Genomic DNA, 55,299 nt, shown 5'->3' with positions numbered 1-55,299 from the left:
GCTCGCGCGGAAGATATTCCAGCGCCTGAATCTGGGGGAGCGTGGCATGAACCGCATCGAGCGCCTGGTGATCCTCGGCGGCGGTACGGCCGGCTGGATGACGGCGACCGCGCTGGCCAAGGCGTTCGGGCCCCGCTTGACGATCGAGCTTCTCGAATCCGAGGCGATCGGCACGGTGGGGGTGGGCGAGGCGACCATCCCGACGATCCACTGGTTCAATGCGCTGATCGGCCTCGACGAAGCGGAATTCGTTCGCGCCACCAAGGCGACCTTCAAGCTGGGCATCGAATTCGTCGACTGGGCCCGTCCTGGCGATCGCTACTTCCACCCGTTCGGGCGCCATGGCGTCGAGCTGGACGCCGTGCCGTTCCACCAGCACTGGCTGAAGGCGCGTTCGGACGGGTTCGACCGCCCGCTGTCGGCGTTTTCGCTGGCGACCCAGCTGGCCGCCGCCAACCGGTTCGCCAGGCCGGCGGACGATCCGCGCTCGATCCTGTCGACCCTGGGCTACGCCTACCACTTCGATGCGTCGCTCTATGCCCAGCATCTACGGGGGCTGGCCGAGGCCGCGGGAGTGAGGCGGCGCGAAGGCCGGGTGAACCAGGTCGAGCGGGCGCCGGACACCGGCTTCGTCATGGCCCTGACCATCGATCGCGGCGAGCGGATCGAAGGCGACCTCTTCGTCGATTGCTCGGGCTTTCGCGCCTTGCTGATCGACGGCGTCATGGAGGCCGGCTTCGAGGACTGGTCGCATTGGCTGCCCTGCGACCGAGCCGTGGCTGTCCCTTGCACGCGGGTCGCCGAGACCACCCCCTACACCCGCTCGACCCTGCGGCCGGCCGGCTGGCAATGGCGCATCCCGCTGCAGCATCGGATGGGCAACGGCTATGTCTATGCCAGCGCCTTCCTCTCCGATGACGAGGCGGCGGCGACGCTGCTGGGCGGCTTGGACGGGGAGGCGCTGGGCGAGCCGCGCCTCCTGCGATTCAGGGCCGGCTTCCGGCGCGAAACCTGGCGCAAGAACGTCGTGGCCATCGGCCTGTCGTCCGGCTTTCTCGAACCGCTGGAGTCGACCAGCATCCACCTGATCCAGAGCGGGATCGCCAAGCTGATCACCCTGTTCCCCGATCGCGACTGCGATCCGGGCCTCGCGCGTCAGTTCAACACGCTGTTCGGGCGGGACATGGACGGGATCCGGGACTTCCTGATCCTGCACTATCACGCCACCCACGGGCACGAGGCTCCGCTGTGGCGGCAGGCACGGCGCATGGCCTTGCCCGAGAGCCTGATCGATCGGGAGGCGCAATATCGCCGAGCCGGGCGGCTGATGCTGACGTCCGACGAGTTGTTTCGCGAGGCCAGCTGGCTGGCCGTGCTGGAAGGCCAGGGCGTGCGGGCCGAGGGCTGCAGCCCCCTGGCCGACACGCTGGATCCCGCCGCCAATCGCCGTCAGCTCGAACAGATCGAGGCGGTGATCGCCCGAGCGGCGCCGACCCTGCCCAAGCACGACGACGCCATCGCTGCGATGATCGGCGGGATCGCTCCGGTTCCGGGCTGAAGCCGTCACGCTACCGTCGGCAGCCGGTCCATTCGGGCGGCGCGGCGAACGCCTTTCCCTTGGTCGGCGGCCGGGGCGGGCGCACCGCCAGATAGACCGTGCTCCACAGCTGGGCGGCGTTGGACTCGTCGACATCGGCCTTGCCGGCGCCGAACGGCGCGACCTGGTAGCGGCCGTCGCGGAACGTCCACGACCAGAGTTCCGAACTCTGGAGGGCGCGGGTTGCTCCGATCGCGCGCCATAGCCCGGCCTGGGCGGCGACGAGCCTGGCGCGCACCCGCCCGGGCAGGTCGCAGCGCGCCAGCTGTCGCTCAAAGCCGGCGGCCAGCAGCGCCTGCTGCCACGACCAGACCACGGCGCCGTGATAGGCGGCCGGCGTGAAGCGCGCCTGGGCCTGACGATCGGCGAAGGCCGGGTTGGCGACCACCAGGCCGATGTCGGTCATCAATCCGGCCGGGAAGGGACGGGTGATCGCCGTGACATAGGCGTCGAGATCCGCCGCCGTCGGTCGGCCGAACAGAAGCTCGAAGCCCTCGTCCGAGTTGAGGATCGGCGCCGGCCTGCCCGCTACGTCGAGAGACAGGGCGTGGAACACCAGCGGCCGGCCGTCCAGGGCGCGCAAGGCCGAAGCCGCGGGAACGCCGACGCTGTCGGCATAGGCCCGGATCGAGGCGGCGGCCTCGGCGGCCGGCCGTTCGACCCGGAACAACGGCGCGGCCCGGCTCCGCCACACCCGCGCCGTGCGGCCGGCCTCGGCGAAGCGCGGGCGATCCTCGGGCGAAAGATAGGGGTCCAGCAGGCCGGCGCGGAAGAGGCGGTCGGCGGCCTCGACGGCCGCCGGGGCGAGGGCGGCGTTGACGTCGTAGGGATAGACGCCGCCGCCCAGACCTTCCTCGCTGTCGCGCCATTCGCCGGTCTTTCGGCCGGGCTTGATGGCGATCAGGGTGCGCGCGGAGGGCGCGTCGGCGAAGGGGCGGGCCTGGTCGAGGACGAAACGCAGATTGGCCGCCAGCGCCGCGCCGGTCGGTGCGCGGACTCCCGGACGGCTCTCGCTCGCCAAGGACTGGGCCAGCCAAGCTCTCGCGCGCTCGCGCCCGGGGCCGAGCAGGTAGTCCGCCGCGACGACGCCCAGCATGTAGTCGTCGTCGACCATGCCGTAGTCGAGCTCCGCCGCGTCGCCGTCGCGCCCGGCCTTGCGGTTCTGGACAACCGCGAACTCGCCGATCCCTTCCTCGTGGGCCACCTCGCCGCCGGGAGACAACCGGGCCAGCACGGAATTCAGGCCGGCTTCGACCGCCGCGGGCCGCAGGGCCGGCATCAGCAGCCGCACCGACATCAGGGTGTCGCGGCCGAAATAGGTGTTGAACCGCCAGGACCCTGCCAGGAATTTTTCGCGATAGCTCAGGAAGGACAGGGCGTCGCGCGCGGCCGGATCGGGGGCGGCCTGGGCGTTGAGCAGCTTCGGGGCGGGGATCGGCGTCAAAGGCGGATCGCCGGTCAGGGCCGTGATCTCCAGCCCGATCCGTCCGTCCGGTCCCGCGACCAGCGCGCCCCGGTCGAGACGGCCGTTGACGACGCGGAGCGACAGGACATAGCCGGGAGCTCCGTCGAGCCGGGCGCGGCGCCAGGTGATCGTGTCGCCCTCCATCCGCGGCTGGACCGCGACCTGGGGCGGGAAGCGGCCGACGGACTGGTAGTCGCGCAGGTAACGCACGTTCGAGAGCACCGCCTGCCTGACGACCAGTTGCGGCGCGTCCAGGCTGGCGACGGCCACGACGCCGTTGAGCCCATTCCGCCGGAGAGGCTTGGGCGGCTGGTCCAGCCGCCAGGCGACGGGGCGAGCGGTGGGCTCGAACCACAGGCCCACACCGCTGTTGCCGGCCGGAAAGGCGACCAGGACGCGGGGGGCGAGGCCGTTACGCAGCAGCAGGTGCGCGGCCACGGGGCCGTCGCGGAGGAAGGCGTTGAGGTTCTGACCTTCGGTCAGCCTGTAAGCCAGGTCCGGCTTGGCCGTTGCGGAGCCCGCGATCGTCAGCGCCAGCAGTGCGGCGGCTAGGCCCCGTCGAATGTCGCCGCCCCCGCGCATCCTAGAAACGCAACGTGAGCGAGCCGCCATAGGTCCTTCCCACGATGCCGCGCGCGTAGAAATAGCCGGAGGCCGCGTTCTGGGTCTGGCCTTGCCGCGGGTTGCCCTCGGTCAGGCCGATCACGTCGAAGATGTTGTCGATGTTGAAGTTGAGCTGGAGGTTGTCCTTCAGGTTCAGGGTCACGCCCGCGCTGGTCACCCCATAGGAGGGCAGGGCGACGCCGTTGCCGGAGTCCGCGTAGATCTTGCCGACATACTTGTAGCGGGCATAGACCTCGCCCCGGCCGTTGGGCAGCTTGATGGCCGGGGTGATGGTGTAGAGCCGGGCCGGCGTCCGCTCGGGACGGTTGCCGTCATAGGTCGGCTGAGGCACGCCGTTGAGGCTGAGATTGTTGAGGGTCGGGTCCTGGATCACGCCCGAAACGTTGATCGAGAACCAGTCGATCGGCCGGACCAGGGCGTCCACCTCCACCCCCGTGGTCTTGAGGTCGGCCAGGAAGCTGGTCTGCCTGGTGGGATCGGACGGATCGATGAAGTTGTAGAACTGATTGTCGAAATTGGTCCGGAACACCGTCGCCGAGGCGCTGAGGACCCGGCCGTATTCGAAGCGCACGCCAGCCTCGTAGAGTTCGATCTTGGTGATCGGATCGGTGTTGTTGGTCTGGAAGCCGTTGGCGTAGCGGCCATAGACCGAGAAGTGGGGCGTGATCAGGTAGCTGGCGCCGATGGTCCAGGCGACCTTGTCCTGGGTCCTGTGGGTCTCGGTGAACGTGCCGTCGAAGGTCGAGCCGACGGTGCGCACGACGCCGCCGACGCCAGGCTGCACCGGCTGGTTGACCGCGGCGGCGTTACCTTCCAGGTACCGGGCCTTGTCGCTCTCCCAACGGACTCCGCCGTCGATATGGATCTTGTCGCCGATCGCCAGCTCGTCGTTGGCGTAGAGCGACACCGACTTGTCCGTGCGGCGGCGGACGCCGGCCCCCCAGTCGCCGTACGACACCATGCCATTGTCGCTGAGCACGCCGATGACCTGGTTGTTCGCGTCCAGCGAGACGATGTCGTAGATGTCGCTGTTGGTGCGGACGTCGTTGACGACGGTCGCTACCGCCGACTGGTTCTGGTTGCGGCGGACGTCGTAATATTGGACCCCGGCGGTCAGCGAATTCTTGAACCCGTCGCCCTGATATTCCCAGCGTGATCCGATGTTGGCCCCGAAGTCGTGGCCCGACTGGTCGTCGTGGTTGAGCGTCGTCTCCTGCAGGAAGCCGTTGCCGTTCAGGGCGTTCAGCGTCGCAGTGTCGCTCGACGGAATGACCACGCCGGTGCGCAGGTTCCTGACGCCGAAACGTACGGTGGCCGGATAGGCCGCCGTGCCCGCGGTGAGCAGGTTGTTGATCGGCGAGCTGGCGCCGGGGGTCAGGTAGGTGACCGCGCTGGCCAGGCCGGCGTTGCCGGTGCCCGAACCGGGGAACAGGCCGTTGAAGTCGTCCTTCAGGTCCAGATAGCGCGCGCGGGCGAAGATCTCGACGCTGTCGCTGAGCGGCTTTTCGAAATCGACGCGCAGCTGCTTGGTCTTGACCCGCACGCCTTCGCTGAGGCGGAAGTCACGGAAGCCGTCGCTTTCGACGAAGCTCGAGACCGGCACGGAGATGCGGTTGAAGGCGTCGCCGCCGATATTGCCGAACTGGGTGTCCAGGCCGGGAACGCCCCTGGGCTTGCCGTTGCTGTAGGCGTAGGGCTGGTCGGCGTAGTAGGCGGACTTCAAGTCGCCGACCTTGCCGGTCACGCGCAGGTACCCGCCCTCGTCGAAGCGGTATTCCAGCATCGCCTTCAGGCGGTAGCCGTCATAGTCGAAGGTGTTGTCGCGCACGCCGGGGCTGCTCTGGACATAGCCGCCGACGTTGAACGCCAGGTTCTTGGCGATGGGGGCGGAGTAATAGAAGTCGCCGCGCTTGAGGCCGTAATTGTAGCCCGACAGCCGGACAATCCCCTCGGGTTCGTCGAAACTGGGCTTGCGCGAGAGGAAGTTGATCGTCGCGCCGGCCCCGTTGACGGTCAGGATGCCCGAGGTGCCGCCCTTCACCGACTCCAGCCGGTCGATCGTGACGTCCTCGGAAAAGAAGAAATCCGCCCCGCCGCCCTGGTAGATGACTGGCAGGCCGTCCTCCTGCAGCTGGATGAACCGTTGGCCGCCGCCCTGCAGGCCGCGCACCGAGTAGTTGTTGGACAGCTCGCCAGCCGTGCCTTCGACGAAGATGCCCGGCACCAGCTCCAGCAGGTCGGCGGTCGAGCGCGGGGCCTTGCGCTCGATGTCGGCGCGGGTGGCCAGGGTGATGTCAGCCGAGGCCGTGATCAGCGGGCGATTGCGCGAGGTCAGGCCCGTGACGACCACCTCGCTGACGGCCTGCTGGTCGGCGGGGGGCTGGGTGGTCGGCGCATCGACCATGGGGAGCGGCGTTGAGGTCGTCTGGGCCCAGGCCGGGACGGCGAAACCGCCGCAGCCGGCCAGCAACAGGGCGCGAAGGGCCTGCCGGTGCATTGTATCCTCCCCAAGCCGGCACGACCCTTCTGACGGGCGTTTCCGCGGCGATGTCCGAGTGCTCGCGAGCGTCCGTCGCCGCTGTCGGCCGCAACCCAGCGACGGGCGCTTTGGAAACTAAAAGCGCCTGACCGGAGTCAGTTGCATGGGCGCAGTTTTCTCCTGGCGCGCGCACGGCTTTGGAGCAGGACCCTGGCGAACGGGCTCCGGGCGTCTATGGTGTCGCGGCCTTTTCCGTGGAGCGACGAACCGAAATGAAGTCGAAGCCTCTCGTTCTGACCGCCGTGATGCTGGGCCTTGGCGGACCCGTTATCGGATCGCAGGCCATGGCCCAGGCCAAGCCGGAGGACACCGAAATCTGGAAGCCCGTGCCCGCGGTGGTCACCCCTGCCAAGGAGGCGGGCGGCGCCCCGTCCGACGCCATCGTGCTGTTCGACGGCGGCGACCTGAAGGAATGGGTGGCGACCCGGGACAAGGCCCCGGCTGGCTGGACCGTGGCGGACGGCGTGCTGATCGTCGACAAGACGCGCGGCAACATCGAGACCAAGCGAAGCTTCCGCGACTATCAGCTGCACCTGGAATGGCGGATCCCGGCCGACATCACCGGCTCGGGCCAGGCGCGGGGCAACAGCGGCGTCTTCCTGGCCTCCACGGGAGCCGGCGACGCCGGGTACGAGCTGCAGATCCTCGATCCCTATCAGAACCCCACCTACGTCAACGGCCAGGCCGCCAGCCTCTACAAGCAGCATCCGCCGCTAGTGAACGCGGGCCGCAAGCCGGGCGAGTGGCAGGTCTATGACGTGGTCTGGCGGGCGCCGGTGTTCGGGCCCGACGGGGCGCTGGTCTCGCCGGCCACCGCGACCGTGCTGCACAACGGCGTGCTGGTGCAGGACAACGCCGCGTTCGCGGGCGAGACCGTCTATATCGGCAAGCCGCCGTCGCGGCCCTTCACCTCGGCGCCGATCAAGCTGCAGGCCCACGGCGACCCCAGCGCGCCGATCAGCTTCCGCAACATCTGGGTTCGCGAACTGCCGCCACGGCCTTAGCTGGGGTCAGGGGGCGGCGCCGTGCTCGACCGCACGACCAGCCGGTGGGGCAGGGTGACGTTCTGCAGGGCGCTGGCGCGGTCGGCCAGGATGTCGAGCAGCAGCCTGACCACCTCGTGACCGATCTGCTCCATAGGCTGGCTGACCGTGGTCAGCTGCGGGCTCAGATACTGCGCGAACCGGATGTCGTCGAAGCCGACCAGCGACACGTCGCGCGGGCAGTCCAGACCGCGCTGGCGGATCGCCTCGATCGCGCCCATCGCCATCTCGTCGCTGAAGCAGAAGATGGCGGTGGGCGGACCGGGCTGGTCCAGCAGCTCGGTGGCCTGGCGCACGCCGGATTCGATGGAGAAGTCGCCGATGGCCATGCGCAGCGCGCTGGCCTGGCCCCGGCGCTGGGCGGCGGCCAGGACGCCGGCCAGGCGGTCGCCGCTGATCGGGCTGGCCAGCGGACCGGTCACGACGCCGATTCGCGTATGGCCCAGGCCGTAGAGGTGCTCCATGACCTCGGCGGCGGCGCCCTCGTTGTCGATATGGGCGCTGGACACCGCGAGGCCCGGGCGGAATTCGCAGCCGTTGACGATCGGCGTGCGCGGCCCCTTGGCGGCGACCATCTCGGCAAGGACGTCCGGCAGGCGATGGCCCAGGAAGATCAGGCCGTCGGCCTCCTTGCGCCGGAACATCGCGGCATACTGCTCTTCACGCGCCTCTTCATGGCGGGTGTCGCCGAGCAGCACCGAATAGCCGGCCGCCAGAGCAGCCTCCTCGACGCCGCGGATGACCTGGGAGAAAAAGGGGTTGGAGATGTCCGGCACGGTGACCAGGATCTTTTCGGTCCGCAGGGTCCGCAGGCTCTTGGCCGCGAAGTTGGGCTCGTAGCCGAGGCGGTTGACCGCCTCCATCACCTTTTTCCGGGTCGCTTCCAGCACCAGCTCGGGCGCGCTGAAAACCCTCGAAACCGTCGCGGTCGAGACCCCCGCGTCCTGCGCGACATCTAGAATGGTGGCCATTCGGGCGACACTGGCGGCAAGCCAGGCCCTTGGCAAGGCGCAGCTCCCTTGCTTTGGCGAGCAGCTGGACGGTTGCCGCCTTGACGGACGCCTGTTATCGATGATTTCGATTACATGAGCGCGGGAGCGGTCCATTCGGGCTGAAACCTAGCCGCCAAGACTGGTCGGGGAGGCCAGAACCATGACGACGCGCCTGCGGCTCTTCCTGATGATGGTGCTCCAGCTGGCGATCTGGGGCGCCTGGGCCCCGAAGATCTTCCCTTACATGGGCATGCTGGGCTTCGCGCCCTGGCAGCAGTCACTGGTCGGCAGCGCCTGGGGCGTGGCCGCCGTGGTCGGGATCTTCTTCTCCAACCAGTTCGCCGACCGCAATTTCGCCGCCGAACGCTTCCTGGCGGTCAGCCACCTGATCGGCGGCCTGGCCCTGGTCGGGACGGCGCTATCGACCAGCTTCTGGCCGTTCTTCGCCTGCTACCTGATCTTCAGCCTGGTCTATGTGCCGACCCTGTCGGTGACCAACTCGATCGCCTTCGCCAATCTGCGCGACCCGGCCGGCGAGTTCGGCGCGGTGCGGATGGGCGGCACGGTCGGCTGGGTGCTGGTCAGCTGGCCCTTCGTCTTCCTGCTGGGCGCCCACGCCGGCGCCGAGCAGGTGCGGTGGATCTTTCTGGTCGCGGCGATCCTGTCGTTCGCCTTCGCCGGTTATGCCCTGACCCTGCCGCACACGCCGGCCCGCAAGGACGCGCCGGGGATCGACAACCTGGCCTGGCGACGGGCCCTGAAGCTGCTGGGCGCGCCGTTCGTGCTGGTGCTGTTCGTCGTCACCTTCATCGATTCGGTGATCCACAACGGCTACTTCGTGATGGCCGACGCCTTCCTGACCAACCGGGTCGGGATCGCGGGCAATCTCAGCATGGTGGTGCTGAGCCTGGGCCAGGTGGCCGAGATCCTGACCATGTTCTTCCTGGGCCGCGTGCTGGCGCGCCTGGGCTGGAAGGTCACCATGATCATCGGCGTCCTGGGACACGCCGCGCGCTTCGCGGTCTTCGCCTTCTTCGCCGACAGCGTCCCGGTGATCGTCGCCGTGCAGCTGCTGCACGGGATCTGCTACGCCTTCTTCTTCGCCACCGTCTATATCTTCGTCGATGCGGTGTTCCCCAAGGACGTTCGCTCCAGCGCCCAGGGCCTGTTCAACCTGCTGATCCTGGGCGTCGGCAATGTGGTGGCCAGCTTCCTGTTCCCGACCCTGGTCAGCCGCCTGAGCCACGCCGGCGCCGATGGCGTGGCGATCGTCGACTATACCAGCCTGTTCCTGGTCCCGACCGGCATGGCCCTAGTCGCCGTGCTGCTGCTGGCCGTGTTCTTCAAGCCGCCGACGCGGTCTCCGGCGGCCGAGGTTGATGACGACGCGCCAGTCGGCGCGGCCAGCCCGGCCCAGCCCTAGCCATGCCCTTCCAGAAAAAGGAAAGCCTCGTGCGCTCAACAGCCTGCGAAACCCGAGCTTCGGCCGCCGATCTGTCGCGGCGCGGCCTGCTGGCCGCCGGCGCGGCCGCCCTGGGCGCCGCCTATGCCGGCGTGGCCGGCGCGGTCGAGAAGCCGTTCTTCCAGCGCCGAAACCTGCCGGTCGGCATCCAGCTCTACACCCTGGGTCCGGACCTGCAGAAGGAGCTGGAGACCCAGCTCGCCACGGTGGCCAAGATCGGCTTCAAGTCGGTGGAGCTGGCCGGCTATCTTGGCCGCACCCCCGCCGAGCTGCGCGCCGCCTTCGACAAGGCGGGTCTGGTCTGCCCCAGCGCCCACATCGCGCCGAAAGCGGCCAGCGGGCCCAGCTTCAGCGGCGACCTGGCCAAGCTGGCCGATGAGCTGCACGTGATCGGCGTCAAGGCGGCGATCATGCCGATCCTCTACATTCCCGACCGGCTGGGCGGCGCCGACCTGCGCCAGGCCGGCGCGCAGATGACCGCCGACGACTGGAAGTGGAACGCCGACTTCCTGAACGAGAAGGCCGCCGTGTTGAAGAAGGCCGGCATCGTCAGCGGCTACCACAACCACAATTTTGAGTTCGCGCCGCTAAAAGACACCAAGGGGGGAGACACCAACGGCATGGAGATCCTGCTCAAGGGCACGGACCCGAGCCTGGTCACCTTCGAGATGGACGCCGGCTGGGTGACGGCCGCCGGCAAGGACCCGTTCGCCCTGCTGAAGGCCCATCCGGGCCGTTTCACCCAGATGCACGTCAAGGACATCAAGCCCACCACCAAGGCCAATTTCGAACTGCGCCAGGACCCGACCGAGGTCGGCGGCGGCATGATCGACTGGAAGCGACTGCTGCCCGCCGCCTACGCGGCCGGCGTCCGCGGCTTCTATGTCGAGCAGGAGCCGCCGTTCGCCCACAGCCGGCTGGAGTCCGCCAAGATCAGCTTCGACTACCTGGCGCGCGTGGTCGCCTGATGAGCGGACGCGCGCCCCTGCGGCTGGCCATGGTGGGCGGCGGTCCCGGCTCGTTCATCGGACCGGTGCATCGCATGGCCGCCGAACTCGACGGCCGCATCCGGCTGGCGGCCGGCGTGTTCAGCCGCGATCCGGAAAAGAACGCCAGGGCCGCCGCCGACTGGGGCGTCGCGCCGGACCGGGTCTATCCGGACCACCACGCGATGATCGCGGCCGAGCGGGCGCGCCCCGACGGAGTCGACCTGGTCTCCGTCGTCACGCCCAACCACCTGCATTTCGACGTCTCCGCCGCGGCTCTGCGAGGCGGCCTGCACGTGATCAGCGACAAGCCCGCGACCCTGAACCTGGCCCAGGCCGTGGACCTGGCCGACATCGTCGCGGCGTCCGGCAAGCTCTATGGCCTGACCTACACCTACACCGGCTATCCGATGGTCCGCGAGGCGCGGGAGATCGTGGCGCGCGGCGACCTGGGCGCGGTGCGCAAGGTCGTGGTGGAATATTCGCAGGGCTGGCTGTCGCGGCCGCTTGAGCGCGAGGACAACAAGCAGGCCAGCTGGCGGTCCGATCCCAGCCAATCGGGCGTCGGCGGCTGTATCGGCGACATCGGCGTGCACGCCTTCAACATCGCCGAGTTCATTACGGGCAAGCGCGTCGAGCGCCTGTGCGCCGACGTCGCCGCGGTGGTGCCGGGACGTCACCTCGACGACGACTGCAACGTGCTGCTGCGGTTCGAAGGCGGGGCGCGCGGCGTGCTGGTCGCCTCGCAGATCTCGGCCGGCGCCCGCAACGGCCTGAAGATCAGCGTCTACGGCGAGACCGGCGGCCTGACCTGGGGCCACGAAGACCCCAACGTCCTGACCCTGGACTGGCTGGACGGCCCCAGCCAGGTGCTGCACGCCGGCTCGGCCTATCTGGGCGCCGGGGCGCGGGCGGTCACGCGCCTGCCGACAGGACACCCGGAAGGCTTCATCGAGGCCTTCGCCAACATCTATCGCGACTTCGCCGACGCCATCGAAGGGCGCGACGCGGGGTTCGTGCCCGATATCGGCGCAGGCGTGCGCGGCATGACCTTCGTCGAGCGCGCCGTGGCCGCCAGCCGCGACGACGCTGGCTGGGTGTCGTTGCAAGGAGAGGGGCGATGAAGACGCTCAAGGGACCAGCCATCTTCCTGGCCCAGTTCATCGGCGACAAGCCGCCGTTCGACAAGCTGGAGACCATGGCCGCGTGGGTCGCCGACCTCGGCTATGTCGGGGTGCAGATGCCGACCGGCGGGGCGGACTCGTTCTTCGACCTGGCCCTGGCCGCCGAAAGCCAGGCCTATTGCGACGACATCGCCGGAATGCTGGCCAGCCACGGCCTGCAGATCACCGAACTGTCGACCCACCTGCAGGGCCAGCTGGTCGCCGTGCACCCGGCCTATGACGAGCTGTTCGACGGCTTCGCGCCGCCCGAGCTGCGCGGCAAGCCGAAAGAGCGCCAGGCCTGGGCGGTGGGACAGCTGAAGGCCGCCGCCGTGGCCAGCCGGCGCCTGGGCCTGAACGCCCACGCCACCTTCTCCGGCGCCCTGGCCTGGCCATACTTCTACCCCTGGCCGCAGCGGCCGGCGGGCCTGGTCGAGGAGGCCTTCGGCGAACTGGGCCGCCGCTGGAAGCCGATCCTCGACGCCTTCGAGGATGAGGGCGTCGACGTCTGCTACGAGATCCATCCGGGCGAGGACCTGCACGACGGCGCGACGTTCGAGCGGTTCCTGGACGAGGTGGGCGGCCACGCGCGCGCCAACATCCTCTACGATCCCAGCCACTTCGTCCTGCAGCAGCTGGACTATCTCGGCTACATCGATCGCTATCACGAGCGGATCAAGGCGTTCCACGTCAAGGACGCCGAGTTCCGGCCGTCGGCCCGGTCCGGCGTCTATGGCGGCTATCAGGGCTGGGTGGATCGGCCCGGCCGCTTCCGCTCGCTCGGCGACGGCCAGGTGGACTTCAAGGCCATCTTCTCGAAGCTGGCCCAGTACGACTATGCCGGCTGGGCGGTGCTGGAATGGGAGTGCGCGCTCAAGCACCCCGAACAGGGCGCTCGCGAAGGCGCGCCGTTCATCCGCGACCACATCATCCAGGTCACCGACAAGGCGTTCGACGACTTCGCGGGCAGCGCGCCCGACGCCGGCCGCAATCGCCGCCTATTGGGCCTCTAGAGGCGACGGAATCTCTGACGGAGTTCACGCAATGAAGTTCCCGCTTATGCTTGCCGCCGGTCTGAGCGCCCTGGCCACCAGCGCCGTCGCCGCGCCGCCCTCCGGACAGGCGGTGTTCGAGCAGCGCTGCTCGGTCTGCCATTCGCTGCAACCCGCCCCGGGCAAGATGGGGCCGCCTCTGGCCGGCGTGGCCGGCCGCAAGGCGGGGTCCGTCGCCGGCTACGCCTACAGCAACGCGCTGAAGACCTCGAACATCACCTGGACGCCCGACAAGCTGGACGCCTTCGTCAAGGCGCCGGGCAAGACGGTTCCCGGCACCAAGATGCTGCTGGGCGCGCCGGACGCCGAGCAGCGCGCCGCCGTGATCCAGTATCTGAGCTCCCTCAAGAAATAGCCTTGAGGGAGCCCAGGGTCAGGGCGGTCAGCGCGCCGTCAGTTCCTGGATCTCGATGTTCTTGAACTCGATCGGGTGGCCTTCGCTCTGCAGGGCGATGTAGCCTTCCTTGATCGGCTGGGCGCCGCGGGCGAGGATGTAGGGCTTGGCCCCGCCGGCGACGGTGTCGTCAGGGTCCAAGGTCACGTTGGCGTAGTGGTGGACGACCACGCCGTTGATCTTCTGGGAGATCTCGCCGTTGGGCAGGACGTCCAGCTCCGCCTTGACCCAGGTTCCGTTCGGGACCGTCGGGGCGTTGGCCGGCTTCGTGCAGTGGTCCTTGGCCGTGACGCCGTCGAAGGTGATGTTGGTTCCGGGCGTGCAGACCGCGCCGGTGGGGCGGGGCGCGTCGCCTTCCTTGCCCAGCAGCTGGAACTCGATGGAGACCGGGAAGGGCTGTTCCACGGTCATGCTCTCCGGGCTCTGGGCGTCGAACATGATCCCGCTGTTGCTGCGCGCCCAGGCGGGGGTGTCGGGCAGGCCGCCCTCGGGCAGGAAGCGGTAGGTCAGGCGCAGGCGATAGGCCTTGAACGGCGTCTTGTAGAACAGATGCCCGAACTGGCCGTCCAGCTTATCGTAGCCGGCGTAGGAGACCCGGATCACGCCATGATCGACCACGAAGGTCTGGCGATAATTCTCGCCGGCCGGATGCTTGGCGACCTTCGGCGTCCAGCCGTCCAGGGTGCGACCGTCGAATAGTGAGCGCCACGGTCCGGCCTTCACCGTCTCGGCCCCGGCCTGGGAGCCGGCGCCGAACGCCAGACAGGCGAGCAACGTCCCGGCGGCGAGAGCCAGCGCCGACACGCGGCGCTTTCGAACGGACTGGCTCGGATTCATCATGAGTTTCCTCTTCCTCCCTTTTGCGCAGCGGTTTTCGGAAGAAACCGCGACCTTTCTTGCAATGTAACCCATTTCATGGAAGCTTCCAGGCAACAATGAACGGGTTCGCCGAAGTCGGCGTCGCGCTGCGGGGCAGCGGGCGCGATTCGATCAAAGGCGCCAAGCGGGGAGCAGACATGGCCAATCTCAACGGTCGCGCGCGCCAGAAGAACACCTACGATGCGATCGTCGTCGGCAGTGGCATAACCGGCGGCTGGGCGGCCAAGGAGCTGACCCAGAAGGGTCTCAAGACCTTGGTGCTGGAACGCGGGCCGATGGTCCGCCACCTGGAGGACTATCCCACCGCCACGATGGATCCCTGGCAGACGAAGTACCCGCGAGGGCAGCTGCCGCCAGACGAGCTCAACGCGCATTATCCGGTCCAGAAGCGCACCGGCTACACCCTGACGGAATACACCCGGCACTTCTTCGTCCGCGACGACCAGAACCCCTATACCGAGGAAAGCCGCTACGACTGGATTCGCGGCTATCACGTCGGCGGGCGGTCGCTGACCTGGGGCCGCCAGAGCTATCGCCACAGCCCGATCGACTTCGAGGCCAACGCCCGCGAGGGGATCGGCGTCGACTGGCCGATCCGCTACGAGGATCTGGCGCCTTGGTACGACCATGTGGAGCGCTTCATCGGCGTCTCGGGCCAGGCCGAGGGCCTGCCGCAACTGCCGGACGGCCAGTATCAGCCGCCGATGGAGATGAACTGCGTCGAGAAGGCCTTCAAGGCCAAGTCCGAGGCGCGGTTCCCCGAACGGCGGATCACCATGGGCCGGACCGCGCACCTGACCGACCCGACCGAGGAACAGCTCGCGCTGGGCCGGACCAAGTGCCAGTACCGCAACATGTGCATCCGCGGCTGCCCGTTCGGCGGCTATTACAGCTCTAACTCCGGGGGGCTGGTGGCGGCTGAGCGCACCGGCAACCTAGTGATCCGCCCCGGCTCGATCGTCACCTCGCTGATCTATGACGAGAAGGCGGGCAAGGCGACCGGCGTGCGCATCCTCGACGCGACGACGCGGCAGGAGGAGGAGTTCTACGCCGACGTCGTGTTCCTGTGCGCCTCGGCCTTCAACTCGGCCTGGATCATGATGAACTCGACCAGTTCGCGGTTCCCGAACGGCTTCGGCAACGGCAGCGACCAGTTGGGCCGCAACGTCATGGACCATCATCTGGGCGTCGGGGCGAGCGGCGAGGCGCCCGAGTTCGCCGACATGTACTATTCGGGGCGCAGGCCGAACGGAATCTACGTGCCACGCTTCCGCAACCTGGGCGACGCGGCCACCAAGCGCGACGACTATCTGCGCGGCTTCGGCTACCAGGGGGGCGCCTCGCGGCCCGGATGGGATCGCGACCTGACCCGGCCGGACCGGGAGACCTCTGCCCCGCGCGGCTTCGGGGCGGCGCGCAAGGCCGCGCTGAGCCAGCCGGGGCCTTGGGTCATGGGGCTGGGCGGGTTCGGTGAAATCCTGCCCTACGAAGACAACCGGATCACCCTGAACCGCGACAAGACCGACGAGTTCGGCCTGCCGACCCTGACGATGAACGTCACGATCCGCGAGAACGAACTGGCCATGCGCCGCGATATGCAGACAGCCGCGGCGGAGATGCTGGAGGCGGCGGGCTTCAGGAACGTGCGGGGATACGACGGCGGCTACGCCCCCGGCCTGGGCATCCATGAGATGGGCACCGCCCGCATGGGTCGGGATCCGAAGACTTCGGTGCTCAACGCCCACAACCAGGTGCACGAGTGCAAGAACGTCTATGTCACCGACGGCGCGGCCATGACCTCGGCGTCGTGCGTGAACCCGTCCCTGACCTACATGGCCCTGACGGCCCGGGCCGCCGATCATGCGGTCCAGGCGCGCAAGCGGGGAGATCTGTGATGCTGCTGAGCCGACGCGATGCGATACGCGGCCTGACCTTCACCTTTGGCGTCGCGGCGACCGGTTTCGCCGGCCGCGCCCTGGCGGCCGCGCCCGCCCTGGCCTGGACGCCCACGGCCCTGACGCCAGACCAGGCTCGCCTGGTCGACGTGGTGGCCGAGCTGATCATCCCCAAGACCGACACCCCAGGCGCGCGGGACGCTGGCGTGCCTCAGTTCGTCGACCGCGCCCTGGCCGACTATTATAACAAGGCCCAGGCCGATCGCCTGAGGGCGGGGCTGGCGCGCATGGACGCCGACGCCCGCGCCGCCCATGGCGACGTCTTTGTCACGCTGACGCCGAAGCAGCAGACCGAGCTGCTGAACGGCTATGACCGCGAGGCCTCCGCCATGCAGGGGCAGGCGTCGGACGACGATCATTTCTTCCCGCTGCTGGAGGACTTGGTGACGGTCGGCTACTTCACCTCCGAGCCCGGCGCGACCGTGGCTCTAAGGTACGACCCCGTGCCTGGCGCCTATCACGGCTGCGTGCCGCTGGCGGAGCTCGGCCGGGGCTGGGCGACTCGATAGGGCGATTAGAAGGGGCGCCGGAGGTGGTGCATCTAGGCGATGCGCGGCCATCGTGGGCCGCTGTGAATCGCGACGACTCTCAAGCCTGGGCTTGAGGGTGGGTGTGCGTCGTCGGCTGATCCGACGGGCAGTTCGTCGAATACGACCATCCGACCGAGGGGCGGGTGAAATTGCTGGCGCGGGCCAAGGCGATCGCCGAGATTAGCCTTTCGTGCGCGCCGACCGCGGCCGAGGGGCGGGCGGCGTTCGCCGAAAAGCGCGCGCCGGTCTTCCGCCATCGCTGATCGGAGCCGCCTGTTCGCGCGGGTCGAGGATCGCTACGAAGGGATCCGACGCTGGCCTGTGCGATCCGACCCGAGCGAGGACATGAAACCCAGGATTCTGATCAGCCGCCGCTGGCCCGAAGCCGTCGAGGCCCGCCTGCGCCAGCGCTATGACGTGACGCTGAACGAGGGCGACGCGCCGCTGGGCGTTGAGCAGTTGCGCGCGGCGATGGGCGCCTACGACGCCCTTTGCCCGACGGTCTCGGACCGAGTCACGGCCGAGGTCCTGACCACGCCCGATGCGCGGGTGAAGATCATCGCCAACTACGGCGCCGGCTATGAGCACATCGACCTGGCGGCGGCCAAGGCGGCCGGAGTGGTGGTGACCAACACGCCCGATGTGTTGACCGACGCCACGGCCGAGCTGGCGATCCTGCTGATGCTAATGACCAGCCGCCGGGCGGGGGAGGGCGAGCGCGAGCTGCGGGCCGGTCAATGGACGGGCTGGCGGCCCACCCACCTGCTGGGCCGATCCCTGGCGGGCAAGACCCTGGGCCTGGTCGGCTACGGCCGCATCGCCCGCGCCACCGCCAAGCGGGCCCGCGCCGCCCTGGGCATGGAGATCGCCTATTACAGCCGCCGGCGCGCGGCCGACGAGGACGGCGCGACCTACCACGACACGCTGGAAAGCCTGGCGGTGACGGCGGACGTGCTGTCGCTGCACACCCCCGGCGGTCCCGAGACCCACCACCTGGTCGACGCCGCCCTTCTGGCGCGGATGAAGCCGACGGCGATCCTGATCAACACCGCGCGCGGTTCGGTGGTGGCCGAGGCCGATCTGGCCAAGGCCTTGGCCGACGGGACGATCGCCGGCGCGGGCCTCGACGTCTACCAGGGCGAGCCCAGGGTCGATCCGGTCCTGCTGGCCGCGCCCAACACCGTGCTGCTGCCGCACTTGGGGAGCGCGACGCACGAGACCCGCACCGCCATGGGCATGCGCGTGGCCGGCAACCTGGACCGCTTCTTCGACGGCCAGCCGCCGCTCGACCGGATCGCCTGAGCCGCTCCGCCAACTTGGAGGGCGACTGGCCGGCCATCAACGACAAGGGCCTGGTCACCGAGGATCGCAAGATCCGCAAGGACGCCGACTACTGGCGCCAGGCCGGGTCCGAAGTCCCGATGCTGTACCTCACCAGCCGCTGCTGCCGGTCAGGACCGTCGCCGCCTCCAGCGTACGATGGACCTATCGGGCGGGGCCCTGGGGCCTCGCCTGGGACGGTTTCAACGCAAGGTTCAGCGCGGCGTCAGGACCATGCAGGGCTGGCGCTTGGCGCTGATCGCCCGGCAGGCGCTGCGGGCCGCGTCGGCGGTCAGACCCTGGAACTGGGCGCGGAAGGTGGTGCTGGCGGCGCCCTCGACCGCGCCCTCGGCGTCGGCCACGAACTTCGAAAAGCGCGAGCGCACCAGCATCAGCTGTTCGTTGGCCAGGCTCTTGGACTTGAACGCCCCGACCTGCACGCCCCACTCGCCCTTGGCCTTCCGAGGCGCGGGCTTGGCCTGTGCGGCCTTCATCGTCGGCGCGACCTTGATCGCGGCGGGCGGACGCGGATTGTCGGTCAGCACGATCTTCAGCCCGGCCTGGTCGCCGTCGCCTTCCTCGGTGGAGGGGCGCATGATCGGGCCGGTCGGCTCGTCCTCGTACAGGTTGGCGGCGATGGTCGTGCGCTCGCCGTGCGAACGGCGGTTGAGCACGTCGAAGCCCGTAGTCAGCAGGTCTTCCATGTTGTTGTCGCGCCAGGCGGTGGAGGAGCCGCCCAGGACCACGGCGATCAGGCGGCGACCGTCGCGCACGGCCGAGCCGGCGAGGTTGTAGCCTGAGGCGTTGGTGTAGCCGGTCTTCAGCCCGTCGAAGCCGGGCATGTTGGTCAGCAGGCGGTTGTGGCCGGCGATGTAGCGGCCGCGGAACTCGAAGCCCTTGATGCTGAAATAGGAATAGTACTGCGGGAAGTCGCGCATGGTGGCGCGCGACAGGATGGCCAGGTCGCGAGCGGTCGAGATCTGCCGGCTGTCGGGCAGGCCCGAGGCGTTGACGAAGCGGCTGTTGCGCATGCCCAGCTCCTGGCCGCGCAGGGTCATCAGGGCGGCGAATCGCGACTCGCTGCCGCCGAGCCGTTCAGCCATGGCCACGGCGATGTCGTTGGCCGATTTGACGGTCATGGCGCGGATCGCCTCGTCGACGCTGACGCTGTCGCCTACCGACAGGCCCAGCTTGGTCGGCGCCTGGGCGGCGGCGTGGGAGGAGATCGGCACGCGGTCGGTCAGCTTGAGCCGGCCCTCGCTGAGCGCCTCGAACGTGAGGTACAGCGTCATGATCTTGGTGACCGAGGCCGGGTAGCGCGGGCTGTCGGCCCTTTTTTCGTAGAGCATCTCGCCCGAATTGGCGTCGATCACGATTGCCGCATATTTGGGCTCGGCGCTGTTCATCTGCAGATACGGGATCTGGGCGGAAGCGGCGACCGGAGCCGCCAGGCCGCACAGCATGGCGCCGGCGACGCCGAGAGCGGCGAGGAGAGAACGGGCGGAGGTAAGCTTGGCGAACATGGCGAATGCGTCCGTCATCTGAACTGAGCGGTTCCGCACCGCCACACGCGTGACATTAGCATGCGCGTCGTGGCCTTTCGCTAAGGTAAACAAGTGGTGAGCGATTTCGCCGCAGAGATGGATATTTTCAAGGCGTTGCGGCGAAGCTTCTGTCTCGCGCTCAAGGTGAGTGAATGTATCCGCCGGTTTATGGTGCGCTGCACAATTTCCTTGACTGCTGCGGTGCAACATGAGACACCGGCGTTGTCCCAACGCATGGCCTGGAACCTGCATCTCCATAGTCATGCCCCGCACCCCCCTCTGCCAGGAGTCTCCCCCATGGCCGCCGCTGAAACCCTGAAGAACACCGTCGAACAGTTCAGCACCGCCTCGAACCAAGCGTTCAAGGACGGCGTCGAGAAGTCTCTGGCCGCTCTGGCCGAGGCCAACACCCACTCGAAGAAGAACCTGGAAGCCGTGGTCGCCTCGGTGACCGCCGCCACCAAGGGCGCCGAAGCTCTGGGCGCCCAGACCTTCGCCTATTCGAAGAAGGCCGCCGAGGACCAGGTCGCCGCCGCCAAGTCGCTGGCCGCGGCCAAGAGCGTCCAGGAAGCCGTCGAACTGCAGACCGCCTGGGCCAAGTCGGCCCTCGAGGCCTACATCGCCCAGGTCAGCAAGGCCTCGGAGATCGTCTCGGCCTCGATCAAGGACTCGGTGAAGCCGCTGAACGAACGCGTCAGCGCGACCGTCGAAAAGCTGCAAGCCGCCCGTTAAGGCGACGGGTTCCTTCCGAGCCGAACAACGAGAAGGCCCGAGCCGGCAACGGTTCGGGCCTTTTTTCTTGTCCTGCCATCCCGCCGCGCTAAGCATGCGTCCAAGTCATTGGAGTGTGTGATGTCGAAGGTCGAACAGCGTCTGGCGGAACTGGGGATCGTGCTGCCGCAACCGGTCGCGCCGGTCGCCAACTACGTGCCCTTCGTCGCGACGGGAAACCTGATCCACATCTCCGGCCAGATCTCGCTCGACGCCAATGGCGGACTCAAGGGCACGGTCGGGACGGAGGTCGACCTGGAGACCGCCCAGCAGGGCGCGCGCCTGTGCGGGATCAACCTGCTGGCCCAGATGAAGGCGGCGGTCGGCGACCTCGACCGGGTCAAGCGCGTGGTCAAGCTGGGCGGCTTCGTCCAGGTCAGCCAGGACTTCACCGACATTCCCAAGGTCATCAACGGCTGCTCGGACCTGATGGTCGAGGTGTTCGGCGATGCGGGCCGTCATGCCCGTTCGGCGGTCGGCGTCTACAAGCTGCCGCTGGGCTTTTCGGTCGAGGTCGACGCCGTGGTCGAGGTGGCCTGATGCGCGCGCGGCCCCGGCCCACGACCGAAGCATTCGGCCAGGCGTGGGAGCGCCTATTCGAACCGGCGGTGGCGCATCGCGGGCTGTGGTCGCCGGACGCCGCGCCCGAGAACTCGCTGGCCGCGTTCCAGGCCGCCTGCGCCCATGGCTATGCGATCGAGCTGGACGTGCAGCTGACCGCCGACAACCACGTGGTGGTCTTCCATGACGATCACCTGGAGCGCCTGACGGGCATGCCCGGTCGATTGCGCGACCACACCGCCGCCGACCTGGGTCAGCTGAAGCTGTCGGGTACGGACGAGACCATCCCCACCCTGGCCGACGCCCTGACCCTGATCGGCCACCGGGCCATGGTCTATATCGAGCTGAAGACCCCGTTCGGCGAGGTCGGCGAGCTGGAGAAGCGGGTCAGCGAAATCCTGCTGGACCACAACGGCCCGACCGCGGTGATCGGCTTCAATCCCTATTCCCACGCCTGGTTCGCCGAGCACCAGCCGCAGATCCTGCGCGGCCTGGACAGTTACGGCTGGGCCGACGAAGGCGCTCGCAAGCTGGCGCCGGAGCTGCGCAAGTCGCTGGCCAATCTTGAGCAGATCGAGATCGCCCGGCCGGACTTCCTGGCCCTTGGCCTGGACATGCTGCCCAACGCCCGGGCCGACCAGCTGCGCGCCGGCGGCATGCCGGTCATCGCCTGGACCGTGCGTTCGGCCGAGCAGTGGGACCGCGTCCGCGACCATTGCGATAACCTGATCTTCGAGGGTTTCGCCGCGTGACAGCCGTCAAGGCGGAGGTGCGCATCCATCGGCGCATCGCCGAGATCGGCCGCGACGCCTGGGACGCCTGCGCCGCCCCGCATGGCGATCCGTTCATCAGCTTCGACTTCCTGAACGCCCTGGAGGAGAGCGGCTGCGCCGTCGAGCGCACCGGCTGGGCCCCCCACCACCTGTCGGTCGAGGACGAGGCCGGCCGGGTGGCGGCGGTCATGCCGCTGTACCTGAAGTCCCACAGCCAGGGCGAATATGTCTTCGACCACAGCTGGGCCGACGCCTACGAGCGGGCCGGCGGGCGCTACTATCCCAAGCTCCAATGTTCGGCGCCGTTCTCGCCGGTGACCGGGCCGCGACTGATCGTGCGGCCGGACATCGACGTCGATGAGGGGCGCTCGGCCCTGCTGGGCGGGGCGCTGACACTTTGCGAGCGGCTGAACGCCTCGTCGCTGCACGTGACCTTCCCGACGCCCGGCGAGTGGGCCTGGATGGGCCAGCGGGGCATGCTGCGCCGCCAGGACCAGCAGTATCACTGGTTCAACCGGGGCTATGCGAGCTTCGAGGATTTCCTGGCCTCGCTGTCGTCCAGCCGCCGCAAGACCATCCGCCGTGAGCGCCGCGACGCCCAGGCCGGGCTGGAAATCGTCGCCCTCACCGGCGACGCGTTGACCGAGGCGCACTGGGACGCCTTCTTCGGCTTCTACATGGATACCGGCGGCCGCAAATGGGGGCGGCCCTATCTGAACCGGGCCTTCTATTCGCTGCTGGGCCAGCGGATGGCCGACAAGGTGCTGCTGATCCTGGCCCGCCGGCCGGGCGGCCCCTGGATCGCCGGGGCCCTGAACCTGATCGGCGACGACTGCCTGTACGGCCGCCATTGGGGCTGCACCGAGGACGTGCCGTTCCTGCATTTCGAACTCTGCTACTACCAGGCCATCGAGCACGGCATCCGCCTGGGCCTGCCGCGCGTCGAGGCTGGCGCCCAGGGGCAGCACAAGATTGCCCGCGGCTATCTGCCCAGCCCCGTCTATTCAGCTCACTGGATCGCCGATCCGGCCCTGCGGGAGCCGGTGGCCCGCTACCTGGAGCGCGAACGCGAAGCGGTGGACGCCGAGATGGCGGTTCTGACCGAGGAGTTCTCGCCGTTCCGCCGCGACGGGTGAGGCGCGCGGCGTCTCACGACCGTTCCCAGGACGCCTTCAGCAACGCGCGGACCTCGTCGTCCACCTCGGCGGGCGAGGCCAGGGGCAGCTTGGCCTTCAGGCGCTCCGACCAGCTTTCGTTCTTGGGTTCGCGCAGGCGAGGGGAGGCGTCGGGCGCGACGGCCAGGCCCAGCACCGCCGTCCCGCCCTTGACCGGCTTGGCGGCCGCGAACTGGAACTCGCGCGACCAGGCGGTGAAACCCTTGCGTTGGCCGGTGACTAGGCCGTCAAGGCCCGCCACCGCCGTCTCCAGCGCCTGCAGGATGGCCAGCGAGGCCGGATCGGTCCAGAGGGCGGCGCGAGTCTCGTCGGGATTGTCCCAGGCCCGCTCGGACGGGAAGGCGACGGACAGGACATAGCTGGCCCGGTTCTGGCCCAGGCCGTGATGCTCCTTGAGCCAGCCGAGCTGGGCGCGGGGCCTGGTCTCGGGGCAGGTCCTGGCGATCGCCACCCAGTCTTCCAGGCTCTTGCCGGTGTCCCGCGCCAGCCCCTCGCGCACCGAGGCGAACCATTTTCTCTGGCGTTCGGTCAGGTGGCCGAGCCCTGCGGCCTTGTCGCTTCCCATGGCTTGCATCTTTCCGGTTTGCTAGGACCGTCCGCGAGACAGGAGACGATCATGAGCCTTCACGGAAGCTACGACGCCGACAACATCTTCGCCAAGATCATCCGCGGCGAGATCCCGGCCGTGAAGGTGTTCGAGGACGACCAGGTGCTGGCCTTCATGGACGTCTTCCCGCAGTCGCGCGGCCACCTGCTGGTGATCTCCAAGACCAGCCAGGCCCGCAACCTGCTGGAGGCCGAGACCAAGACCCTGGGCCGGCTGATCGGGGCGGTGCAAAAGGTGGCCCAGGCCGTGACCACGGCCCTGAAGCCCGACGGCGTCGTGGTGACCCAGTTCAACGGCGCGCCCGCCGGCCAGACGATCTTCCACCTGCATTTCCACATCATCCCCCGTTACGAGGGCGAGGCGCTGGGGCGGCACGGTGAAGGCATGGCCGATGTCGAGGATCTGAAGGCGCTGGCGGAGAAGATCGCGGCGGCGCTCTGAACGGCCTCGCCGCCGGCTAGAGCAAATCGCGCGATATAGGAATCGCGCGATTTGCCCTAGGTTTTTGGTCTCGCATCGCTTTTGCGGAAAACCGGCCTCCACTTTCCGCGCGATGCTCTAGCCGCCCAGCTTGATGACCGCCGTCGCCAGGCCGACGATCGCCGTCATGCCGCCCATCAGGGCCAAGCCCTGAAAGCGGAGCTTGTCGTTCAGTTCGGCCAGGATCTGGTGCTTGGTGATGGCCAGGTCCGCCTTGAGGGCCTGGATATCCATCCTGGTCGCGTGGGCCAGGTCGGCGAGATCCGCCTTGGTCGCCGTTTCAGCTTTGGTCGCCATGTTGGCGAGATCGGCCTTTGTCGCCGTTTCCGCCTTGGTCGCCATGTTGGCGAGGTCAGCCTTTGTCGCCATGTCAGCCTTGGTGGCCAGACCGCTGATGTCCGGAAACTGCGCCGACGACTGCACCAGTTCCACGATCGCTTCCGCGGCGCGCTCTTCCAGTCCCGCGTCGCGGAGGCGTTTCGTTGCGCCGAGTGTGTCGAAGGCGATGGACATGGGATCAACCTAATCGTGTGTTCTCGTTTTGTCCAGTCGTATGTCGTGAGCGCCTCAATAGCAAAGAGGCCCGGATCGCTCCGGGCCTCTCGCTGTTTTTGACCTATTCGGTGAGGGCTGGCTCGGCTTCGTCTTCCTTGGCGGCCTTGCCGGGCTTTTCCGGATTGGACTCGATCTCGAAGGCGATCTTGCCGTTCTCCAGCACCACCTTGACGTGGCCGCCGCGGACCAGGCGTCCGAACAGGATGTCGTCGGCCAGCGGCTTCTTGATGTGCTCCTGGATGACCCGCGCCAGGGGGCGGGCGCCGTAGAGCTCGTCGAAGCCGTTCTTGGCCAGCCAGTCGGCCGCGTCGTCGCTCAGCGAGACCGTCACGTTCCGGTCGGCCAGCTGAGCCTCCATCTGCATGACGAACTTCTGCACGACCTGACGGATGATCTCCGGCGTCAGCGGCTTGAACTGCACGACGGCGTCCAGGCGGTTGCGGAACTCCGGGGTGAACAGGCGCTTCAGCGCCGCCTCTTCCTCACCCTGCACCTTGTCGCGCCCGAAGCCGATCGCCTGGCGCTGGGCGTCCGAGGCCCCGGCGTTGGTGGTCATGATCAGGATGACGTTCCTGAAATCGACCTTCTTGCCGTTGCTGTCGGTCAGCACCCCGTGGTCCATGACCTGGAGCAGGATGTTGTAGACGTCCGAGTGCGCCTTCTCGATCTCGTCCAGCAGCACCACGGCGTGCGGGTGCTGGTCGACGGCGTCGGTCAGCTGGCCGCCCTGGTCGTAGCCGACATAGCCGGGAGGGGCCCCGATCAGGCGGCTGACGGTGTGGCGCTCCATGTATTCCGACATGTCGAAGCGGATCATCTCGATCCCCAGCGTCGAGGCCAGCTGCTTGGCGGCTTCGGTCTTGCCGACGCCGGTCGGGCCGCTGAACAGGTAGCTGCCGATCGGCTTGTCCGGATCGCGCAGGCCGGCCCGGGCCAGCTTCATGGCCGAGGACAGCTGCAGCAGCGCCTCGTCCTGGCCGAACACGGCGCGCTTCAGGTCCGCCTCCAGCTCGCGCAGGGACTCGGTGTCGGACTTGGAGACCGACTTGGGCGGGATGCGGGCGATCTTGGCCACGACGGCCTCGATCTCCTTGACGCCCAGGACCTTCTTGCGGCGGCCCTCCGGCAGCAGCATCTGGCCCGCGCCCGCCTCGTCGATCACGTCGATCGCCTTGTCGGGCAGCTTGCGGTCGGTGATGTACTTGGCCGACAGCTCCACCGCCACCTTCAGGGCGTCGTTGGTGTACTTCAGCTTGTGGAAGTCCTCGTAGTAGCTCTTCAGCCCCTTGAGGATCTTGATGGTGTCTTCCACCGTCGGCTCGTTGACGTCGATCTTCTGGAAGCGGCGGACCAGGGCCCGATCCTTCTCGAAGTGCTGACGGAACTCCTTGTAGGTGGTCGAGCCCATGCACCGCAGGGTGCCCGAGGCCAGGGCCGGCTTCAGCAGGTTGGAGGCGTCCATCGCCCCGCCCGAGGTGGCGCCGGCGCCGATCACGGTATGGATCTCGTCGATGAACAGCACCGCGTTGGGGTGGTTCTCCAGTTCCTTGACCACCTGCTTGACGCGTTCCTCGAAGTCGCCGCGATAGCGGGTGCCGGCCAGCAGCGCGCCCATGTCGAGCGAGTAGATGGTGGCCTCCGCCAGGACTTCGGGGACCTGGTGGGTGATGATCTTGCGGGCCAGGCCCTCGGCGATGGCGGTCTTGCCGACGCCGGGTTCGCCGACCAGCAGCGGATTGTTCTTGGTCCGGCGGCACAGGATCTGGATCGCGCGTTCCACTTCGTTCGCGCGGCCGATCAGCGGGTCGACCTTGCCCTGGCGGGCCTTTTCGTTGAGGTCGACGCAATAGGCTTCGAGCGCCTCGCCGCCGGTCTTGGTGTTGGGCTTCTCGACGTCTTCCTCGACCGTGGCGCCCTTGGCCGCCTTGGGCTCGGAGGCGCCGGCCTTCTTGGCGATGCCGTGGGCGATGAAGTTGACCGCGTCGTAGCGGGTCATGTCCTGCTCTTGCAGGAAGTAGGCGGCGTGGCTCTCGCGTTCCGAGAAGATGGCGACCAGAACGTTGGCGCCGGTCACTTCCTCGCGGCCGGAGGACTGCACGTGGATCACCGCGCGCTGGATCACGCGCTGGAAGCCCGCCGTGGGCTTGGCGTCGTCCTCGTCGTCGACGACCAGCGAGGCCAGTTCGACGTCGAGATAGTTCACGAGGCTCTTCTTCAGAGCGTTGAGGTCGACATCGCAGGCGCGCATGACGCCGGCCGCGTCGTCGTCGTCGGTGAGCGACAGCAGCAGATGTTCGAGCGTGGCGTATTCGTGCTTGCGCTGATTGGCGTAAGCGACGGCGCGATGCAGGGATTCTTCAAGTGGGCGCGAAAAAGAGGGCAAGGGGAGGCTCCTCAATCCTTTTCCATGGTGCACTGCAGGGGGTGCTGATGCCTGCGCGCCGAGTCGATCACTTGCGCGACCTTGGTCTCGGCAACTTCGTAGGTGAAAACGCCGCAAACGCCGACGCCATGCTGATGAACGTGCAGCATGATCCGGGTCGCATCTTCGCGCGACTTGTTGAAGAAACGTTCAAGTACGTAAACGACGAACTCCATCGGAGTATAGTCGTCATTCAAGATCAGTACGCGATACAGCGAAGGCTTCTGTGTCTTCGGTTTCACTTCCGTGATGACCGAAGAGCCCGCGCCGCTGTTTTGTCCGCCTTGCTTTCGCTCGGCCATTGACCGCTTTCTCCCGGCGGGCCGAACAACCCGCCTTACTAGGATTAGATATGGAAACGCGACAGCATTGGAAGAGGTTGTCGCGCCGCTGCGCCGCTTTAACACAGGGGCGCCGCGCAAAGTGGCTTACCGCTTGGGATAGCGGCGATGGGGACAGGTTGGTTGCCTGGGGTGAGGAGCGCAGATGGGGGCGTTTTCGCGGCGCGCAAGGGGCGGGGCCAGCGACTCAGTGGAGGTTCGTGCGGCGAACACTTGCCCCCTACGGGCTGCTATGCGGCCGTCTTCCCCCAGAGGGGGGAAGAGCCTGAAGCACGAGCCTCCGCCCCCTGCCGGGGGCGGACAGACCGCGAAGCGGTCAGGTGGGGGCAAGTGAATTTGACCCTGATCGAGGCCTGCTACCCCAGCTTCACCAGCATCTTGCCCAGGTTCTCGCCCTTGAAGAGCTTGATGAAGGCGTCCGGGGCGCGCTCGACGCCGTCCTCCACGGTCTCGTTCCACTTGATCTGGCCCGCGTCGATCCAGCCGGCCATGTCCTTGAGGAACTGCGGCGCCAGGTCGTAGTGGTTGGAGACGATGAAGCCTTCCAGCCGAAGGCTCTTGCCCACGGCCTGGATGATGTTGGGCGGGCCGGTCAGCTTTCCGGTCTCGTTGTACTGCGAGATCATCCCGCACAGGGCGAAGCGGGCGAAGGGGCGAGCCGAGTTCAGGGCCGCCTCCAGGTGCACGCCGCCGACGTTCTCGAAATAGACGTCGATCCCCTTGGGCGCGGCCTTTTCCAGTTCGGCGACGACGTCGGGCGTGGCCTTGTAGTCGATGACGTGGTCGACGCCGATGCTCTTGAGGAAGGCGGCCTTCTCGGGCCCGCCGGCCGAGCCGATCACCGTATGGCCCTTCAGCTTGGCGATCTGGCAGACCACCTGGCCGACCGCCCCGGCGGCGGCCGAGACGAAGACCACATCGCCGTCCTTCAGCGCCGCGATCCGCAGCAGGCCGACATAGGCCGTCAGGCCCGGCATGCCGGCCACGCCCAGGAAGGTCTGGGGCGGCAGGCCGTGGGTGTCGATCTTCGTCACCGCGCCCATGCCGCCGGCCGCCAGGGCCTTGGGCGAGACGTTGAACACCTCGCGCCAGCCGAACATCGTCGAGACGATGTCGCCAGGCTTGAAGTCGGGGTCGTTCGAGGCCGTGACCTCGCCGATCGCCCCGCCCTGCAGGGCCTTGCCCAGCTCGAACGGCGGCACATAGCTTTTTCGGTCGGTCATCCGGCCGCGCATGTAGGGATCGACCGACATCCACAGGTTCCGGACCTGGATCTCGCCGTCGGCGGGCGGCGCGACCTCGACGCTGGCCAGCTCAAAGTTCTCGTGGGCCGGAACGCCGACAGGACGGCTCTTCAGACGGATTTCGCGCGACGTGACCATGGTCGTTCCTCCGATGCCCCGTGATCGAGGCGCGTTGTTTAAACGAACGTTTAGACCGGTCTTGGCCGAGCCTCCAGTGCTTCCCGCACGAAAGCGAACGGTTTAGACAGCGCCCATGACCCAGGATGTTCTCAAGGCCGGCGTCGTCGGCGCCGGTGTGTTCGGCGGCTACCACGCCAAGAAGTATGTCGAGCTGGACGGCGTCGTCCTGACGGCGGTGTTCGACATCGACCTGCCGCGGGCCCAGGCCCTGGCCGAGCCCCTGGGCGCCCAGGCCTTCGACGACATGGACGCGTTCCTGGCCGCCATCGACGTCGTAACCGTCGCCACCCCGGCCGTGCACCACGCCAAGGCGGGCCTGACCGCCCTGAGGGCGGGCAAGCCGGTCTATTCCGAAAAGCCCCTGGCCGTGACGCCGGACGACGCCGACGCCCTGGTCGCCGCCGCCGCCAGGGCCGGCCTGCCCCTGGCCTGCGGCCACCAGGAGCGCGTGGTGTTCCAGGCCATGGGCCTGCTGGACATTCCCGAGCAGCCGCTGCGCATGGAAGCAGTGCGTCGGGGCACGCCCTCGGACCGCAACCTCGACGTCTCGGTGGTGCTGGACCTGATGATCCACGACATCGATCTGGCCCTGGCGTTGTGCGACGGCGAGCCCGTCACGGTGGAAGGCGAGGGGGCGATCACCCGCTCGACCTCCTTGGCCAATCCTTCACTAGATTGGGTCAAGGCCGAGGCCACCTTCGACAACGGCTTCACCGCCGTGTTCGACAGCTCCCGCGTGGCCGAGGCCCGCGAACGGACCATGAAGGTCGTCTACCCCTCCGGCGAGGTCGAGATCGACTTTCTCGCGCGCACCTTCCGCAACACCACCCCGTTCCCGCTGATCGAGAATTTCACCGAGACGCCGGCCGGCAAGGACCCCCTGGGCCAAAGCGTCGCCGGCTTCCTGAAGGCCGTGCGCGGCGAGGCACCGCGACCGGTGGTGACCGGCGAGGAGGCGGCGCGCGCGCTCGATCTGGGCCTGGCGGTGGAGCAGGCGGCCGGGGGCTAGGGAATCAGCAGCAAGCTCCCCGTCGTCCGCCCGGCTTCCAGGTCGGCCTGGGCCTTTCCGGCCTCTTCCAGGGCGTAGGTCTCGCCGATCTCGACCGTCAGTTCGCCGCGACCGAGCGCGTCCAGCAGGTCTGCCGCCGCCGCCCGGTACCGAGGAACGTCCGCGACATAGGCCATGACGCTGGGCCGCCACAGGGCCAGGCCGCGCTTGCTTAGGTCCGTGACCAGCACGGGCGGGACGGCGCCGGCCGCCTGGCCGACATTGACCACCATGCCGAACGGCGTGACGGCGTCGAAGGTCCTGCGCAGATAGGCGCCGCCCAGGCCGTCATAGGCGATATCGACACCCCGGCCGTCGGTCAGGTCCATCGTCTGGGCGACGAAATCGGCGTCGCGGCCGACGATCACCTGAACGGCCCCGGCCTTGCGGGCGACCTGGGCCTTGGCCTCAGTACTCGCCGTGCCGATGACCGAGAACCCCAGCCGGGTGGCCCAGCGGGTCAGCAATTGTCCCAGTCCCCCGGCGGCGGCGTGCACCAGCAAGGTCGAACCGGGCGCGGGCGGACGCGGGCCCCGCAGCAGCATCTGCACCGTCAGGCCGCGCAGCATGGCGCCCGCCGCCAAGCGTGCGTCGATCCCGGCCGGCAGGTTGATGGCGCGCTCGGCCGGCAGGTTGCGGACTTCGGCATAGCCGCCCAGCGGCGCGCCGGCATAGGCGATGTGGTCGCCGACCGAGATATCCTCGACACCGTCGCCGACGGCTTCCACCACCCCCGCGCCCTCTACCCCAAGCACGCCTGGCAGGGTCACGGGATAGAGGCCGGTCCGGTAGTAGATGTCGATGAAGTTGACGCCGATCGCGTGGTGGCGAACGCGGACCTCTCCGGCGGCGGGCGGCGCGAGCGGGCGGCTGGCCAACTGGAGTTGATCGACGCCGCCGGGGGCGACCAATTCGATGGTGCGGATCATGGGGCTCTCCTTTGAGAGCGCCACGATACGTCCGGCGTCCACCTCGTGAGAATTCCAGGATCTCGCAACCGTATTGTGCGAAAATGCACGGATGGACTGGGAAGACCTTCGCCATCTGGCCGCCGTGGGTCGGCAGGGATCGCTGTCGGGCGCGGCCCGCGCCCTGGGCGTCGACCACGCGACGGTCGGCCGGCGGGTCGCCGCCCTGGAAGCGCGCACCGGCCTGCGCCTGCTGGAACGCCGGGGCCGCGGCACGGCCTTGACCCAGGCCGGCGAACGGGTCGCGGCCCTGGCCTTCGACATGGAGGACCGGGTCCTGGCGGTCGAGCGCCTGGTCCAGGCCGAGCGCCGGCCGCCGAAGGTCGAGGTGGTGGTCAGCGCTCCGCCGGCCCTGGCGATGTTCATGCTGGCCGGCGGCCTGGCCGACCTGCGCCGCGACCAGCCGTCGATCACCGTCACCCTGCGCGGCGAGGCCTCCCTGGTGTCGCTGACGCGGCGCGAGGCCGACCTGACCCTGCGCCTGCAAGCCCCGGACGAGCCGACCAGCGTGGCGCGCAAGGTCGGCGAGATGGCCTATGCGCTCTATGCCGCCGCCGATTACCCGCACGGACCCGACGGCGACTGGTCGCTGGTCAGCTACGACGCCGAGATGGACCGGCTGCCGCAGCAGGAATGGCTGCGGGCCTTCGCGGCCGGTCGGTCGGTCAGCTTCCGCAGCAACGACATGGCCATCCTGCAACCGGCGGCGCGGGCCGGCCTGGGCGTGGTGCTGCTGCCCTGTTTCATGGCCGATGGCGATCCGGGACTGCGACGCTGGTCAGACGCCGCCCCGCCGCGGCGCGGCCTGTGGCTGGCCATGCACGAAGACCTGCGCCGGCTGGCGGCGGTGCGCGCGGTGGGCGACCACCTGGCGGCCGTAATCCACCAGCAGCGCGACCGCCTGGTGGGTACCTAGCGCGGCGCGACCTTGACCATCACCACGTCATTGGCCCGCATGGTCACCGCCACGCTGGCCGCGCCCGCCTTGCCGACGGTCAGTGTCCGCGTCTCGGGTTTGTCCACCGTCAGCGCGTTCAGGTCGCGCACCTGCTGCTCGGTCAGGGTCTTGGGCGCGCCGAGCTCCAGATAGGCGGTGTAGGCGTCATTGGCCTTGAAGCCGGTGCGGAAGATCTGGACGTCGTAGCGGCCGGGCTTGAGGCCTTTCAGGTCCAGGCTGACCGGTTCGACGTCGTGGGTGGGCTGGACCTTGCCGTAGTAGGGCCGGTTGCTGACAGGCTGCACGGGCTGGCGGAAGGCCCAGACCAGGGCCTGGACGCCGCCCTTGTCGGCGGTGACCCAGCTTTCCGCGTCGGCGACCTTCACGGCCTTGTCGCCCAGCTGGTTCAAGTACTTGTAGGCGAACCAGGCCGGCTTGCGGATTCCTTGCGGGTTCATCAGGCCGAAGCCGCCCTCGAACGGCTTGGTGGGCGGCCCGGGCTCTTCGAACAGGTCGCTGAACGTCCAGTAGCTCATGCCTTGCGCCAGGCCCTCGGTGGCCTTCAGCTTGCTGAGGATATAGGGCGCGCTGACATAGGAGTCGTGCACCAGGTCGCGCGGCGTGTAGCTGGTGCTCCATTCGGTGAAATAGAGCGGCAGGCCTGGCTTGGACGAGGCCTCGATCTCCTGGCGCACCCGACGGACGTCGCCGACGATCGCGTCCGGCGAAGGCGACAGTTTGGTGTCCTGCTGGCCCTTTTCGTCCAGGAACCCGCCGTCGACGCCGTAGGTATGGGTGGCGATGAAGTCGATCGCCGCGCCGGAGCTCTCGGCGTGCTTGATGAACTCGGGCGTCCAGGCCGCGCCCGCGGTCGCCGGACCACCGACCTTCAGGGCGGGGTCGATCGCCTTGAGGGTCCGCGCGGTCACGTCATAGAGCTCGAAATACGCTTTCTGGTCGGCCTTTTCCCAGAAGCCGTCCAGATTAGGCTCGTTCCAGACCTCGAAGTACCAGGACCTCACCTCGTCGGCGCCATAACGCTGCTGGGCGTGGCGGACGAAGGCGTCGACCAGGGCGGCCCACTGGTCGAGCTTGGGATGGGAGGTGTTGCCCTTCCAGTAGAAGATCGTCTGGTTGGAGGTCTTCATCGCGTCGGGCGTGAAGCCCAGCTCGACGAACGGCTTGACGCCCATCTTCAGCAGACGGTCGTAGAGTTCGTCGATCTTGGTCCAGTCGTAGACCGGCTTGCCGTCGACGACCTTGTAGGTCCCCAGCACGTCATGGAAGATGGCGTGGAAGCGGACATAGCGGAAACCCAGCTCGTCGTGGGCGGTCTTCAGCTGCCCCAGGCTGTCGTCACGCAGCAGGGTGCCCGGATAGTCCGAGCCGACCGACAGGTCATAGAAGCGGTCGCGCGGCGTGGCCGGCGCCTTGGCGTCGACGGCGATGTGGCGGACGGCCGGCTTGCCTTGAGCCGAGGCGGATCCCGCTAGAAGGCTCGCCATGGCGCAGGCCAGGATTGCGCTGCGGAGCAAGGTCCTGGTGGGGGCGGGGGTCATGGCGGCTGGTCCTTCCTGCGATGGCCCGCCCTCGTGGTTGGGGCGGTGTAGGTGGGACCGGTACCATTATTCGGAGGGCGCCGTATAGTCCGTTCGAAAATCGGCCGCGAAGGGTGTGATCATGCGCGACGGCCTTGCTTGCGCGAACCGTTCGCAATGAAACGCGCGCCGGCGGCCGATCGCCGGCAAAAACTCGGCGTCCGACCCTTTCGTCAGGCGGCCAGCTGAGCTAACCACGGCGCTCTATTTGGAAGGCTACGATCATGACCAAGAAACCCGACGGCACGTGGGACAAGTCGCAACTCCCCAGCCGGCATGTAACCGAAGGGCCGGCTCGCGCGCCGCACCGCTCGTATTACTACGCCATGGGCCTTGGCACCCGCGAGATCGCCCAGCCCTTCGTGGGCGTAGCCTCGTGCTGGAACGAGGCGGCGCCGTGCAACACCGCCCTGATGCGCCAGGCCAACGCCGTGGCCAAGGGCGTCAAGGCGGCCGGCGGCACGCCGCGCGAGTTCTGCACCATCACCGTGACCGACGGCATCGCCATGGGCCACGAGGGCATGCGCAGCTCGCTGGTCAGCCGCGACTGCATCGCCGACTCCGTCGAGCTGACCATGCGCGGCCACGGCTATGACGCCCTCGTGGGCGTGGCCGGCTGCGACAAGAGCCTGCCGGGCATGATGATGGCCATGCTGCGCCTGAACGTGCCGTCCGTGTTCCTGTACGGCGGCTCGATCCTGCCGGGCCGCTTCCAAGGCCGCGACATCACGGTCATGGACGTGTTCGAGGGCGTCGGCGCCCACGCGGCCGGGACCATGGACGCCAAGACCCTGTGCGAGCTGGAGCAGCACGCCTGTCCGTCGGACGGGGCCTGCGGCGGTCAGTTCACCGCCAACACCATGGCCTGCGTGTCCGAAGCCATCGGCCTGGCCTTGCCGCTGTCCTCGGCCCTGCCGGCCCCGTATCTGGACCGCGACCAGTACGCGGTGGCCTCGGGCGAGGCGGTGATGCGGCTGATCGAGCAGAACATCCGCCCGCGCGACATCTGCACCCGCAAGGCGTTCGAGAACGCCGCCGTGGTCGTCGCCGCGACGGGAGGGTCGACCAACGGCGCCCTGCACCTGCCCGCCATGGCCCACGAGTGCGGCATCGAGTTCACCCTCAAGGACGTGGCCGAGATCGCCGCCCGCACGCCCTATATCGCCGACCTGAAGCCCGGCGGCCGCTACGTGGCCAAGGACATGGGCGAGGCCGGCGGCGTGCCGATGCTGCTCAAGACCCTGCTGGACGCCGGCCTGCTGCATGGCGACGTCATGACGGTGACCGGCAAGACCCTGGCCGAGAACCTGGCCGACGTGGTCTGGCGCGACGACCAGGACGTGATCCGTCCCGCCTCCAACCCGCTGTCGCCGACCGGCGGCGTGGTCGGCCTGTGGGGCTCGCTAGCCCCCGAGGGCGGCATCGTCAAGGTGGCCGGCCTCAAGCACCAGGTGCACCGGGGCCCGGCCCGGGTGTTCGATGGCGAGCAGGCCTGTTTCGAGGCCGTGTCGAACCGCGACTACAAGGAAGGCGACGTCCTGGTCATCCGCTACGAAGGTCCCAAGGGCGGGCCGGGCATGCGGGAGATGCTGTCGACCACCGCCGCCATCTACGGCCAGGGCGTGGAGAACATCGCCCTGATCACCGACGGCCGTTTCTCGGGCGCCACGCGGGGCCTGTGCGTCGGTCACGTCGGACCGGAAGCCGCGGTGGGCGGCCCGATCGCCCTGGTCCAGGACGGCGACATCATCTCGATCGACGCCCACAAGGGCACGATCGACCTGGAGGTCGACCCGATCGAGTTGGAGAACCGCCGCCGCCACTGGCAGCCGCGCGGGCACGACTACAACAGCGGCGCGATCTGGAAGTTCGCCCAACTGGTGGGCCCGGCCTATCTGGGCGCGACCACCCATCCGGGCGCGGCCAAGGAAACCCACGTCTACGCGGATATCTGACGGCGGACGTTCCACGGCATCAAAGAAAAGGGCCGGGCGGATCGCCCGGCCCTTTTCTTTGATGCCTACTTCTTGATCTTCTTGAAATCCTTGTAGAACAGGTCTTCCGGCGGGCGATCCTCGGGCGCCGGGGCGCGGAAGTCGTTGGGGCGCAGCAGGCCCTGGTCGAACATCGCCCGGCGCTGCTGCACCGCCGCAGCCGCGCGCGCCGGGGCGCCCAGCCTGACCGGCACGATGGCGCCGCGATCCCGGTTGAGCCAGGCGGCGGCCTCGTCGGCGCCGACCACGCCGTCGCGATTGGTGTCGGCCGGGACGAGGGCCAGCGGCGGCGTCGCGGCCAGGGCCGGCCCGGCGCAGCAGACGGCGAGGGCGGCGGCGAGAACGAGGCGCATCGAACGGGACTCCCAAGCTGACGAGGCATTTGGGCGGTCAAACGTGCGCCCTGTCAAACGGGATCAGTCGTCCAGGTCGAACGGCAGCTCGTCCTGGTCGTCCTTGGGCGGGCGACCAGCCTTGGAAACCGGCTTGTAGGTCTTTTCCGCGATCGGCGACCGATCGCCGTCCAGGTCCAGCGCGTCGTCGAGATCGTCGTCCGCCTCCCAGGGTGCGTCCATCGGATCGGCGGTGGTGTCGATCTGGTCGAACAGCGGGGCTGTGGCGGCCGGACGAGGCGGCGCGGCGGCGCTGACCGTCTCGAGGGCGGGAGTATAGGGCTTGGGCGCGCGCGCGACTTCCGGCTCGGCGACCGGGGCGCGCGTCTGGATGGCCGGCTCGGACGGCGACGCGGCCCTGGCCTTCGGGGCCAGCGGGCGGCGGACGATCGCGTCGGCGCGCAGCAGCCAGCGGTTGGCCTCCTGGATGGCGTCGGCGGGCGAGCGGCTCTCGCGGCGCTGCTGGTCGCCCTCCAGCCACAGGTCCAGCTCGAAGTCGGGATGGCGCGGATCGTCGAAGATCAGCTTCAGGGTCACCTGGGCCGCCTGCTGGACGATCTGGTCGATGGCGCGGCGCGGCTCGCCGCGGAACACCCGGCCGATCACCTGGCCGTCGACCGACAGCTCCGCCCCCATCAGCTCGTCGATGCGGTAGATCAGGCACCAGGCGCCGCTGTCCCAGGCCACGGCGGCCTGGTTGGTGGTGAAGTTGAAGCCCGCGCCCCGGCCGCGGCCCTTGGCGACGATCACCGTCTCCGGCGCGCCCTTCAGCACATGGCGCAGCGCGCGGCGGATCCGGCGTTCCTCGTCCATGAACCAGATGGCGGCGCTGCCCACGAAGGTCACCGCGGACGCCGACAGGGTCACGAGCAGCAGAAGACGCCAGAGTTCGCTCATGGGGTCAGGCTAGCGGGAGTCCCGGTTTCCGAACAGTCGCCGTTTCAGAGCGACAGCTCGGCGACCACGGGAACGTGATCGGAAGGCTTTTCCTTGTCGCGCTCGTCGCGGTGGATGACCACCCCGTCCAGCTTGTCGGCCGCCTGGGGCGACAGCAGCAGGTGGTCGATGCGGATGCCCAGGTTTCGCGGCCACGCCCCGGCCTGGTAGTCCCAGAAGGTGTAGCCGCCCGGCGCGCCGTCGGCCTGCATGTAGGCGTCGGTAAAGCCCAGGTTCTTCAAGGCTCGGAACGCGCCCCGGCTCTCGGGCTGGAACAGGGCGTCGCCCAGCCAGGCCTCGGGATTGGCCACATCCTCGGCCTCGGGGATGACGTTATAGTCGCCGGCGATGACCAGTGGCTCCTCCAGGGTCAGAAGGCCCTGGGCGTGGGCGTGAAGCCGCTTCATCCAGGCCAGCTTGTAGGCGAACTTCTCGGTGCCGATCGGATTGCCGTTGGGCAGGTAGATGCCGACCATCCGCAGCGGAGTAGGGGCGGCGATCACCGCCTCGATATAGCGCGCCTGCTCGTCGACCTCGTCGTCCTGCAGGAAGGGCAGGCCGCGCCGTACGTCCTCCAGCGGGAACTTCGAGAGCATGGCCACGCCGTTGTAGGTCTTCTGGCCATGGACGGCGACGTTGTAGCCCAGGCGCTCGAAGGCCTCGGTCGGGAACTTCTCGTCCAGGCACTTGATCTCCTGCAGCACGGCCACGTCGGGCGCGGCCGATTCGAACCACTCCAGGACCCTTTCCAGGCGGGCGTTGACGGAATTGACGTTCCAGGTGGCGATACGCATCAAAGGCTCCAGTCGGCGGCGGGAGGCTAGGGCGCAAGGGCGATGCGCTCAAGTCGCGGCTCTGGATTTCCGAGCGTCGCCTAATGTGGGCTCGATGAACTGCTCTGGGGCTGTCCGGCCTGGAAGGCGGAGAGCAGATTGGCCTGCACGCTCATGACCAAAGCCGCCGCGGCCAGCACCGAGGTGATCCCCGTGACCACGACAATCCATCGCGTGGTCTTGTTGTCGGCCCTCAAGCTGTCCATCTGCGCGAAGACGCCGGCCTTCAGGCTGTCCATCCGAGTGAAAGTATCGGCCTTCAGGCTGTCCATCTGGGTGAAAGTATCGGCCCTCAGGCCGGCCATCTGCGCGAAGGTATCGGCCCTCAAGCTGGCCATATGGGTGACGGTGTCGGCCCTCAAGCCAGCCATCTGCGCGAGGACGCCATGATCGCCCGTCAGAATTTCGCCAAGCCGATCGATTTTGCCGCTGAGTTCGACGAAGCGCGTTTCCGTCCGCGCTTCCACGGCCTCCAGCTTGGCTTCGATCTCTTCGCGGGTCATGGCTTCGATCCTGCGGCCGGTCGGGCGGGTTTCAATTGGCTTTTTGCAACGGCTCTCTGCCCGGCCATCCATGAAAATCCATCGAGCGCTCAGCCGTGTTTATGGTTTGTTCTCAATCTTTGCTGTGGGCAGCTGCGTAGCGCAAGCTGAAAGTTGAGTCGGCTCAAATCGAGAAGCTGACGCCGCAGCCGCAGCTGGACTTGGCGTTGGGGTTGCGCACTCGGAACTCGGCGCCGGCCAGTTCGTCGACGAAGTCGATCTCCGAGCCCTTCAGCAGGGCCAAGGAGATCACGTCGACCAGGGCGGCGGCGCCGTCGCGTTCCACCTTCAGGTCGTCGGGCTCGGCGCTGTCGACCAGGTCGAACCGGTACTGGAAGCCCGAGCAGCCGCCGCCGTCGACGGCGACGCGCAGCATCACCGGATGGCCCTCGGCCGCCGAGATGGTGCGGAGCCGGCGGGCGGCGCTGGAAGAAAGGGTGACGGCTGTGTCGGTCATGGCTGTGGAAAATCCATACTTCGCCTATATGAGGGCCTGCGCGTCCCAGGAAAAGGGGCGATCAGCAAAGGCCGTCCATGTCGTCGTCTCCCTTCTTCGTCCAGCGCGCCCCCTATGCCGAGGATCCGGCCACGTCGCGGGGCCGTCGTTTCCAGGAAGACGAGAGCCGCACGCGCACCCCGTTCGCCCGCGACCGCGACCGCATCATCCACACCTCGGCCTTTCGGCGGCTGAAGGAAAAGACCCAGGTGTTCGTCGCCCATGAGGGCGACAACTTCCGCACCCGCCTGACCCATTCGCTGGAAGTGGCCCAGGTGGCCCGTTCGCTGGCCACCGCCTTGGGCTTGGACAGCGATCTAGCTGAAACCATCGCCCTGGGTCACGACATCGGCCATCCGCCGTTCGGCCACGCCGGCGAGGACGAGCTGCAGTCGTGCATGAAGGCCTACGGCGGCTTCGATCACAACGTCCAGACCTTCCGCGTCGTCACCGAACTGGAGCGCCGCTATCCGGACTTCAACGGCCTGAACCTGACGTGGGAGACCCTGGAAGGGATCATCAAGCACAACGGCCCGGTGACCGAGAAGCTGGGCAAGCCGTCGTGGAAGGCGATCTCCAAGTACGACAGCGAGTACAAGCTGGGCCTGAACACCTGGGCCTCGGCCGAAGCCCAGGTCGCGGCCCTGGCCGACGACATCGCCTACAACAACCACGACATCGACGACGGGGTCGAGGCGGGGCTGTTCACCCTGGATGAGCTGATGGACGTGCCGCTGATCGGTCCGATCCTGGCGGCCGTGCGCAGCGAGCGACCGGACCTGGACCCGCGCCTGACCCGGCTGGAGGCCGTGCGGCGGATGATCGGGGCGATGGTCGACGACGTGATGGGCGAGACCCTGCAGCGCGCCGCCGCCACCGGCGTGCAGTCGGCTCAGGACGTCCGCGCCCTGGACCACGCCCTGGTCGCCTTCTCGCCGGACATGGCCGAGGACCTGGCCCGGCTGCGCCAGTTCCTGCATGCCCGGATGTACCGCCACTGGCGGGTCAATCGCACGCGCAGCCAGGCGCGCCGCATTCTCGCCGAGATGTTCAACCTTTTCTTGGCCGAGCCCGACGTCCTGCCGTCGGAATGGTTCGCCCGGTCGCAGAACCGCGACGAGGCCGGCCGCGCCCGCGTGGTCTGCGACTACATCGCGGGCATGACCGACCGCTTCGCCATCGAGGAACATCGCAAGCTGTTCCAGCTGGACGTCTGGAACTAGCCCGACGCGAAAGCCGGGGAGCGGCGTTCACGAGTGGTTCTGGGTAGGCCCGGGCTCCGATAAACTAGGTCGGCGCACGTCCGATTCGTTGTCAGCGATCCCGTGCGCATGGAAGTCTGGAGCCTCGACGCGAATGTCCGATCCCCACCGCGGCGCCTATACGCCGCCCACCGATGCGCCGCTCTCGTTCGATGCGCGTCAGCCCGTTCGCGGCTCGCGGCCCTTGCCCATGACCCTGATCCTCAGCGCGGTGGTCCTGGCCACCCTGGTGGTCGCGGTGCTGCTGATCTATCGCGGCGGCGTGCGCGGCCCCAACGAGCCGCCGCGCACGGTGGGCGAGCCCGTCGCTCAGGTGAAGGCTCCGCCGCCGGCCGACGCCGCCCAGCCGGCCGACCCGGCCTCGGGCCTGCAGATCTACAAGAGCGAGACCCCCGAGGCCTCGCCGACCTTCGCCGCCCAGCCGGAAGCGCCGCTGGCCCGTCCGACCCCGCCGCCGCCCAGCGCGCCGGTCCAGACCGCGACCCTGCAGCCGGCCAAGCCGGCGCCGACCGGTCCGAGCGTGCCGGTTTCGGCCGCGCCCGCCGCCAAGCCGTCCGCCCAGGCCGCCAGCAAGCCCGCGCCCAGCATCGAGGGCCTGGCCACCGCCGCCGTCGCGCCGCGCGCCACGACCCCCGCCGCCACCAAGCCGGCCGCGCCGGCCCCCGCCGCCTCGGCCGGCGGCCCGGCCAGCGTCCAGATCGGCGCCCTGTCCTCGACCGCCCTGGCCGACAAGGCCTGGTCCGACGCCGCCCGCATCGCGCCGGGCCTGGCCGCCGGCAAGGGCAAGCGGGTCGAGGCGATCGACAAGAACGGCACGACCCTCTACCGCACCGCCGTCACCGGCTTCGCCAGCCGCGCCGAGGCCAAGGCCTTCTGCGACGCCCTGAGCGCCGCCGGCAAGTCCTGCTTCGTGAAGTAAGAGGGCAGGGCGCATGGCCAGCATCTCCGCCGCCATCCTCGGCTGCGCCGGGACCACCCTGACGGCGGAAGAGGCCGCGTTCTTCCGGGACGTGAAGCCGTGGGGCTTCATCCTGTTCAAGCGCAACATCGCCGACCCCAATCAGGTCCGGGCCCTGACGGCGGCGTTGCGCGCGACGGTGGGACGTCCCGACGCGCCGATCCTGATCGACCAGGAGGGCGGTCGCGTCGCCCGCCTGGCCGCGCCCCACTGGAAAAAATATCCGCCCGGCCGCGCCTATGGCGAACTGGTCGCCAACGACCCGCTGGTCGCCCGCGAGATCACCCGCCTGGGCGCACGCCTGATCGCCCATGACCTGCTGGACCTGGGGATCAATGTCGACTGCGTGCCGGTGCTGGACGTGCCCGATCCGCAGGGCCACGAGATCATCGGCGACCGCGCCTATGGCGACACCCCCGAGCAGGTGGCCGCCCTCGGCCGCGCGGCGGCGGAGGGCCTGCTGGCCGGCGGCGTGCTGCCGATCATCAAGCACATCCCCGGCCATGGCCGCGCCATGAGCGACAGCCACCTGGAGCTGCCGGTGGTCAAGGCCAAGCTCGCCGAGCTGGACGCCCGCGACTTCGCCCCGTTCCGCGTGCTGTCGGACATGCCGATGGCGATGACCGCCCACGTCGTCTACACGGCCATCGACCGGTCCCGCCCGGCTACGACCTCGAAGAAGGCGATCCGGAAGATCATCCGCGAGTCGATCGGCTTCGACGGGCTGCTGATGAGCGACGACCTGTCGATGAAGGCGCTGTCGGGCGACTTCCGCCAACGCGCCAAGGACAGCCTGGCCGCCGGCTGCGACGTGGTCCTGCACTGCAATGGCGACATGGCCGAGATGAAGGCCGTGATGAGCGGCGTCGGCAAGCTTTCGCGGGAGGCTAAGCGCCGGGTCCAGGCCGTCATGGGCCGCCTGGTCAAGGTTCCCGAGCCGCTGGACGTGGCCGAGGCGCGGGCTCGCTTCGATGCGGCGTTTGACGGACGCTTTGCGTGAGCACGGGCTTCCAGCCCACCCTCGACTTCGAGGCCGCCAACGAGGCGGCCGAGGACGGCGCGGCGCTGGTCATCGACATCGACGGCTACGAAGGTCCGCTGCACGTGCTGCTGGCCTTGGCGCGCAGCCAGAAGGTCGACCTGCTGCAGCTGTCGATCACCAGGCTGGCCGAGCAGTACCTGGCCTTCGTGCAGCAGGCCCGCCGCGTGCGCTTCTCGCTGGCCGCCGACTATCTGGTGATGGCCGCGTGGCTGGCCTATCTGAAGTCCCGTCTGTTGCTGCCCAAGCCCGAGCGCCCCAAGGCCGAGGAGCCGCCGGCCGAGGAGATGGCGGCCCAGCTGGCCTTCCGCCTGGCCAAGCTGGACGTGATGCGCAAGGCCGTCGAGGCGCTGAAGGAGCGGCCGATCCTCAAGCGCGACGTCTTCATGCGCGGCGATCCGGAGGCGGTGAAGATCGTCTCCTCCACGCGCTTCGAGGGCGACCTCTACGCCCTGATGACCGCCTACATCACCCAGCGCAAGCGCGAGCACGGCCGCCACTACGCCCCGCGCCCGCCCCAGGCCTATCCGCTGGAGGACGCCCGCGACCGCCTGCGCGAGCTGCTGCCGGAGATGAAGGACTGGACCACCCTGTCGGGCGTCGCCCCGGTCGAGCGCTGGGAGGAGGACCCCGACGGCCCCAGCCCCGCCAGCTACCTGGCCTCGACCCTGTCGGCCAGCCTGGAGCTGGTGAAGGAGGGAATCCTGGAGGCCAGGCAGATGGAGCATTTCTCGGACATCTATCTGCGGACAAGGGCCGAGCCGCTGGAGCCAGTGACGTGAGAAGGCCCCCTCAGTCGGCTTCGCCGACAGCTCCCCCAGAGGGGGAGCAGCTCCGTAACGCGATCCTCCCCCTCCGGGGGAGGTGGCCCGAAGAGCCGGAGGGGGCCTTCGCGCCATGACCCTCGACCCGCTCTTCACCCAACGCTGCATCGAGGCCCTGCTGTTCGCGGCGGCCGAGCCGCTGAGCGTCGAGGACCTGGCCAAGCGCCTGCCCGAGGGGGCCGACGTCGGCGCCGGCCTGGCGGACCTGTACGCGCGCTACGCCGGGCGCGGCATCGAGCTGGTCCAGGTGGCGGGCCGCTGGCGGTTCCAGACCGCCCAGGACCTGGCCTTCCTGATGACCGAGGAGCGCGAGGAGCCGCGCCGGCTGTCCAAGGCCGCCCAGGAGACCCTGGCGATCATCGCCTACCACCAGCCCGTCACCCGGGCCGAGATCGAGGCCGTGCGCGGGGTGCAGGCCAGCCGGGGCACGCTGGACGTGCTGCTGGAGCTGGGCCTGGTCAAGATGCGCGGCCGCCGCCGCACGCCCGGCCGGCCGGTGACCTTCGGCACCACCGACGCCTTCCTCGAGCATTACGGCCTGGCGACTCTCGGCGACCTGCCGGGAATCGCCGAGATGCGGGCCGCCGGCCTGCTGGCCCTGGACCTGCCGCCGGGCTTCACCGTCCCCGACCCTATGGGCCTGCGGCCCGGCGAGGACGAGGATCCGCTGGAGGACGGCGACGAGGCTCCGGAATTCGCTCAGGATTTCCTGGGGGACCTGGAGCGAGGGTAGGGGCTTTACACATCGTCGCAGGCGCCTGCTTATCGTGCGGCCCCGCTTTGCCCCCCGCCTCGCGACGGCCTATATTGTCAGAGATATTGTAACGACACGCCACAGCGGCTAATGGGCCGCTGTCGCAAGGAGCATCGTCGTCATGGGTAGCATGAGCTGGATCCACTGGGTGATCGTGATCGCGGTCGTGGCCCTGCTGTTTGGCGGGCGCGGCAAGCTGTCCGGCATCATGGGCGACGCGGCCAAGGGCATCAAAGCGTTCAAGGACGGCCTGAAGGATGATCCGTCCGACGACGTGGCGGCCAACAAGTCCACGGGCGCCCTGCCGCGCACCGAGGCCGAGAAGGAAGACCTGCGCAAGTCGTAGGGGATTCGTCGCGCCGCGCTTCCACGAAGGGAAGGGCGGGCGCGGCTATCGTTTCACTTCGCGCGCCGGTCGCCGGCTCGCTCTAAGGCGCGTCCATGCTTCCTGATATCGGCGGAACGGAACTTCTGGTCATCGCCGCGGTCGCCTTGATCGTGGTGGGGCCCAAGGACCTGCCCGTGCTGCTGCGCAAGCTCGGCCAGTTCGTCGCCAAGATCCGCGGCATGGCCAACGAGTTCCGCGCCAGCTTCGACGAGATGGCCCGCCAGTCGGAGCTGGACGAGCTGCGCCGCGAGGTCCAGGCCATGCGCGAGGGGCAGTACACCGCCCCGATGCGCGACGCCGCGGCCCAGGCCAGCGACGCCAGCCACGTCGACCAGGTGTTCGCCGACATCGACGCCAGCCTCAACAGCGGTGCGGTCAAGGTCTCGCCGCACGACGCCTACCAGCCCGCCACGACCCTGGAAGCGCCCGCGCCCAGCGTCGAGATCGTCTCCGAGCCCAAGCCCAAGCGCAAGTCGCCGGCCAAGACGGCCGCCGCTAGCACGGCCGAGATCGTCTCCAAGCCCAGGGCGGCCAAGGCAGCCAAGGACGACCTGTCGGTTCCCGCCAAGCCGGCTCGCAAGCGTGCGGCCAAGGCCTCGACCAAATCGGACATCGTCTCGTGAGCAACGCCATCGGACACGATCCGGAAGACGAGATCGAAGCCTCGCGCGCGCCGCTGATGGACCACCTGATCGAGCTGCGCATGCGGCTGATCATCTGCGTGGTCGCCCTGTTCGTCGGCTTCGGCGTCTGCTTCGCCTTCGCCGACCAGATCTTCCTGTTCCTGGTCAACCCGTTCACCGTGGCCCAGAAGCTGCTGGCGGCCCAGCACGCCTCGGGCGGCAAGCACGGCCCGTTCGATCTGCTGCTGGCCCTGCTGGGCCTGAAGGACATCCCGACCACCGACACCCACGTGCTGGGCCTGGTCTACACCGCCGCCCTGGAGTTCTTCTTCACCAAGCTGAAGCTGGCCGGGTTCGGGGCCGTGGTCCTGACCTTCCCGGTGCTGGCCTGGCAGCTGTACCGCTTCGTGGCCCCGGGCCTCTACAAGAACGAGCGCCACGCCTTCCTGCCGTTCCTGATCGCCTCGCCGGTGATGTTCATCCTGGGCGCCGCCCTGGTCTATTACGTGATGCTGCCGTTCGTGCTGTGGTTCTCGCTGAGCCAGCAGATCACCACGGCCGGCATCTCGATCCAGCTGCTGCCCAAGGTCAGCGACTACCTGACCCTGGTAACCACCCTGCTGCTGGCCTTCGGCCTGTGCTTCCAGCTGCCGGTGGTGGTGTCGCTGCTGGGCATGGCCGGCATCGTCTCCAGCAAGCTGCTGCGCGACGGCCGCCGCTACGCCATCGTCGGGGTGTTCATCGCCGCGGCCATCCTGACCCCGCCCGACCCGATCAGCCAGATGACCCTGGCGATCCCGATGTGCCTGCTCTACGAGATCTCGATCTGGTGCGTGTGGCTGATCGAGCGCCGCAAGGCCAAGGACGAGGCCGAGCAGACCAAGGACGTGGTGGCGGTCTGAAATCTCTTCCTTCTCCCCTTGCGGGAAAAGGTGGCGCATAGCGCCGGATGAGGGGTTGCACGGTGGCGAACACCTGGCCTCGCAACCTGAAACGCCGCGCGACCCCTCACCCGATCCGCTGCGCGGGCCACGCTCTCCCGCAAGGGGAGAGGGAAGGGTGTTGGCGCCCCCGCCGACGCGCCTTAGAGAGGTCGCTTCTTAACGACATCTCCGCCGAGCGTTCCGATGCACGACATCAAGGCCATCCGCGACAATCCCGAAGCCTTCGAAGCCGCCTGGTCGGCCAAGGGCCGGTCGGGCGCGGCCGCCGAGGCGATTGAGCTTGATGCCATCCTGCGGAAGACGCTGACGGAGCTTCAAAACGCCCAGTCTGAACGCAACGATCTTTCCAAGCGTGCCGGCCAAGCTAAGGGGCGTAAGGACGAGGCGGAGTTTGCTCGCCTGATGGCCGAGGCATCGGAACTCGGCCGATTGATCGACGGACATCGCCATGTAGCCGTCACGGATCAGATTAGACTCAACGAACTATTGGCGGAACTACCCAATATTCCGGCACCCGAGGTGCCCAAGGGCGAGGACGAGGCCGAGAACGTCGAAGTCCGCCGCTGGGGCGACCCGTCCAAGCTGCCGGCCGGCCGACTGAACAGTCCCAAGGACCACGTCGACCTGGGCGCGGCCCTGGGCGGCATGGACTTCGAGGCCGCCGCCCGCATGAGCGGCGCGCGGTTCGTGGTGCTGAAGGGCCAGATCGCGCGGCTGGAACGGGCCCTAGGCCAGTTCATGCTGGATCTTCAAACCGTGCAGAACGGCTACACCGAGGTGAGCCCGCCGCTGCTTGTCAAGGACGAGGCGCTCTTCGGGACGGGCCAGTTGCCGAAGTTCGCCGAGGACCTGTTCAAGACCACGGTCGACCACTGGCTCATCCCCACCGCCGAAGTCTCCCTGACCAATATCGTCCGCGAGCAGATCACCGACGAGGCCGAGCTGCCCTTACGCATGACTGCCCTGACTCCCAGCTTCCGCTCGGAAGCTGGCGCGAGCGGCCGCGACACCCGCGGCATGATCCGCCAGCACCAGTTCTACAAGGTCGAGCTGGTCTCGATCACCACGCCCGACCAGTCCGAGGCCGAGCACGAGCGCATGGTCCAGTGCGCCGAGGCCGTACTGAAGGCCCTGGAGCTGCCGTTCCGCACCATGCTGCTGTGCACCGGCGACATGGGCTTCGGGGCGCGCAAGACCTACGACCTGGAGGTCTGGCTGCCGTCGCAGAACACCTATCGCGAGATCAGCTCGTGCTCCAACTGCGGCGACTTCCAGGCCCGCCGCATGGACGCCCGCTTCAAGAAGGCCGGCGAGAAGGGCACGCACTACGTCCACACCTTGAACGGTTCGGGCCTGGCCGTCGGCCGCACCCTGGTGGCGGTGCTCGAGAACTACCAGGACGAGACCGGCCGGATCACCGTGCCGGAGGTCCTGGTCCCGTACATGGGCGGCGTGACTCATATCGGGGGGGAGGCATGACCCCCTCAGTCGGCTTCGCCGACAGCTCCCCCAAAGGGGGAGCAGCCGCACGATGTAGCTCCTCCCCCTCTGGGGGAGGTGGCCCGAAGGGCCGAAGGGGGCTGGCACGCTGATGCGCATCCTCCTGACCAACGACGACGGCATCCATGCCGAGGGCCTGCAAAGCCTGGAGCGCATCGCACGGGCCCTGTCGGACGACATCTGGATCGTCGCGCCGGAGTACGAGCAGTCCGGCGCCGGCCGGGCCCTGACCCTGTCGGACCCGATCCGGGTGCGCCGGATCGACGACCGCCGCTTCGCCGTCGAGGGCACGCCGACCGACTGCGTGGCCATGGCCGTACAACAGCTGATCGACGGCCCCGCGCCGGACCTGGTGCTGTCGGGCGTCAACCGCGGCCAGAACCTGGCCGAGGACGTCACCCTGTCGGGCACGGTGGCCGGCGCCATCGAGGGCATGGCCCTGGGGATCCCCTCGATCGCCCTGTCCCAGGCCATGACCTATTTCCACGACGAGGTGGTGGCCCACTGGGAGACGGCCGAGCATTTCGGCCCGGGCATCGTCCGCCGCCTGCTGGAGATCGGCTGGCCCAAGGACGTGGTCATCAACGTCAACTTCCCGGCCCTTGCCCCTGAAGCGGTCACCGAGGTGGAAGTCACCCGCCAGGGCTTCCGCGACTCGCACATGCGGAGCATGGAAAAGCGGACCGACCTGCGCGGTCGCGACTATTACTGGACCGGCTTCGTCCTCAAGCCGTCCAAGCCGGCGGAGGGCACGGATCTGAAGGCCGTCCATGAAGGCAGGATCTCGGTCACGCCGCTGCACATCGACCTGACCCACAACCCGACGGTGGCGGCCCTGAAGGGCCTGCTCGGCGGCGCGCCCCCCAAATCGGACTCCAAGCTGGAGGCGGCTTCGTGATGGCCCAGGTCAAGGCCGACACGCCCGAGGCCCGGCTGCAGGCGCTGATGAAGGCGCTGCGGGCCCAGGGCGTCACCGATCCGGCGGTGCTGAACGCCATCGAGAAGACGCCGCGCGACCTGTTCACGCCGGACCTGTTCAAGGAACGGTCGTGGGAGGATTCGGCCCTGCCGATCGCCTGCGGCCAGACGATCAGCCAGCCGTTCATCGTCGGGCTGATGACCCAGGCCCTGACCCTGGAGCCGCGCTGCCGGGTGCTGGAGATCGGCACCGGCTCGGGCTACCAGACCGCCGTCCTCAGCCGGGTCTCGCGCCTGGTCTATACGATCGAGCGCTACCGGACCCTGATGAAGGAGGCCGAGGCGCGCTTCGCCGTGCTGGGCCTGACGAACGTCATCACGAAATTCGGCGATGGATGGGAGGGCTGGCCCAAACAGGCGCCGTTTGACCGCATTCTGGTCACGGCGGCGGCGCAGGATGAGCCGGAAACTCTGCTTTCGCAGCTCAAGCCCCAGGGCGTGCTCGTCGCGCCGGTGGGCAAGGGCCCGGTGCAGAGCCTTCGCCGCTATGCCGGCGACGGGAAGGGGGGCTTCACGGTCGAAGTCCTGTGCGACGTGCGTTTCGTCCCGATCCTGGACGGCGTCGCCCGCGAATAGCGGGCCGGCGTCGCCGGGATTTCCCTGTGGGCGCTTGCACAGGGTTCTCGGGACGACGCGAGATGTTTAATGGTTGGTTTACCCTTGCGGCGGCGACTGGAGCCCATGCAAGGTAGAGGAGAGGCTATGAGGCAGTTGTGGACGCGCGCGGCGGTGATCGCCCTGACGGCTGGAACGCTCGCGGCCTGCGAGAGCACGGGCGGCGCGCAATATCCCACCCGGAGCCAGGCTCCGACCCCGAACTTCCCGATCGTCCAGGCCCCGCCGGCCAACCAGCAGCCCGAAGGCCCCACGACCCCGCCCGACGAGCCGCAGCCCACCTTCTCCGCCCCGGCCGGCAATGTGGGCGTTTCCAGCCAGCCCCTGGCCCCGGCCACGGTCATCCAGCCGCCGCCGCCTCCGCCGCCCCCTCCCGCCGCTGAAACCCGTCCGGCCCCGGCCCCGGCCGCGCGCCCCGTGGTGGTCACCACCGTCGGCGGTCCCGTGGTGACGATCGCCGGCCCGCCCAAGAGCTACAAGGTCAAGTCGGGCGACAATATCGACGCCATCGCCCGCACCCTGGGCACCACCCGCGCCCAGCTGGCCAAGGACAACGACCTGAAGGCCCCGTACCGGATCCATCCGGGCCTGGTGCTGCAGGGCCCCGAGACCCAGGACGCCAAGGCCTATGTCGTCCAGACCGGCGATACGATGTTCGCCATCGCCAAGCGCTTTTCGGTCTCGGCCGCGGCCCTGGCCGAGGAGAACGATCTGAGCGCCGGCTCGGCGATCCGCAAGGGCCAGAAGCTGCGCCTGCCGGACGGCTACAAGGACAAGGGGCCCAGCCGCACCACCGTGATGCAGCCGGTCGCCCAGGGGCCGGCGAGCAGCGCGCCGTCGTCGTCCAGCGGCCTGCCGCCGATCGGCTCGCCGTCCAGCCACGCGACCGCGCCGGCTCCGTCCCGCGACGTCGAGGAGGAGGAGGCCCCCGCGGGCCGTCCGGTCACCACCACCACGGTCAGCGTCACCGGTCCCGTGGTCGAGGTCGCCGGCCCGCGCCGCACCTACATCGTCAAGCGGGGCGACGCGATCGACTCGATCGCCCGCGAGCTGGACACCACCCGCGCCGACCTGGCCAAGGACAACGACCTTGAGGCCCCGTATCGCATCAAGCCCGGCCAGAAGCTGAAGGGCCCGGAAACCACGGCCAAGGCCTATGTGGTCCAGACCGGCGACACCCTGGCCAATGTCGCCAAGCGCTTCAACGTCAAGCCGGCCGCCCTGGCGGCGGAGAACAACCTGCGCAGCTCGGCGGCCATCAAGAAGGGCCAGAAGCTGCGCCTGCCGTCGGGCTATCGCGACAAGGGCCCGCTGAAGACCACGGTGACGACCGCCCCGCCGGCGCCGCGTCCCACGACCCCGCGGCCGATCCCCCCGGCTCCCAGCTACGCCCCGCCGGCCGCCACCACGCCGCCGGCGTCGCTGCCGTCGTCGCCGCGTCCCTATACGCCGTCGCCGAGCACCAGCTATCCGCGCACGCCCAGTGGTCCAGTCTCGGCCCAGCCGGTGACGCCGCCGCCGTCCGCGGGCCAGATCATCGGCAGCACCCCGCCGCCGACCGAGGCCGAGATCACCGCCGCCGGCCGCGGCCGCTTCGTGTGGCCGCTGCAAGGCGAGACGATCTCCGACTTCGGCCCCAAGGGCACGGGCCAGCGCAACGACGGCGTCAATATCCGCGCCCCGGCCGGCACGCCAGTCCACGCCGCCGCGGCGGGCGAGGTGGTCTATGCTGGCAACCAGGTGCCCGGCTTCGGCAACCTGGTGCTGGTCAAGCACGCCGACGGCTGGGTGACGGCCTACGCCCACCTGTCGTCGACCGAGGTCAAGATGCGCCAGCAGGTCGCCCAGGGCGCCACCCTCGGCGCGGTCGGCCAGACCGGCGGCGTCACCGAACCGCAGCTGCACTTCGAGGTCCGCTATGCCCCGACCCCGAAGGACAAGGCGCGTCCGGTCGATCCGGGCCTGGTGCTGCCGAGGTAGAAAGCGTGAAGGGCGGGAGCCGACTTGCCCCCACCTGACCGCTCCGCGGTCTGTCCGCCCCCAATGGGGGCGGAGCCTTCGCGCTCTTCCCCCTGTGGGGGAGGAGGGCCGAAGGCCCGGAGGGGGCAAGTCGGCTGGCGAGCGTCGGCTATTCGTCGCCCCAGCGCCACTTCCACGGACCGTCGCTCTTGCGCCAGCTGACCACCACGACGATCGCCGTCGAGGCCAGCACCACGCCCAGATGCAGCATCGGGTTGCGCTCGGTGAACACCACGCCGCTGGCGACGACAACGACCAGGAAGCCGATCAGCAGCGCCCAGCCTTCCCAGCTGCAGGGCAGTCCGGCGCCGAACCCATAACGCTTCACGCGAAACCAAGGCTTGCCCATCCGGGCCTCCTCCAGGGGTCTACGCCGGCAAGTTTACACCCAGCTCCCCGGCCAGGTCACGGATGAACTGCCAGGCCACCCGGCCCGAGCGGGCGCCGCGCAGCTGCGACCATTGCAGGGCCCGGCGCTCGAGGTTTTCGACCTCCAGGCCGAAGCGATCGGCATAGCCGTGGATCGCCGCCAGGTAGGTGGGCTGGTCCATGGGCGGGAAGCCGATCCACAGGCCGAAGCGGTCGGAGACGCTCATCTCCTCCTCGGCGTTCTCGGCGGCAGCGATCGCGCCCTGGGTCTCGACGTGGTCGCGCGGCATCAGGTGGCGGCGGTTCGACGTCGCCACGAACAGCACGTTCTCGGGCGGGCCGGCCACGCCGCCTTCCAGCGCCGACTTCAGCGCCTTGGCCGCCGCCGCCCCGTCCTCGAACGACAGGTCGTCGCATAGCACCACGAAGCGCTCCGATCGGGCCCGCAGCAGGTCGAACAACGGCGGCAGCGCCGTGACCTCGTCGCGATCGACCTCGATCAGCTTCAAGGTCGCATGCTCGGCGGCCATCCCCATGAAGGCCGACTTGGTCAGCGAGCTCTTGCCCGTGCCGCGCACGCCCCACAGCAGCACGTGGTTGCAGGGCAGGCCGAGCGCGAAGCGGCGCAGGTTCTCGACGAAGCGGTCCTTCTGCCGCTCGACGCCGATCAGCAGGTCCAGGGGCATCGGATAGTCGGGGGCGGGAACGAAGCCGCCGCTGGCCGGCTCGTGCCGGAACAGTCGCCCGGAAGCGAAGTCGGGCGCGGCCGGAGGGGCCGGAGCCAGGCGCTCCAGGGCGTCGGCGATGCGGGCGAGCAGGGGCAGGGCGGCGTCGGTCATGTGTTGCGTCCTAGCCCCACCTGCCCGTCATTGCAAAAGGGGAGGTGAACGCATAGCTTCCGCCGACTTGGCGGGCCCCCCATGTGGCGGGGACGCTAACCAGACTTTCTTGGAGACGACATGTCCGCCGGACTGCAAGCCCAACTGATCCAGATCGCGCCCATCATCCTGATGGTCGTGCTCTTCTATTTCATGCTGATCCGCCCGCAGCAGACGCGCGCCAAGCAGCACGCCGCGGCCATCGCGGCCGTCAAGCGCGGCGACAATGTCGTGCTGTCGAACGGCATGCTGGGCAAGGTGGTCCGCGTCGAGGAGACCGAGGTCGGCGTCGAGATCGCCCAGGGCGTGACCGTCAAGGTGGTCAAGAGCATGATCGCCGAGATCCGCGCCAAGGGCGAACCGGCCCCGGCCAACGATCCCAAGAGCTGATCACCCCTTCGCCTTGATCACGAGGCGCCGGAAGGCGTCGTCCAGAGCCTGTAATCCATGCTGACCCTCTCCCGCTGGAAAGTCGCCGCCGTCATCCTGTCGGTGATCTTCGGCATCGTCTTCTCCCTGCCCAACGTGCTGCCGCAGAAGACGCTCGACGCGCTTCCCGGCTGGGTTCCCCACCAGAAGCTGAACCTGGGCCTCGACCTGCAGGGCGGGTCGTACCTGCTCTATGAGGTCGACACCGACGCGCTGCGTGCCGAACGCCTTACCAACATGGTCGAGGACGTGCGCAGCACGCTGCGCAACGACCAGATCGAGTTCAGCGAGTTGGGCGAGGCGGGCGGCGTCGTGCGGGTCCGCATCACAGACCCGGCCAAGGTGGACCAGGCGGTCAGCCTGCTGCGCCGTTCGATCGGCGGGCAGTTGCAAGGCACGGTCACCGGGCGCGACACGACGGTGACCAACAGGGGAGGCGGGCAGCTCGAACTGGCCTTCGTGCCGGAAGCGGCCAAGGCCGACGCCGCCAAGGCCGTGACCCAGTCGATCGAGACGATCCGCCGTCGGATCGACGCCCTGGGCACCAAGGAACCGACCATCACCCGTCAGGGCAGCAACCGGATCGTCATCCAGGCGGCCGGGGAAAGCGACCCGGCCCGACTGCAGGCCGTGGTCGGCCAGACCGCCAAGCTGACGTTCCAGATGGTCGACGAGACGGTCTCGCAGGAAGACATGGTCGCCGGCCGCATCCCGCCCGGCGTGATCGTCATCCCCGGAACCCAGCCCGGCGAGCCGCCGATCCCGGTCGCCAAGCGCGCCCTGGTCACCGGCGAGGACCTGGTCAACGCCAACCAGGAATTCGACCAGAACGGCGCGCCCGCGGTCGGCTTCCGCTTCGGCGGGGCCGGCGCCCGCAAGTTCGGTGACGCCACCACCCGCAATGTCGGCAAGCGCTTCGCCATCGTGCTGGACGGCAAGTACATTTCGGCTCCACGCATCAACCAGCCCCTGCCGGGCGGTTCGGGCATCATCACCGGCAACTTCACGCCGGAGAGCGCCGCCGAGCTGGCCCTGCTGCTGCGCTCGGGCGCCTTGCCGGCCAAGCTGAACCTGGAGGAGCAACGCACCGTCGGGGCCGAGCTGGGCGCCGACGCCGTCAAGGCCGGCGCCATCTCGCTGGCCATCGGCGCGGCGGCGATGTTCGTGTTCATCATCCTGGCCTATGGCCTGTTCGGGGTGTTCGCCGCCCTGGCCCTGGTGGTCAACGTCCTGCTGATCATCGGCATCATGTCGATGACCCAGGCCACCCTGACCTTCCCCGGCATCGCCGGCCTGATCCTGACCCTGGCGGTCGCGGTCGACGCCAACGTGCTGATCTACGAGCGGATGCGGGACGAGGCGGCGGCGGGGCGATCGCCGATGTCGGCGGCCGACACTGGCTTCCGCCGGGCCATGGTCTCGATCATGGACGCCAACATCACCAGCCTGATCTCCGCGGCGATCATGTTCGGGTTCGGCTCGGGGCCCATCAAGGGCTTCGCCTGGACCCTGTCGATCGGCGTGTTCACCTCGGTGTTCACCGCCATCATCATCACTCAAGTGCTCATCGGCTGGTGGTTCAAGACCGCCAAGCCGAAGAAGCTGCCGATCGCTTAGGTTCCGCTCATGGCTTGGCCCCTCATCCGCCTGATCCCCCGCCAGACCCATTTCCGCTTCGTGAAGTGGGCGCCGGTCGCCGCGGCGATCTCCGCCCTGCTGATCGTCGGCTCGTGCGTCTCGTTCTTCACCCAGGGCCTGAACCTGGGCATCGACTTCAAGGGCGGCGTCGCCATGGAGGCGCGCATGCCTACGCCCATTCCGCTGGGCGAGCTGCGGACCGAACTGAAGCGCATCGGCGTCCACGACGCCCAGGTGCAGGGCTTCGGCTCGCCCAACTCGGCCATGATCCGCTTCCTTCCGGAGGCGGGCCAGAACGCCAACACCGAGGCGGCGCAGATCAAGCAGAAGCTGGTCGCGCACTTTCCGACCATGACCATGCCCGCGCCGTCCGTCATCGGCGCCAAGGTGTCGGGCGAACTGCTGGGCTCGGGCTTCAAGGCCCTGGGCATCGCCCTGCTGCTGATGCTGGGCTACATCTGGTTCCGCTTCCAGTGGCAGTTCGGCGTCGGCGCCGTGGTGGCCGTGTTCCACGACATCATCCTGACCCTGGGCCTGCTGTCGGTGCTGCACATCGAGTTCTCGATGACCTCGATCGCCGCCCTGCTGACCGTGATCGGCTACTCCATGAACGAGAAGGTCATCACCTTCGACCGGCTCAAGGAGAACCTGCGCAAGTACAAGACCACGCCGCTGCGCGACATCATCGACCTGTCGGAGAACGAGCGTCTGTCGCGGACGATCATCACCGGCTCCACGGCCCTGCTGGCCCTGGGCGGCACGATGGTGTTCGGCGGCCCGGTGCTGTTCCCGCTGGTCTTCACCATGACTTTCGGCATCCTGATCGGCACCTATTCGTCGGTCTATATCGCCCTGCCGCTCATCCTCGTCTGGGGCGTAAAGCGGGGCGACGAGGAAGCCACGCCGATCAAGCTCGGCGCCGGCACCCGGCCCTGATGCTGCGCCAGCCGCCATCGATCGACGCCTGGGGCGGCGGCGGGTTCCGGGTCTCCGGCGACTGGCGTCCGGGCTCGCTGCTGATCCTCGATGATCAGCCGCGGTCCTGGTCGGCCACCGCCCTGGCCGCCCTGACGCCGGACGACTTCGCCGAGGTCTTCGCGGCGGGCGGGGCGGTCGAGTTCGTGCTGCTGGGCGTGGGCCTGGTCAACGCCCTGCCGCCGCGTCCGGTGCGCGACGCCCTGAAGGCGGCAGGCGTGGGCCTGGAGTTCATGAGCACCGAGGCCGCCGCGCGCACCTACAATGTCCTGGCCAGCGAAGGCCGGCGGCTTGCGGCGGCCCTGATCGCCGTCTGAGCCCATCTCTTGCCGACTCCGCGAACAGGCCTATACCTGGACGCCGGGACAAGGGGCATCAGGGGGCCTGGACATGACCGGACTACTTTCCAATTTCCGCAACACCATCATCGTCAGCGTCCTGCTGGCCCTGGTGATCGCGTTCGGCTTCGGGCACAGCCCACACGGCTTCGACGAGGCCTATTTCCAGGCGGTGTTCCGCCTGTTGCACGTGTTCTTCGGCATCCTGTGGATCGGGCTGCTGTACTATTTCAACTTCGTGCAGATCCGCGTCATGCCGCAGATCCCGGCCGAGCTGAAGCCGGCGGTGTCCAAGTACATCGCCCCCGAGGCGCTGTTCTGGTTCCGCTGGGCGGCGCTGGCGACCTGGGTGATGGGCGTGGCCCTGGCC

Annotated in this window: 54 protein-coding genes and 1 pseudogene (1 of these 55 only partly in view); 35 read left to right on the top strand and 20 right to left on the bottom strand. The window is 68.5% G+C overall.

All coding sequences use genetic code 11. The annotated features are described in order from the left end of the window. The first annotated feature begins 46 nt into the window (after window positions 1-46). A complete protein-coding gene (locus EV278_RS08460) occupies window positions 47-1,558 on the top strand; it encodes a tryptophan halogenase family protein (RefSeq protein ID WP_132089319.1) in 1,512 nt (503 codons plus the stop codon). Between the two features lie 10 nt (window positions 1,559-1,568). Here EV278_RS08460 and EV278_RS08455 read toward each other — a convergent pair whose 3' ends face one another. Together EV278_RS08455 and EV278_RS08450 are read right to left on the bottom strand one after the other, a co-directional pair. Further along, the gene (locus EV278_RS08455) at window positions 1,569-3,644 is read right to left on the bottom strand and encodes a hypothetical protein (RefSeq protein WP_132089316.1); all 2,076 of its coding nucleotides are present in this window, start codon (window positions 3,642-3,644) and stop codon (window positions 1,569-1,571) included. A 1-nt stretch (window position 3,645) separates the two neighbouring features. After that, window positions 3,646-6,183 (bottom strand): TonB-dependent receptor, encoded by a 2,538-nt coding sequence (locus EV278_RS08450; protein ID WP_243692129.1) that lies wholly within the window; start codon window positions 6,181-6,183, stop codon window positions 3,646-3,648. A gap of 287 nt (window positions 6,184-6,470) precedes the next feature. Between EV278_RS08450 and EV278_RS08445 the strand changes: the two genes are divergently transcribed. Next, window positions 6,471-7,229, top strand: a complete 759-nt coding sequence (locus tag EV278_RS08445; RefSeq protein ID WP_132089549.1) for a DUF1080 domain-containing protein — start codon at window positions 6,471-6,473, stop codon at window positions 7,227-7,229. Here EV278_RS08445 and EV278_RS08440 read toward each other — a convergent pair. Next, entirely contained in the window at window positions 7,226-8,239 is a 1,014-nt protein-coding gene (locus EV278_RS08440; protein ID WP_132089313.1) for a LacI family DNA-binding transcriptional regulator, read from the bottom strand. The genes EV278_RS08445 and EV278_RS08440 overlap by 4 nt on opposite strands. Window positions 8,240-8,420: 181 nt before the next feature. Here EV278_RS08440 and EV278_RS08435 point away from each other — a divergent pair, with 181 nt between their 5' ends. From EV278_RS08435 to EV278_RS08415, 5 genes are read left to right on the top strand one after another with little or no spacing between them, the layout of a single operon-like run. Then, window positions 8,421-9,683 (top strand): MFS transporter, encoded by a 1,263-nt coding sequence (locus EV278_RS08435; protein ID WP_132089310.1) that lies wholly within the window; start codon window positions 8,421-8,423, stop codon window positions 9,681-9,683. Between the two features lie 2 nt (window positions 9,684-9,685). Further along, complete coding sequence (locus EV278_RS08430; protein WP_132089308.1) at window positions 9,686-10,690, top strand: sugar phosphate isomerase/epimerase; 1,005 nt, start codon at window positions 9,686-9,688, stop codon at window positions 10,688-10,690. Continuing rightward, on the top strand, window positions 10,690-11,832 hold the full coding sequence (locus EV278_RS08425) for a Gfo/Idh/MocA family oxidoreductase (RefSeq protein WP_132089305.1): 1,143 nt from the start codon (window positions 10,690-10,692) through the stop codon (window positions 11,830-11,832). Before EV278_RS08430 ends, EV278_RS08425 begins: the two co-directional genes overlap by 1 nt. After that, window positions 11,829-12,884, top strand: coding sequence for a sugar phosphate isomerase/epimerase (locus EV278_RS08420; RefSeq protein ID WP_132089302.1), 1,056 nt, complete (start codon window positions 11,829-11,831; stop codon window positions 12,882-12,884). The genes EV278_RS08425 and EV278_RS08420 overlap by 4 nt, the downstream gene beginning before the upstream one ends. 31 nt (window positions 12,885-12,915) lie before the next feature. Further along, window positions 12,916-13,278, top strand: coding sequence for a c-type cytochrome (locus tag EV278_RS08415; RefSeq protein WP_132089298.1), 363 nt, complete (start codon window positions 12,916-12,918; stop codon window positions 13,276-13,278). 27 nt (window positions 13,279-13,305) lie between these two features. Here the strand turns inward: EV278_RS08415 and EV278_RS08410 are convergent, their stop codons facing one another. Continuing rightward, window positions 13,306-14,157, bottom strand: a complete 852-nt coding sequence (locus EV278_RS08410; protein ID WP_165916565.1) for a DUF1080 domain-containing protein — start codon at window positions 14,155-14,157, stop codon at window positions 13,306-13,308. Window positions 14,158-14,333: 176 nt separating this feature from the next. Here EV278_RS08410 and EV278_RS08405 point away from each other — a divergent pair, with 176 nt between their 5' ends. From EV278_RS08405 to EV278_RS08395, 3 genes are all read left to right on the top strand, one after another. After that, on the top strand, window positions 14,334-16,091 hold the full coding sequence (locus EV278_RS08405) for a GMC family oxidoreductase (protein ID WP_132089296.1): 1,758 nt from the start codon (window positions 14,334-14,336) through the stop codon (window positions 16,089-16,091). A 2-nt stretch (window positions 16,092-16,093) separates the two neighbouring features. After that, window positions 16,094-16,660 carry a gluconate 2-dehydrogenase subunit 3 family protein gene (locus tag EV278_RS08400; RefSeq protein ID WP_132089543.1) on the top strand — a complete coding sequence of 189 codons (567 nt, stop codon included), beginning with the start codon at window positions 16,094-16,096 and terminating at the stop codon, window positions 16,658-16,660. Window positions 16,661-17,026: 366 nt separating this feature from the next. Further along, window positions 17,027-17,983 carry a D-glycerate dehydrogenase gene (locus EV278_RS08395; RefSeq protein ID WP_132089293.1) on the top strand — a complete coding sequence of 319 codons (957 nt, stop codon included), beginning with the start codon at window positions 17,027-17,029 and terminating at the stop codon, window positions 17,981-17,983. Between the two features lie 233 nt (window positions 17,984-18,216). Here the strand turns inward: EV278_RS08395 and EV278_RS08390 are convergent, their stop codons facing one another. After that, window positions 18,217-19,524: a D-alanyl-D-alanine carboxypeptidase family protein gene (locus EV278_RS08390; protein WP_132089290.1), complete on the bottom strand. Its 1,308-nt coding sequence runs from the start codon at window positions 19,522-19,524 to the stop codon at window positions 18,217-18,219. A gap of 318 nt (window positions 19,525-19,842) precedes the next feature. Between EV278_RS08390 and phaP the strand changes: the two genes are divergently transcribed. The 4 genes from phaP (at window position 19,843) to EV278_RS08370 (ending at window position 22,786) form a co-directional block, all read left to right on the top strand. Beyond that, complete coding sequence (gene phaP / locus EV278_RS08385) at window positions 19,843-20,277, top strand: TIGR01841 family phasin (protein ID WP_132089287.1); 435 nt, start codon at window positions 19,843-19,845, stop codon at window positions 20,275-20,277. Window positions 20,278-20,397: 120 nt separating this feature from the next. After that, window positions 20,398-20,856 (top strand): RidA family protein, encoded by a 459-nt coding sequence (locus tag EV278_RS08380; protein WP_132089284.1) that lies wholly within the window; start codon window positions 20,398-20,400, stop codon window positions 20,854-20,856. Beyond that, window positions 20,856-21,629, top strand: a complete 774-nt coding sequence (locus EV278_RS08375; protein ID WP_132089281.1) for a glycerophosphodiester phosphodiesterase — start codon at window positions 20,856-20,858, stop codon at window positions 21,627-21,629. Before EV278_RS08380 ends, EV278_RS08375 begins: the two co-directional genes overlap by 1 nt. Beyond that, entirely contained in the window at window positions 21,626-22,786 is a 1,161-nt protein-coding gene (locus EV278_RS08370; RefSeq protein ID WP_132089278.1) for a GNAT family N-acetyltransferase, read from the top strand. The genes EV278_RS08375 and EV278_RS08370 overlap by 4 nt, the downstream gene beginning before the upstream one ends. 13 nt (window positions 22,787-22,799) lie before the next feature. Here EV278_RS08370 and EV278_RS08365 read toward each other — a convergent pair whose 3' ends face one another. Further along, window positions 22,800-23,390, bottom strand: coding sequence for a DUF4287 domain-containing protein (locus EV278_RS08365; RefSeq protein ID WP_132089274.1), 591 nt, complete (start codon window positions 23,388-23,390; stop codon window positions 22,800-22,802). A 51-nt stretch (window positions 23,391-23,441) separates the two neighbouring features. Between EV278_RS08365 and EV278_RS08360 the strand changes: the two genes are divergently transcribed. Then, the gene (locus EV278_RS08360) at window positions 23,442-23,873 is read left to right on the top strand and encodes an HIT family protein (protein WP_132089271.1); all 432 of its coding nucleotides are present in this window, start codon (window positions 23,442-23,444) and stop codon (window positions 23,871-23,873) included. Between the two features lie 117 nt (window positions 23,874-23,990). Here the strand turns inward: EV278_RS08360 and EV278_RS08355 are convergent, their stop codons facing one another. The 5 genes and pseudogenes from EV278_RS08355 to EV278_RS08340 all read right to left on the bottom strand — a co-directional run bounded on the left by EV278_RS08355 (window position 23,991) and on the right by EV278_RS08340 (window position 28,612). Beyond that, complete coding sequence (locus EV278_RS08355; protein ID WP_132089268.1) at window positions 23,991-24,425, bottom strand: hypothetical protein; 435 nt, start codon at window positions 24,423-24,425, stop codon at window positions 23,991-23,993. Window positions 24,426-24,528: 103 nt separating this feature from the next. Continuing rightward, on the bottom strand, window positions 24,529-26,850 hold the full coding sequence (gene clpA, locus EV278_RS08350) for an ATP-dependent Clp protease ATP-binding subunit ClpA (protein WP_132089265.1): 2,322 nt from the start codon (window positions 26,848-26,850) through the stop codon (window positions 24,529-24,531). Between the two features lie 11 nt (window positions 26,851-26,861). Continuing rightward, on the bottom strand, window positions 26,862-27,191 hold the full coding sequence (gene clpS, locus EV278_RS08345) for an ATP-dependent Clp protease adapter ClpS (RefSeq protein WP_132089262.1): 330 nt from the start codon (window positions 27,189-27,191) through the stop codon (window positions 26,862-26,864). Between the two features lie 42 nt (window positions 27,192-27,233). Then, window positions 27,234-27,335, bottom strand: a pseudogene (locus tag EV278_RS24345) (hypothetical protein); the annotation flags it as partial. Between the two features lie 251 nt (window positions 27,336-27,586). Further along, window positions 27,587-28,612 (bottom strand): NADP-dependent oxidoreductase, encoded by a 1,026-nt coding sequence (locus EV278_RS08340; RefSeq protein WP_132089259.1) that lies wholly within the window; start codon window positions 28,610-28,612, stop codon window positions 27,587-27,589. Window positions 28,613-28,727: 115 nt separating this feature from the next. On the opposite strand from EV278_RS08340, the gene EV278_RS08335 reads away from it, so the two are divergent. Continuing rightward, window positions 28,728-29,663, top strand: coding sequence for a Gfo/Idh/MocA family oxidoreductase (locus EV278_RS08335; protein WP_132089256.1), 936 nt, complete (start codon window positions 28,728-28,730; stop codon window positions 29,661-29,663). On the opposite strand, the gene EV278_RS08330 is transcribed toward EV278_RS08335, so the two are convergent. After that, window positions 29,660-30,631, bottom strand: a complete 972-nt coding sequence (locus tag EV278_RS08330; protein ID WP_132089253.1) for a quinone oxidoreductase — start codon at window positions 30,629-30,631, stop codon at window positions 29,660-29,662. The genes EV278_RS08335 and EV278_RS08330 overlap by 4 nt on opposite strands. 91 nt (window positions 30,632-30,722) lie before the next feature. Here EV278_RS08330 and EV278_RS08325 point away from each other — a divergent pair, with 91 nt between their 5' ends. Then, entirely contained in the window at window positions 30,723-31,586 is an 864-nt protein-coding gene (locus tag EV278_RS08325; RefSeq protein WP_132089250.1) for a LysR family transcriptional regulator, read from the top strand. Here the strand turns inward: EV278_RS08325 and EV278_RS08320 are convergent. Next, complete coding sequence (locus tag EV278_RS08320) at window positions 31,583-33,166, bottom strand: glycosyl hydrolase (protein ID WP_132089247.1); 1,584 nt, start codon at window positions 33,164-33,166, stop codon at window positions 31,583-31,585. The two genes, EV278_RS08325 and EV278_RS08320, sit on opposite strands and share 4 nt — an antisense overlap. 263 nt (window positions 33,167-33,429) lie before the next feature. Here EV278_RS08320 and ilvD point away from each other — a divergent pair, with 263 nt between their 5' ends. Beyond that, window positions 33,430-35,160 carry a dihydroxy-acid dehydratase gene (gene ilvD, locus EV278_RS08315; RefSeq protein ID WP_132089244.1) on the top strand — a complete coding sequence of 577 codons (1,731 nt, stop codon included), beginning with the start codon at window positions 33,430-33,432 and terminating at the stop codon, window positions 35,158-35,160. Between the two features lie 65 nt (window positions 35,161-35,225). Here ilvD and EV278_RS08310 read toward each other — a convergent pair whose 3' ends face one another. The 5 genes from EV278_RS08310 to erpA form a co-directional block, all read right to left on the bottom strand. Further along, window positions 35,226-35,552, bottom strand: a complete 327-nt coding sequence (locus tag EV278_RS08310) for a hypothetical protein (RefSeq protein WP_132089241.1) — start codon at window positions 35,550-35,552, stop codon at window positions 35,226-35,228. 63 nt (window positions 35,553-35,615) lie between these two features. Then, a complete protein-coding gene (locus tag EV278_RS08305) occupies window positions 35,616-36,488 on the bottom strand; it encodes a hypothetical protein (RefSeq protein ID WP_132089238.1) in 873 nt (290 codons plus the stop codon). Between the two features lie 44 nt (window positions 36,489-36,532). Continuing rightward, the gene (xth, locus tag EV278_RS08300; RefSeq protein WP_132089235.1) at window positions 36,533-37,321 is read right to left on the bottom strand and encodes an exodeoxyribonuclease III; all 789 of its coding nucleotides are present in this window, start codon (window positions 37,319-37,321) and stop codon (window positions 36,533-36,535) included. Between the two features lie 80 nt (window positions 37,322-37,401). Further along, window positions 37,402-37,863, bottom strand: coding sequence for a hypothetical protein (locus EV278_RS08295; RefSeq protein WP_132089232.1), 462 nt, complete (start codon window positions 37,861-37,863; stop codon window positions 37,402-37,404). Window positions 37,864-38,026: 163 nt separating this feature from the next. Next, complete coding sequence (gene erpA, locus EV278_RS08290; RefSeq protein ID WP_132089229.1) at window positions 38,027-38,359, bottom strand: iron-sulfur cluster insertion protein ErpA; 333 nt, start codon at window positions 38,357-38,359, stop codon at window positions 38,027-38,029. Between the two features lie 77 nt (window positions 38,360-38,436). On the opposite strand from erpA, the gene EV278_RS08285 reads away from it, so the two are divergent. The 12 genes from EV278_RS08285 to EV278_RS08225 all read left to right on the top strand — a co-directional run bounded on the left by EV278_RS08285 (window position 38,437) and on the right by EV278_RS08225 (window position 50,263). Continuing rightward, window positions 38,437-39,621, top strand: coding sequence for a deoxyguanosinetriphosphate triphosphohydrolase (locus EV278_RS08285; protein ID WP_132089226.1), 1,185 nt, complete (start codon window positions 38,437-38,439; stop codon window positions 39,619-39,621). 133 nt (window positions 39,622-39,754) lie between these two features. Then, window positions 39,755-40,579 (top strand): SPOR domain-containing protein, encoded by an 825-nt coding sequence (locus tag EV278_RS08280; protein ID WP_132089223.1) that lies wholly within the window; start codon window positions 39,755-39,757, stop codon window positions 40,577-40,579. 13 nt (window positions 40,580-40,592) lie between these two features. Then, entirely contained in the window at window positions 40,593-41,618 is a 1,026-nt protein-coding gene (gene nagZ / locus EV278_RS08275; protein ID WP_132089220.1) for a beta-N-acetylhexosaminidase, read from the top strand. Next, window positions 41,615-42,439 carry a ScpA family protein gene (locus EV278_RS08270; protein WP_132089217.1) on the top strand — a complete coding sequence of 275 codons (825 nt, stop codon included), beginning with the start codon at window positions 41,615-41,617 and terminating at the stop codon, window positions 42,437-42,439. The genes nagZ and EV278_RS08270 overlap by 4 nt, the downstream gene beginning before the upstream one ends. Before the next feature lie 115 nt (window positions 42,440-42,554). Next, window positions 42,555-43,214 carry an SMC-Scp complex subunit ScpB gene (scpB, locus tag EV278_RS08265; protein WP_132089214.1) on the top strand — a complete coding sequence of 220 codons (660 nt, stop codon included), beginning with the start codon at window positions 42,555-42,557 and terminating at the stop codon, window positions 43,212-43,214. Between the two features lie 142 nt (window positions 43,215-43,356). Then, window positions 43,357-43,581 (top strand): twin-arginine translocase TatA/TatE family subunit, encoded by a 225-nt coding sequence (locus EV278_RS08260; RefSeq protein ID WP_028040730.1) that lies wholly within the window; start codon window positions 43,357-43,359, stop codon window positions 43,579-43,581. 95 nt (window positions 43,582-43,676) lie between these two features. Then, the gene (gene tatB / locus EV278_RS08255) at window positions 43,677-44,246 is read left to right on the top strand and encodes a Sec-independent protein translocase protein TatB (protein WP_132089211.1); all 570 of its coding nucleotides are present in this window, start codon (window positions 43,677-43,679) and stop codon (window positions 44,244-44,246) included. Continuing rightward, window positions 44,243-45,148 (top strand): twin-arginine translocase subunit TatC, encoded by a 906-nt coding sequence (gene tatC / locus EV278_RS08250; protein WP_132089208.1) that lies wholly within the window; start codon window positions 44,243-44,245, stop codon window positions 45,146-45,148. The genes tatB and tatC overlap by 4 nt, the downstream gene beginning before the upstream one ends. 225 nt (window positions 45,149-45,373) lie before the next feature. Then, a complete protein-coding gene (gene serS, locus EV278_RS08240; RefSeq protein ID WP_132089205.1) occupies window positions 45,374-46,669 on the top strand; it encodes a serine--tRNA ligase in 1,296 nt (431 codons plus the stop codon). A 112-nt stretch (window positions 46,670-46,781) separates the two neighbouring features. Beyond that, window positions 46,782-47,588, top strand: a complete 807-nt coding sequence (gene surE, locus EV278_RS08235) for a 5'/3'-nucleotidase SurE (RefSeq protein WP_132089202.1) — start codon at window positions 46,782-46,784, stop codon at window positions 47,586-47,588. Further along, the gene (locus EV278_RS08230) at window positions 47,588-48,244 is read left to right on the top strand and encodes a protein-L-isoaspartate(D-aspartate) O-methyltransferase (RefSeq protein WP_132089199.1); all 657 of its coding nucleotides are present in this window, start codon (window positions 47,588-47,590) and stop codon (window positions 48,242-48,244) included. Before surE ends, EV278_RS08230 begins: the two co-directional genes overlap by 1 nt. Window positions 48,245-48,370: 126 nt before the next feature. Further along, on the top strand, window positions 48,371-50,263 hold the full coding sequence (locus EV278_RS08225) for a LysM peptidoglycan-binding domain-containing protein (RefSeq protein WP_132089196.1): 1,893 nt from the start codon (window positions 48,371-48,373) through the stop codon (window positions 50,261-50,263). A 148-nt stretch (window positions 50,264-50,411) separates the two neighbouring features. Here EV278_RS08225 and EV278_RS08220 read toward each other — a convergent pair whose 3' ends face one another. Both EV278_RS08220 and EV278_RS08215 read right to left on the bottom strand, forming a co-directional pair. Then, entirely contained in the window at window positions 50,412-50,651 is a 240-nt protein-coding gene (locus EV278_RS08220) for a hypothetical protein (protein WP_132089193.1), read from the bottom strand. Between the two features lie 19 nt (window positions 50,652-50,670). After that, window positions 50,671-51,510 (bottom strand): ATP-binding protein, encoded by an 840-nt coding sequence (locus tag EV278_RS08215; RefSeq protein ID WP_132089190.1) that lies wholly within the window; start codon window positions 51,508-51,510, stop codon window positions 50,671-50,673. 120 nt (window positions 51,511-51,630) lie between these two features. On the opposite strand from EV278_RS08215, the gene yajC reads away from it, so the two are divergent. The 5 genes from yajC to EV278_RS08190 form a co-directional block, all read left to right on the top strand. Continuing rightward, window positions 51,631-51,939, top strand: coding sequence for a preprotein translocase subunit YajC (gene yajC, locus EV278_RS08210; protein WP_132089187.1), 309 nt, complete (start codon window positions 51,631-51,633; stop codon window positions 51,937-51,939). Window positions 51,940-51,996: 57 nt separating this feature from the next. Next, complete coding sequence (gene secD / locus EV278_RS08205) at window positions 51,997-53,595, top strand: protein translocase subunit SecD (protein ID WP_132089184.1); 1,599 nt, start codon at window positions 51,997-51,999, stop codon at window positions 53,593-53,595. A gap of 9 nt (window positions 53,596-53,604) precedes the next feature. Beyond that, window positions 53,605-54,552 carry a protein translocase subunit SecF gene (secF, locus tag EV278_RS08200; protein ID WP_132089181.1) on the top strand — a complete coding sequence of 316 codons (948 nt, stop codon included), beginning with the start codon at window positions 53,605-53,607 and terminating at the stop codon, window positions 54,550-54,552. Window positions 54,553-54,554: 2 nt separating this feature from the next. Continuing rightward, window positions 54,555-54,908: an MTH938/NDUFAF3 family protein gene (locus EV278_RS08195; protein ID WP_132089540.1), complete on the top strand. Its 354-nt coding sequence runs from the start codon at window positions 54,555-54,557 to the stop codon at window positions 54,906-54,908. A gap of 73 nt (window positions 54,909-54,981) precedes the next feature. After that, window positions 54,982-55,299 carry the 5' portion of a urate hydroxylase PuuD gene (locus EV278_RS08190; protein ID WP_132089178.1) on the top strand. It continues 297 nt past the right edge of the window, so 318 of the gene's 615 nt are visible here — the first part of the coding sequence; its start codon is at window positions 54,982-54,984; the stop codon falls past the right edge of the window.

Origin of the sequence: Caulobacter sp. BK020, assembly GCF_004342605.1 — a bacterium.
Taxonomy (GTDB): Bacteria; Pseudomonadota; Alphaproteobacteria; order Caulobacterales; family Caulobacteraceae; genus Caulobacter.
The sequence above is the reverse complement of the archived record's forward strand: the minus strand, read 5'-3'. Positions and strand labels throughout refer to the sequence as shown.

Bases quoted from the DNA above. Each gene is read 5' to 3' on its own strand.
- EV278_RS08330 (WP_132089253.1), bottom strand. From the start codon at position 30,631: ATGATCCGCACCATCGAATTGGTCGCCCCCGGCGGCGTCGATCAACTC.
- phaP (WP_132089287.1), top strand. From the start codon at position 19,843: ATGGCCGCCGCTGAAACCCTGAAGAACACCGTCGAACAGTTCAGCACC.
- EV278_RS08435 (WP_132089310.1), top strand. From the start codon at position 8,421: ATGACGACGCGCCTGCGGCTCTTCCTGATGATGGTGCTCCAGCTGGCG.
- EV278_RS08285 (WP_132089226.1), top strand. From the start codon at position 38,437: ATGTCGTCGTCTCCCTTCTTCGTCCAGCGCGCCCCCTATGCCGAGGAT.
- EV278_RS08415 (WP_132089298.1), top strand. From the start codon at position 12,916: ATGAAGTTCCCGCTTATGCTTGCCGCCGGTCTGAGCGCCCTGGCCACC.
- yajC (WP_132089187.1), top strand. From the start codon at position 51,631: ATGTCCGCCGGACTGCAAGCCCAACTGATCCAGATCGCGCCCATCATC.
- xth (WP_132089235.1), bottom strand. From the start codon at position 37,321: ATGCGTATCGCCACCTGGAACGTCAATTCCGTCAACGCCCGCCTGGAA.
- EV278_RS08320 (WP_132089247.1), bottom strand. From the start codon at position 33,166: ATGACCCCCGCCCCCACCAGGACCTTGCTCCGCAGCGCAATCCTGGCC.
- secD (WP_132089184.1), top strand. From the start codon at position 51,997: ATGCTGACCCTCTCCCGCTGGAAAGTCGCCGCCGTCATCCTGTCGGTG.
- surE (WP_132089202.1), top strand. From the start codon at position 46,782: ATGCGCATCCTCCTGACCAACGACGACGGCATCCATGCCGAGGGCCTG.
- nagZ (WP_132089220.1), top strand. From the start codon at position 40,593: ATGGCCAGCATCTCCGCCGCCATCCTCGGCTGCGCCGGGACCACCCTG.
- EV278_RS08365 (WP_132089274.1), bottom strand. From the start codon at position 23,390: ATGGGAAGCGACAAGGCCGCAGGGCTCGGCCACCTGACCGAACGCCAG.
- EV278_RS08380 (WP_132089284.1), top strand. From the start codon at position 20,398: ATGTCGAAGGTCGAACAGCGTCTGGCGGAACTGGGGATCGTGCTGCCG.
- EV278_RS08355 (WP_132089268.1), bottom strand. From the start codon at position 24,425: ATGTCCATCGCCTTCGACACACTCGGCGCAACGAAACGCCTCCGCGAC.
- EV278_RS08295 (WP_132089232.1), bottom strand. From the start codon at position 37,863: ATGACCCGCGAAGAGATCGAAGCCAAGCTGGAGGCCGTGGAAGCGCGG.
- EV278_RS08230 (WP_132089199.1), top strand. From the start codon at position 47,588: ATGGCCCAGGTCAAGGCCGACACGCCCGAGGCCCGGCTGCAGGCGCTG.
- EV278_RS08260 (WP_028040730.1), top strand. From the start codon at position 43,357: ATGGGTAGCATGAGCTGGATCCACTGGGTGATCGTGATCGCGGTCGTG.
- EV278_RS08310 (WP_132089241.1), bottom strand. From the start codon at position 35,552: ATGCGCCTCGTTCTCGCCGCCGCCCTCGCCGTCTGCTGCGCCGGGCCG.
- clpS (WP_132089262.1), bottom strand. From the start codon at position 27,191: ATGGCCGAGCGAAAGCAAGGCGGACAAAACAGCGGCGCGGGCTCTTCG.
- EV278_RS08280 (WP_132089223.1), top strand. From the start codon at position 39,755: ATGTCCGATCCCCACCGCGGCGCCTATACGCCGCCCACCGATGCGCCG.
- erpA (WP_132089229.1), bottom strand. From the start codon at position 38,359: ATGACCGACACAGCCGTCACCCTTTCTTCCAGCGCCGCCCGCCGGCTC.
- EV278_RS08405 (WP_132089296.1), top strand. From the start codon at position 14,334: ATGGCCAATCTCAACGGTCGCGCGCGCCAGAAGAACACCTACGATGCG.
- EV278_RS08460 (WP_132089319.1), top strand. From the start codon at position 47: ATGAACCGCATCGAGCGCCTGGTGATCCTCGGCGGCGGTACGGCCGGC.
- EV278_RS08430 (WP_132089308.1), top strand. From the start codon at position 9,686: ATGCCCTTCCAGAAAAAGGAAAGCCTCGTGCGCTCAACAGCCTGCGAA.
- EV278_RS08395 (WP_132089293.1), top strand. From the start codon at position 17,027: ATGAAACCCAGGATTCTGATCAGCCGCCGCTGGCCCGAAGCCGTCGAG.
- EV278_RS08390 (WP_132089290.1), bottom strand. From the start codon at position 19,524: ATGTTCGCCAAGCTTACCTCCGCCCGTTCTCTCCTCGCCGCTCTCGGC.
- tatB (WP_132089211.1), top strand. From the start codon at position 43,677: ATGCTTCCTGATATCGGCGGAACGGAACTTCTGGTCATCGCCGCGGTC.
- EV278_RS08225 (WP_132089196.1), top strand. From the start codon at position 48,371: ATGAGGCAGTTGTGGACGCGCGCGGCGGTGATCGCCCTGACGGCTGGA.
- EV278_RS08420 (WP_132089302.1), top strand. From the start codon at position 11,829: ATGAAGACGCTCAAGGGACCAGCCATCTTCCTGGCCCAGTTCATCGGC.
- EV278_RS08340 (WP_132089259.1), bottom strand. From the start codon at position 28,612: ATGGTCACGTCGCGCGAAATCCGTCTGAAGAGCCGTCCTGTCGGCGTT.
- EV278_RS08440 (WP_132089313.1), bottom strand. From the start codon at position 8,239: ATGGCCACCATTCTAGATGTCGCGCAGGACGCGGGGGTCTCGACCGCG.
- EV278_RS08375 (WP_132089281.1), top strand. From the start codon at position 20,856: ATGCGCGCGCGGCCCCGGCCCACGACCGAAGCATTCGGCCAGGCGTGG.
- secF (WP_132089181.1), top strand. From the start codon at position 53,605: ATGGCTTGGCCCCTCATCCGCCTGATCCCCCGCCAGACCCATTTCCGC.
- EV278_RS08455 (WP_132089316.1), bottom strand. From the start codon at position 3,644: ATGCGCGGGGGCGGCGACATTCGACGGGGCCTAGCCGCCGCACTGCTG.
- EV278_RS08450 (WP_243692129.1), bottom strand. From the start codon at position 6,183: ATGCACCGGCAGGCCCTTCGCGCCCTGTTGCTGGCCGGCTGCGGCGGT.
- EV278_RS08445 (WP_132089549.1), top strand. From the start codon at position 6,471: ATGCTGGGCCTTGGCGGACCCGTTATCGGATCGCAGGCCATGGCCCAG.
- EV278_RS08305 (WP_132089238.1), bottom strand. From the start codon at position 36,488: ATGAGCGAACTCTGGCGTCTTCTGCTGCTCGTGACCCTGTCGGCGTCC.
- EV278_RS08360 (WP_132089271.1), top strand. From the start codon at position 23,442: ATGAGCCTTCACGGAAGCTACGACGCCGACAACATCTTCGCCAAGATC.
- EV278_RS08325 (WP_132089250.1), top strand. From the start codon at position 30,723: ATGGACTGGGAAGACCTTCGCCATCTGGCCGCCGTGGGTCGGCAGGGA.
- EV278_RS08410 (WP_165916565.1), bottom strand. From the start codon at position 14,157: ATGATGAATCCGAGCCAGTCCGTTCGAAAGCGCCGCGTGTCGGCGCTG.
- EV278_RS08220 (WP_132089193.1), bottom strand. From the start codon at position 50,651: ATGGGCAAGCCTTGGTTTCGCGTGAAGCGTTATGGGTTCGGCGCCGGA.
- EV278_RS08425 (WP_132089305.1), top strand. From the start codon at position 10,690: ATGAGCGGACGCGCGCCCCTGCGGCTGGCCATGGTGGGCGGCGGTCCC.
- scpB (WP_132089214.1), top strand. From the start codon at position 42,555: ATGACCCTCGACCCGCTCTTCACCCAACGCTGCATCGAGGCCCTGCTG.
- ilvD (WP_132089244.1), top strand. From the start codon at position 33,430: ATGACCAAGAAACCCGACGGCACGTGGGACAAGTCGCAACTCCCCAGC.
- EV278_RS08335 (WP_132089256.1), top strand. From the start codon at position 28,728: ATGACCCAGGATGTTCTCAAGGCCGGCGTCGTCGGCGCCGGTGTGTTC.
- serS (WP_132089205.1), top strand. From the start codon at position 45,374: ATGCACGACATCAAGGCCATCCGCGACAATCCCGAAGCCTTCGAAGCC.
- EV278_RS08215 (WP_132089190.1), bottom strand. From the start codon at position 51,510: ATGACCGACGCCGCCCTGCCCCTGCTCGCCCGCATCGCCGACGCCCTG.